This is a genomic window from Pseudarthrobacter sp. PvP090 (assembly GCF_040547365.1).
Classification (GTDB): domain Bacteria; phylum Actinomycetota; class Actinomycetes; order Actinomycetales; family Micrococcaceae; genus Arthrobacter.
Genome location: NZ_JBEPPO010000006.1, coordinates 1 through 56646 on the forward strand (window position 1 = coordinate 1; position 56646 = coordinate 56646).

The 56646-nt window shown below is 67.7% G+C and carries 54 protein-coding genes, 1 tRNA gene and 1 riboswitch (1 of these 56 only partly in view); of the genes, 15 read left to right on the plus strand and 40 right to left on the minus strand.

Features of this window, described 5'->3' with window-relative positions; genetic code table 11:
• Positions 1–180: 180 nt before the first annotated feature.
• From ABIC21_RS08175 to ABIC21_RS08195, 5 genes are all read right to left on the minus strand, one after another.
• The gene (locus ABIC21_RS08175; RefSeq protein ID WP_354349919.1) at positions 181–1530 is read right to left on the minus strand and encodes an MFS transporter; all 1350 of its coding nucleotides are present in this window, start codon (positions 1528–1530) and stop codon (positions 181–183) included.
• 167 nt (positions 1531–1697) lie between these two features.
• Entirely contained in the window at positions 1698–2495 is a 798-nt protein-coding gene (locus tag ABIC21_RS08180; RefSeq protein WP_354349920.1) for an IclR family transcriptional regulator, read from the minus strand.
• A 142-nt stretch (positions 2496–2637) separates the two neighbouring features.
• Positions 2638–3507: a fumarylacetoacetate hydrolase family protein gene (locus tag ABIC21_RS08185; protein WP_354349921.1), complete on the minus strand. Its 870-nt coding sequence runs from the start codon at positions 3505–3507 to the stop codon at positions 2638–2640.
• A gap of 316 nt (positions 3508–3823) precedes the next feature.
• Positions 3824–4114 (minus strand): hypothetical protein, encoded by a 291-nt coding sequence (locus ABIC21_RS08190; protein WP_354349922.1) that lies wholly within the window; start codon positions 4112–4114, stop codon positions 3824–3826.
• 81 nt (positions 4115–4195) lie between these two features.
• Positions 4196–5476, minus strand: coding sequence for a glycosyltransferase (locus ABIC21_RS08195; RefSeq protein WP_354349923.1), 1281 nt, complete (start codon positions 5474–5476; stop codon positions 4196–4198).
• A 194-nt stretch (positions 5477–5670) separates the two neighbouring features.
• On the opposite strand from ABIC21_RS08195, the gene ABIC21_RS08200 reads away from it, so the two are divergent.
• Positions 5671–5856 (plus strand): hypothetical protein, encoded by a 186-nt coding sequence (locus ABIC21_RS08200; protein WP_354349924.1) that lies wholly within the window; start codon positions 5671–5673, stop codon positions 5854–5856.
• A gap of 72 nt (positions 5857–5928) precedes the next feature.
• Here the strand turns inward: ABIC21_RS08200 and ABIC21_RS08205 are convergent.
• The 4 genes from ABIC21_RS08205 to ABIC21_RS08220 all read right to left on the minus strand — a co-directional run bounded on the left by ABIC21_RS08205 (position 5929) and on the right by ABIC21_RS08220 (position 7952).
• Positions 5929–6004: transfer RNA gene (locus tag ABIC21_RS08205), tRNA-Val, on the minus strand.
• A gap of 91 nt (positions 6005–6095) precedes the next feature.
• The gene (locus ABIC21_RS08210) at positions 6096–6989 is read right to left on the minus strand and encodes an NAD-dependent protein deacetylase (protein ID WP_502935974.1); all 894 of its coding nucleotides are present in this window, start codon (positions 6987–6989) and stop codon (positions 6096–6098) included.
• Between the two features lie 31 nt (positions 6990–7020).
• Positions 7021–7539 (minus strand): peroxiredoxin, encoded by a 519-nt coding sequence (locus ABIC21_RS08215; RefSeq protein ID WP_502935975.1) that lies wholly within the window; start codon positions 7537–7539, stop codon positions 7021–7023.
• Positions 7536–7952 carry a DUF3052 domain-containing protein gene (locus ABIC21_RS08220; RefSeq protein WP_226761795.1) on the minus strand — a complete coding sequence of 139 codons (417 nt, stop codon included), beginning with the start codon at positions 7950–7952 and terminating at the stop codon, positions 7536–7538. The genes ABIC21_RS08215 and ABIC21_RS08220 overlap by 4 nt, the downstream gene beginning before the upstream one ends.
• A gap of 397 nt (positions 7953–8349) precedes the next feature.
• Between ABIC21_RS08220 and aceE the strand changes: the two genes are divergently transcribed.
• The 6 genes from aceE to fabF all read left to right on the plus strand — a co-directional run bounded on the left by aceE (position 8350) and on the right by fabF (position 16404).
• Positions 8350–11130 carry a pyruvate dehydrogenase (acetyl-transferring), homodimeric type gene (aceE, locus tag ABIC21_RS08225; RefSeq protein ID WP_354350158.1) on the plus strand — a complete coding sequence of 927 codons (2781 nt, stop codon included), beginning with the start codon at positions 8350–8352 and terminating at the stop codon, positions 11128–11130.
• 188 nt (positions 11131–11318) lie between these two features.
• Positions 11319–12563: a PucR family transcriptional regulator gene (locus ABIC21_RS08230; RefSeq protein WP_354349926.1), complete on the plus strand. Its 1245-nt coding sequence runs from the start codon at positions 11319–11321 to the stop codon at positions 12561–12563.
• Between the two features lie 87 nt (positions 12564–12650).
• A complete protein-coding gene (locus ABIC21_RS08235) occupies positions 12651–13580 on the plus strand; it encodes an ACP S-malonyltransferase (protein ID WP_354349927.1) in 930 nt (309 codons plus the stop codon).
• Complete coding sequence (locus ABIC21_RS08240) at positions 13577–14638, plus strand: beta-ketoacyl-ACP synthase III (protein WP_354349928.1); 1062 nt, start codon at positions 13577–13579, stop codon at positions 14636–14638. Before ABIC21_RS08235 ends, ABIC21_RS08240 begins: the two co-directional genes overlap by 4 nt.
• A 129-nt stretch (positions 14639–14767) precedes the next feature.
• A complete protein-coding gene (locus tag ABIC21_RS08245; protein WP_090578669.1) occupies positions 14768–15013 on the plus strand; it encodes an acyl carrier protein in 246 nt (81 codons plus the stop codon).
• A 155-nt stretch (positions 15014–15168) separates the two neighbouring features.
• Positions 15169–16404 (plus strand): beta-ketoacyl-ACP synthase II, encoded by a 1236-nt coding sequence (fabF, locus tag ABIC21_RS08250; RefSeq protein WP_354349929.1) that lies wholly within the window; start codon positions 15169–15171, stop codon positions 16402–16404.
• Between the two features lie 133 nt (positions 16405–16537).
• On the opposite strand, the gene ABIC21_RS08255 is transcribed toward fabF, so the two are convergent.
• The 5 genes from ABIC21_RS08255 to ABIC21_RS08275 form a co-directional block, all read right to left on the minus strand.
• Positions 16538–17041 (minus strand): DUF3145 domain-containing protein, encoded by a 504-nt coding sequence (locus tag ABIC21_RS08255; protein ID WP_056426723.1) that lies wholly within the window; start codon positions 17039–17041, stop codon positions 16538–16540.
• A 300-nt stretch (positions 17042–17341) separates the two neighbouring features.
• Complete coding sequence (locus tag ABIC21_RS08260; RefSeq protein ID WP_354349930.1) at positions 17342–18268, minus strand: tyrosine recombinase XerC; 927 nt, start codon at positions 18266–18268, stop codon at positions 17342–17344.
• A 248-nt stretch (positions 18269–18516) separates the two neighbouring features.
• On the minus strand, positions 18517–19707 hold the full coding sequence (gene dprA / locus ABIC21_RS08265) for a DNA-processing protein DprA (protein WP_354349931.1): 1191 nt from the start codon (positions 19705–19707) through the stop codon (positions 18517–18519).
• A 73-nt stretch (positions 19708–19780) separates the two neighbouring features.
• Positions 19781–21328: a YifB family Mg chelatase-like AAA ATPase gene (locus ABIC21_RS08270; RefSeq protein ID WP_354349932.1), complete on the minus strand. Its 1548-nt coding sequence runs from the start codon at positions 21326–21328 to the stop codon at positions 19781–19783.
• Positions 21329–21685 carry a YraN family protein gene (locus tag ABIC21_RS08275; RefSeq protein ID WP_354349933.1) on the minus strand — a complete coding sequence of 119 codons (357 nt, stop codon included), beginning with the start codon at positions 21683–21685 and terminating at the stop codon, positions 21329–21331.
• A 238-nt stretch (positions 21686–21923) separates the two neighbouring features.
• On the opposite strand from ABIC21_RS08275, the gene ABIC21_RS08280 reads away from it, so the two are divergent.
• Positions 21924–22277, plus strand: a complete 354-nt coding sequence (locus tag ABIC21_RS08280; RefSeq protein ID WP_354349934.1) for a hypothetical protein — start codon at positions 21924–21926, stop codon at positions 22275–22277.
• A gap of 21 nt (positions 22278–22298) precedes the next feature.
• Here the strand turns inward: ABIC21_RS08280 and ABIC21_RS08285 are convergent, their stop codons facing one another.
• The 12 genes from ABIC21_RS08285 to ABIC21_RS08340 form a co-directional block, all read right to left on the minus strand.
• Positions 22299–22625 carry a DUF2469 domain-containing protein gene (locus ABIC21_RS08285; RefSeq protein ID WP_069952106.1) on the minus strand — a complete coding sequence of 109 codons (327 nt, stop codon included), beginning with the start codon at positions 22623–22625 and terminating at the stop codon, positions 22299–22301.
• A 94-nt stretch (positions 22626–22719) separates the two neighbouring features.
• On the minus strand, positions 22720–23391 hold the full coding sequence (rnhB, locus tag ABIC21_RS08290; protein ID WP_354349935.1) for a ribonuclease HII: 672 nt from the start codon (positions 23389–23391) through the stop codon (positions 22720–22722).
• Positions 23392–23402: 11 nt separating this feature from the next.
• A complete protein-coding gene (lepB, locus tag ABIC21_RS08295; RefSeq protein ID WP_354349936.1) occupies positions 23403–24266 on the minus strand; it encodes a signal peptidase I in 864 nt (287 codons plus the stop codon).
• The gene (gene lepB, locus ABIC21_RS08300) at positions 24267–24947 is read right to left on the minus strand and encodes a signal peptidase I (RefSeq protein WP_354349937.1); all 681 of its coding nucleotides are present in this window, start codon (positions 24945–24947) and stop codon (positions 24267–24269) included.
• 117 nt (positions 24948–25064) lie between these two features.
• A complete protein-coding gene (gene rplS / locus ABIC21_RS08305) occupies positions 25065–25424 on the minus strand; it encodes a 50S ribosomal protein L19 (RefSeq protein ID WP_354349938.1) in 360 nt (119 codons plus the stop codon).
• Positions 25425–25653: 229 nt separating this feature from the next.
• Positions 25654–26463 carry a tRNA (guanosine(37)-N1)-methyltransferase TrmD gene (trmD, locus tag ABIC21_RS08310; RefSeq protein WP_354349939.1) on the minus strand — a complete coding sequence of 270 codons (810 nt, stop codon included), beginning with the start codon at positions 26461–26463 and terminating at the stop codon, positions 25654–25656.
• Positions 26464–27075: a ribosome maturation factor RimM gene (gene rimM / locus ABIC21_RS08315; RefSeq protein WP_354349940.1), complete on the minus strand. Its 612-nt coding sequence runs from the start codon at positions 27073–27075 to the stop codon at positions 26464–26466. It lies immediately after the preceding gene.
• A gap of 113 nt (positions 27076–27188) precedes the next feature.
• Positions 27189–27431 carry an RNA-binding protein gene (locus tag ABIC21_RS08320; RefSeq protein WP_224046810.1) on the minus strand — a complete coding sequence of 81 codons (243 nt, stop codon included), beginning with the start codon at positions 27429–27431 and terminating at the stop codon, positions 27189–27191.
• A gap of 1 nt (position 27432) precedes the next feature.
• Complete coding sequence (rpsP, locus tag ABIC21_RS08325; RefSeq protein WP_024366590.1) at positions 27433–27855, minus strand: 30S ribosomal protein S16; 423 nt, start codon at positions 27853–27855, stop codon at positions 27433–27435.
• Positions 27856–28059: 204 nt separating this feature from the next.
• The gene (locus ABIC21_RS08330) at positions 28060–28497 is read right to left on the minus strand and encodes a hypothetical protein (RefSeq protein ID WP_354349941.1); all 438 of its coding nucleotides are present in this window, start codon (positions 28495–28497) and stop codon (positions 28060–28062) included.
• A 316-nt stretch (positions 28498–28813) separates the two neighbouring features.
• The gene (locus ABIC21_RS08335) at positions 28814–29689 is read right to left on the minus strand and encodes a VOC family protein (RefSeq protein WP_354349942.1); all 876 of its coding nucleotides are present in this window, start codon (positions 29687–29689) and stop codon (positions 28814–28816) included.
• 100 nt (positions 29690–29789) lie between these two features.
• A complete protein-coding gene (locus ABIC21_RS08340) occupies positions 29790–30872 on the minus strand; it encodes an amidohydrolase family protein (protein WP_354349943.1) in 1083 nt (360 codons plus the stop codon).
• A gap of 78 nt (positions 30873–30950) precedes the next feature.
• A riboswitch (TPP riboswitch) is annotated at positions 30951–31058 on the plus strand.
• A 48-nt stretch (positions 31059–31106) separates the two neighbouring features.
• On the opposite strand from ABIC21_RS08340, the gene thiC reads away from it, so the two are divergent.
• Complete coding sequence (gene thiC / locus ABIC21_RS08345) at positions 31107–32876, plus strand: phosphomethylpyrimidine synthase ThiC (protein WP_354349944.1); 1770 nt, start codon at positions 31107–31109, stop codon at positions 32874–32876.
• On the opposite strand, the gene ABIC21_RS08350 is transcribed toward thiC, so the two are convergent.
• Positions 32873–33622 (minus strand): alpha/beta fold hydrolase, encoded by a 750-nt coding sequence (locus tag ABIC21_RS08350; protein WP_354349945.1) that lies wholly within the window; start codon positions 33620–33622, stop codon positions 32873–32875. The genes thiC and ABIC21_RS08350 overlap by 4 nt on opposite strands.
• A gap of 59 nt (positions 33623–33681) precedes the next feature.
• Positions 33682–35271: a signal recognition particle protein gene (gene ffh, locus ABIC21_RS08355; RefSeq protein WP_354349946.1), complete on the minus strand. Its 1590-nt coding sequence runs from the start codon at positions 35269–35271 to the stop codon at positions 33682–33684.
• A 152-nt stretch (positions 35272–35423) separates the two neighbouring features.
• On the opposite strand from ffh, the gene ABIC21_RS08360 reads away from it, so the two are divergent.
• The gene (locus tag ABIC21_RS08360; protein ID WP_354349947.1) at positions 35424–36812 is read left to right on the plus strand and encodes a glucose-6-phosphate dehydrogenase; all 1389 of its coding nucleotides are present in this window, start codon (positions 35424–35426) and stop codon (positions 36810–36812) included.
• A 94-nt stretch (positions 36813–36906) separates the two neighbouring features.
• On the opposite strand, the gene ABIC21_RS08365 is transcribed toward ABIC21_RS08360, so the two are convergent.
• Both ABIC21_RS08365 and ABIC21_RS08370 read right to left on the minus strand, forming a co-directional pair.
• A complete protein-coding gene (locus ABIC21_RS08365) occupies positions 36907–37245 on the minus strand; it encodes a P-II family nitrogen regulator (protein WP_024366371.1) in 339 nt (112 codons plus the stop codon).
• On the minus strand, positions 37242–38612 hold the full coding sequence (locus ABIC21_RS08370) for an ammonium transporter (RefSeq protein WP_354349948.1): 1371 nt from the start codon (positions 38610–38612) through the stop codon (positions 37242–37244). The genes ABIC21_RS08365 and ABIC21_RS08370 overlap by 4 nt, the downstream gene beginning before the upstream one ends.
• A 245-nt stretch (positions 38613–38857) precedes the next feature.
• On the opposite strand from ABIC21_RS08370, the gene ABIC21_RS08375 reads away from it, so the two are divergent.
• Positions 38858–40105: an MFS transporter gene (locus ABIC21_RS08375; protein ID WP_354349949.1), complete on the plus strand. Its 1248-nt coding sequence runs from the start codon at positions 38858–38860 to the stop codon at positions 40103–40105.
• Positions 40106–40236: 131 nt separating this feature from the next.
• Positions 40237–41871 carry a hypothetical protein gene (locus ABIC21_RS08380; RefSeq protein WP_354349950.1) on the plus strand — a complete coding sequence of 545 codons (1635 nt, stop codon included), beginning with the start codon at positions 40237–40239 and terminating at the stop codon, positions 41869–41871.
• 99 nt (positions 41872–41970) lie between these two features.
• Here the strand turns inward: ABIC21_RS08380 and ftsY are convergent, their stop codons facing one another.
• The 7 genes from ftsY to coaD all read right to left on the minus strand — a co-directional run bounded on the left by ftsY (position 41971) and on the right by coaD (position 50180).
• Entirely contained in the window at positions 41971–43182 is a 1212-nt protein-coding gene (gene ftsY / locus ABIC21_RS08385; RefSeq protein ID WP_354349951.1) for a signal recognition particle-docking protein FtsY, read from the minus strand.
• A 62-nt stretch (positions 43183–43244) separates the two neighbouring features.
• Entirely contained in the window at positions 43245–46850 is a 3606-nt protein-coding gene (gene smc, locus ABIC21_RS08390) for a chromosome segregation protein SMC (RefSeq protein WP_354349952.1), read from the minus strand.
• 100 nt (positions 46851–46950) lie between these two features.
• Positions 46951–47922 (minus strand): bifunctional DNA-formamidopyrimidine glycosylase/DNA-(apurinic or apyrimidinic site) lyase, encoded by a 972-nt coding sequence (gene mutM / locus ABIC21_RS08395; protein ID WP_354349953.1) that lies wholly within the window; start codon positions 47920–47922, stop codon positions 46951–46953.
• 9 nt (positions 47923–47931) lie between these two features.
• Positions 47932–48720, minus strand: a complete 789-nt coding sequence (rnc, locus tag ABIC21_RS08400; RefSeq protein ID WP_354349954.1) for a ribonuclease III — start codon at positions 48718–48720, stop codon at positions 47932–47934.
• 21 nt (positions 48721–48741) lie between these two features.
• The gene (gene rpmF / locus ABIC21_RS08405; RefSeq protein WP_009356569.1) at positions 48742–48945 is read right to left on the minus strand and encodes a 50S ribosomal protein L32; all 204 of its coding nucleotides are present in this window, start codon (positions 48943–48945) and stop codon (positions 48742–48744) included.
• A 36-nt stretch (positions 48946–48981) separates the two neighbouring features.
• Positions 48982–49506, minus strand: coding sequence for a YceD family protein (locus ABIC21_RS08410; RefSeq protein WP_354349955.1), 525 nt, complete (start codon positions 49504–49506; stop codon positions 48982–48984).
• Positions 49507–49679: 173 nt separating this feature from the next.
• Positions 49680–50180 (minus strand): pantetheine-phosphate adenylyltransferase, encoded by a 501-nt coding sequence (coaD, locus tag ABIC21_RS08415; RefSeq protein WP_354349956.1) that lies wholly within the window; start codon positions 50178–50180, stop codon positions 49680–49682.
• 62 nt (positions 50181–50242) lie between these two features.
• On the opposite strand from coaD, the gene ABIC21_RS08420 reads away from it, so the two are divergent.
• Genes ABIC21_RS08420 through ABIC21_RS08430 form a run of 3 tightly spaced genes read left to right on the plus strand, consistent with a single transcriptional unit; the run spans position 50243 to position 53087 of the window.
• The gene (locus tag ABIC21_RS08420; RefSeq protein WP_354349957.1) at positions 50243–51100 is read left to right on the plus strand and encodes an SDR family NAD(P)-dependent oxidoreductase; all 858 of its coding nucleotides are present in this window, start codon (positions 50243–50245) and stop codon (positions 51098–51100) included.
• The gene (locus ABIC21_RS08425) at positions 51097–52305 is read left to right on the plus strand and encodes an aminotransferase class I/II-fold pyridoxal phosphate-dependent enzyme (protein ID WP_354349958.1); all 1209 of its coding nucleotides are present in this window, start codon (positions 51097–51099) and stop codon (positions 52303–52305) included. Before ABIC21_RS08420 ends, ABIC21_RS08425 begins: the two co-directional genes overlap by 4 nt.
• Positions 52305–53087: a spermidine synthase gene (locus tag ABIC21_RS08430; protein ID WP_354349959.1), complete on the plus strand. Its 783-nt coding sequence runs from the start codon at positions 52305–52307 to the stop codon at positions 53085–53087. Before ABIC21_RS08425 ends, ABIC21_RS08430 begins: the two co-directional genes overlap by 1 nt.
• Here the strand turns inward: ABIC21_RS08430 and rsmD are convergent.
• The 3 genes in view from rsmD to ABIC21_RS08445 are tightly spaced (at most 42 nt apart) and all read right to left on the minus strand, a layout consistent with a single transcriptional unit that may run on beyond the window.
• A complete protein-coding gene (gene rsmD, locus ABIC21_RS08435; RefSeq protein WP_354349960.1) occupies positions 53084–53701 on the minus strand; it encodes a 16S rRNA (guanine(966)-N(2))-methyltransferase RsmD in 618 nt (205 codons plus the stop codon). The two genes, ABIC21_RS08430 and rsmD, sit on opposite strands and share 4 nt — an antisense overlap.
• A gap of 42 nt (positions 53702–53743) precedes the next feature.
• The gene (locus ABIC21_RS08440; RefSeq protein WP_354349961.1) at positions 53744–55987 is read right to left on the minus strand and encodes an ATP-dependent DNA helicase RecG; all 2244 of its coding nucleotides are present in this window, start codon (positions 55985–55987) and stop codon (positions 53744–53746) included.
• On the minus strand, positions 55977–56646 hold the 3' portion of the coding sequence (locus ABIC21_RS08445) for a DAK2 domain-containing protein (protein WP_354350159.1). The gene runs 392 nt beyond the window's last position; only the last 670 of its 1062 coding nucleotides appear in the window; its start codon lies beyond the right edge, outside the window; its stop codon occupies positions 55977–55979. Before ABIC21_RS08445 ends, ABIC21_RS08440 begins: the two co-directional genes overlap by 11 nt.

The window sequence follows — 56646 nt, forward strand, 5'->3', positions numbered from 1 at the left end:
GTGGGGGGGCGCGGGGTTGGGCGGGGGTGGCGGTGTTGGCCGCCGGGCGCCTGGGTGCCGCGGGGTGTGGGGAAGTCCCCGGTTTGCCACACCCCCCGGTGGACTACGGAGGGCGGGGGCCCCGCCGGGGGGGGGGGCCCACGGCCTTGGTCCCGCCGAGCGGGCAAGAACCAGGAGCGACTAGCTGGCGTCCTCCGTCAAGAGGAGGTCGCGTCCGACGGTCTCGGGCGTGAAGAACGTCGTGACAAATGAGATGAGGGCTAGGACCAGCGAGTAGATGGCGAGCACCAGCCAGGAGTGATCCGTCACCGCCAGGAGCGCGGCGCCCACGAGGGGAACGAGCCCCCCGGCCATGACGGCAGAGAGTTCGCGGCTCATGGCCACGCCGGTGAACCGGTACCGTGAACCGAAGAGTTCGGGCAGAAGCGGGCACTGCGGGCCGAGCATGGACTGAACCCCGAGGGCAATGCCCACCACCATGACGATCCAGACAAGCGTGACGTTGCCCAGCGTCACCAGATAGAAGGCCGGCAGCGCGATGAGGGCCTGGAAGAGCGCCCCGTAGCGGTAGACCGGGACACGGCCGAACCTGTCCGACAGCGCACCGAAGCTGACGACCATCACGGCGGCGAAACCGGCGGCGATGAGCAGTCCCACGGGGCCGATGAACTTGTCGCCGGGGAAGACCCCGTCCTTTGCCGCCATGAAGGCGATCAGCAGGGCGGAATAGATCGAGGAATTCCCGTTCTCGCCCATCCGCAGTCCAATGCCGATCAGGGTGTTCTTCTTGGAGTGCTTCCACAGCTGGCCGATGGGGTTCTTAGCCACATTCTTGTGCTTCTCCAGCTCCTGGAAGACGGGCGTTTCCTTCAGCCGCAGCCGGATGAAGATGGCCACCACAATCAGGAGCACACTCGCCAGGAACGGCACCCGCCACAGCCAGCCCTCCAGCGTTGCCTTGTCAGCCATCGCAATCAGGGCAAAGGTTCCTGCGCCGAGCAGGGTGCCCAGCTGGATTCCAACGAACGGGAGCGCGGCGAAGAAGCCCCGACGGCGGCGCGGTGCGACTTCGGAGATCAGTGTCGTGGCGCCCGCCTGCTCAGCCCCGGCGCCCAGCCCCTGAAGGATGCGCAGGGTCACCAGGAGGACGGCGCCCAGCATGCCGGCCTGTTCATAGGTGGGCAGCAGTCCAATCGCGAAGCTGGCGGTGCCCATCAGTCCGATCGTGAGGATGAGGACCATTTTGCGGCCGAACCTGTCGCCAATGTAGCCGAAGATCATTCCGCCAAAGGGCCGGGCCGCGAAACCCACGCCGTAGGTGGCAAACGAGGCGATCAGGGCGCCGTCCTCGCCGAGCGGCGCGAAGAACAGCGGGCCGAAGATCAGGGCCGAAGCCAGGCCGTAAATGTAGAAGTCGTAGTACTCCAGAGCGGAGCCCACGGAGCTGGCAAGAGTTGCCCTTCGCAGCTGGTCAGGATCGACGACGGCGCCGTCCGCTTTAGCCAGCGGTGTATTGGTACTAGTTGTCACAAGCACTCCCTCAAGAACACTCCAGACCCTCGTTGGCCTGGTGGGATATGAACAACCCTCGAGGGGTCGATCACCATGTTGAACAGCGTACAACAGGCTGATCGGTTCGCCTATAACTCATCAGATTTATTTTTCGTGCACGACCTGTGTAAAAGCGCGGCACGGCGCTACCCCATGGGATTGCCCAGGGACCGGGCCAGCTCCTTCAGTTCCTTCACCATCAGTGCGCCCTGCTCCGCCGAGTAGGTCGCCTTCAGTGCCGTGACGGACAGGCCCAGGCTGGGTCCGTGCGCACCCCGGGTCGGCACCGAGACGGCCAGGCACACGACCCCCGTGGTGGATTCCTCATCCTCGAAGGCGTAGCCCTGTTCCCGTATGACGGCGAGCTGGGCCTTCAGTTCGGCCCCGGTCCGCAGAGACTTCGGAGTCAGGACGGGCAACTGGGCGTCATCAGGAAACATCTCGGCGACATCGTGGTCGTGCAGTCGCGCAATGAGTGCCTTGCCGACAGCGCAGAGTGAAACCGGCATCTTGTCGCCGATGTTGGAGGTGAGGCGAACCGCGGGATGGCCTTCATATCGGGCCAGGTAGATCACGTTCCCTCCATCGAGCATGGCGATGCGGACCGTTTCGCCCGAGAGGGTGGGCGCCTGTTCACAGAACCGGTAGAACTCCTGGACCTCGTCAAGCCGGCTCAGGTAAGCCGCGCCCAGCTCAACAAGCTTGCGTCCGAGGGTGAATTCGGCGCCTTGGCGGTTGATGAGCCGCGCCTCCTCGAGAGCAAGCAGGAGGTTCGAGGTCGAGGATTTGGGGATGCCCAGTTCCCGGGCAAGGTCGCTCAGCGTCAGTCGCCCGGTCGCAGAGGAGGCCAGAGCCTCCAGCACTGCAGCGGCACGCGTGACTGCCGGCGCGGGCGAGGCGCTCCCCGATCCGTCAGAGGTGCGGGAAACTCGGGAATCGGCCATGATTCTCCTTCACGGATCGCGCGTATGGCGCCGCCGCCATACAGTAGGGTGCTGTTCAGTCAGTTGAACACTAACCATCATAGTGGCGGGCACGCGGAACTGCGCCCAAGGGCCGCGAGCGGTCCGGGGACCGGGGTGCGGGTCAGAACGTGTGGTCAGGCAGCGGCGGTCGCGGTTGCCCCCAGGGCGCGGCCACGACCGGGTTAGTCAGCTGGCCGATACCCTCGATATGACAAGTGACGGTGTCGCCGGCGACCAGGCCCGCGCACTCGGCAGGGAAGCCCGTGAGCACCAAATCGCCGGGGTGCAGAGTCATGAAGGACGTCAGATAGACCAGGATTTCATCTACCCCCCAGCCGAGATCGGCAGAACTTGCAGCCTTGAGTTCGGCGCCGTTGTGCTTGATCCCGATCGCCAGTCCGGCACCGTCCAGGCCCGTGACGATCCACGGCCCTGCCGGAGTGAACGTGTCCTGGCTCTTGGCACTGATCCACAACTCATCCGACTGCTGCAGGTCCCGGGCGGAGACATCATTACCGATGGTGAAACCCAGAACTGCAGTCCGTGCGTTGCTGAGCGTCAGCCCCCGGACCTTGCTTCCGACGACAATCGTCAATTCCGCTTCCGGGTCAACGCGGCCCACCCCAGGCCCCAGTTCTATGGCATCCCCCGGACCGACCACACTGGTCGCGGCCTTGTGGAATGCCTGCGGCGGGAGATCGCGGCCTGCCTGGCCGGTATTGTGCGCCATCCCCAGGACGTTGGCCGGGACACTTGGTGCCAGGAATATGAACGAGCCCTCCTCCACCGTGTCGCCGGTTTCCCAGCCGCGTCGTGGTGCGCTGCCGGCGTTCGCCGGGGAACCCGGGAACGGCGAGTTGATCACCGTCCACACTCTTCCTGCTTCGCTGTCGAAGTCCGGGGCATCGTTGGCGACGAAAAAGTGCTCGGCACCGGAATCCCGGGAGAGCGGGCGGATCCGGGCAATGCGGCGGGAGGTCGTGGCGATCATGGGATCATCCTAGATCGCGGTTTCGGGCACGTATGGAATGTGTCTGGTAAAACCACTACCGCAGCCCGCTTCTACCAGGGCACGCCATCCTTCCCGGCCGCCGACAAGGCCCACGCAGTGCCGTCGAACGGCCCTTATTTCGCCATCGATTAGGCATTTCCGCCCGGTCCGAATCGCCGCCGCGTGTTTCACATTTCCAAAATTTCACGGTATATTCATATCAAGCCTTCCACCGCGGCATCCCCCAATAGTCGCGGTGGAAGGCTTTTCCAATGCCTCTTGCACTTGCGGTCCGCGGTGCCGGTTTATGCAGCGGCTATGCCGCGTCCGCGATGGCCTCCCGGAGCCGCCAGCCGCCGCCCAACCCGTCGCGGATGATTTCCATCGTGGTGAGGGCAGAACCCGAATTACGGCCAAGTCGCGCCTGGACCTGCCAGACCTCGACGTCGACACGGCTCAGTCCTTTAGGCATCCGCCGCTCTGCCTCCCACCAACTCACCCGCTCGAACCAGCGCACGGGCTCGGCGCCGACAATCCATTCGCGTCCCCCGCGCACCACGGTCCGGGGCCTGCCGTCCGCGCCTGTTGTCACCATGATGTGTTCCATGCCCGCCACGTTAGGTCGGGCCTCCGACAATTTCGGCGCCGGCCCGGCAACTGGGGCCAGGGATTCCGGACAGACCGCGTATTAGTCGCCGGCAGGCAGGGCTACGACCCGCGGCTCGCACCAGCGGATGAAGACATCTGCGGGCTGGCTGTTCTTACCCCGCAGCGTGATGCCCACAATTGTGAGGCCCTCCGGTACGGGCAGGCTGTGACGCATGACACCATGGGCTTCGCGCGACCAGGCCAGCCAGTACATCCCATAGGTGGGGCTCTTCCGCAGGCCGACCCTCAGCCCCAGTTCCTCGACGTCAACGCCTTCTGCACCTCTGAGTTCATACGAGACAACAGCAAAGGCCCCGTCCAGCTCCAGCGCAGATTCGAACTCGAACTCGAACTGGAACAACCCCTCGGTAATCTCCGGCTCCAAGGGAAACGCCAACGCGGTCTCCTTGGTCAGCCGCACGGGTTCCGCACCGGGGAACGAGAACCCGCGCGCCACGGGCTCGCCTCGGACCATTTCGTCGTAGAGGCTCGGCCACTTCTCTGCTGAGGTAACGGCCGCCCTGACGGCCGGAAGCCTGTCCAGCCGCGCCAAGGAAGCGGCGGTGCGTTCAAAGCGGGTCTCGTTCAAGGTTGAGTCCTGATCGCTATGCCGCACCTGGAAAAACATGTGCTCCCGGGAATCCAGAATGGTCGGCATTACCCGGTCTACACCGTAGTGCGGACCCGGCGGATGGATCTTGACCCGGCCCACGGCCGGGTCAAATGCAGAGATGAACGCCATGCCCTGCGCTGATTTCGCGTGGTAGTACTCCCGAAGGTCCACCAGTTTGTCAACGGCCTTGTAGGCCGTCAGTCCCAGCCCGAAAGAAATTGCCATTCCCACGTGGTCGAGGGATCGATAGCCGTCAAGGCATGTCAGGTAGTCCGCAGCCAGAACGTCGTCATCGTCAAGGCGGAACCACGCCACCGGCTGCACACCGCCGCCGACGTCGAACTTGGCGGCGAGGTCCTTTTCAATCAGGGGCTGGACCTCTTCGATTCCGGTACCCCGGACCATGTGGTCCCATTGCACCGGGACCAGGAACGAGTGGGCCGCCGCTGCAGCGAACAGCGCTTCCTGATGGCGCGGCGGCAGAAGTCCGGAATACATCACGAATTGGGTGTAGTCATGACCTTCCGCCATGGCGGCCAGCGCCGGCACGGACCGGTTCAAAAACAATTCCTCCCGCAGCTGAAGGCGTCGTTCCGAAAAAAGGTAGGCCTTGTAATCATCCGGGTCCTTGAAGACATCGCTGCTGGACGTCTTCCATGATGGTGAGCCGGGCGAGAACAGGCTATAGCGAGTGACTCCGTAAAACATGCTGATCCCTCAAAGTCGCGATGCTGAACGTTCCATCCCAGCGTATCCGCAGCCCTCCCGGAGAACGGCATTGGCGCCCGAACCGGATGCGGGGCCAACAATGACGGAGATTTGGCGGCTTGAGCCCGGCCGGTGGTAAGTTGGACGCGCGCCGGGGCGCACAGGGCGCCTTGGCAGGACCAAGGGAATTCAAGATGGCTGAATCGAACGCTCAGAAACTAGAGAAGGCGAAAGCCATTGTGCTGGATTCGATCGTGAAGGTTGGCGTATCGACCAACCAGTCGCAGGCGGTGCAGCGGCTCGCTAACGCCTACGCCCTGCTCGATGGGAGCGTCGCGCCCATCAGCAGCCCCAACGAACCGGCGCCCAAGAGCGCCTGACCCAGGGCTTCGCGGGAACCAAGAAAGCCCCGCAGTTATGGAGCACCAGGTCCATAACTGCGGGGCTTTTCTTGGTGGGTCCTACCGGGATCGAACCGATGACATCCACGGTGTAAACGTGGCGCTCTACCAGCTGAGCTAAAGACCCAAACCGCTGGTTCAGCGCTTCCGCGCTTCGACCAACGAACAGTTACTGTACCGGATGAACCCGGCGGAGCGCCAATCGGGCCTGGAGCGGCCTAGAGCGGCGGTAGTTCGGCAGCAAGCCAGGTGAGTGCTTCGCTGACACCTGCGTCGAGCTTGATGGCGGCGAGCTCGTCCCCGCGGGTCTGGCCCCGGTTGATGATCACAACCGGCTTTCGGTGCTTGGCCGCGTGCCGGGCAAACCGCAGCCCGCTCATCACCGTGAGCGAGGAACCGGCCACCAGGAGCGCGCCGGCGTCGTCCACCATGGCGTAGCAGCGTTCAACTCGGTCCTTGGGGACGTTTTCGCCGAAGTACACAAAATCGGGTTTGAGCGTGCCGCCGCAAGCAGGGCAGTGGGCAACGACAAAGCTTTCAATCAGGTCAGCGTCCTCGACCGTGGCGTCGGCGTCCGGCGCCATTTCGACCACACCGGCTGCCAGCGCCCGTTCCAGGAAGCCGGGGTTGAGTTCCGCCAGCACTCCCGCCAGCAGCGCCCGGCTATAGCGCCGGTGGCAGGCGAGGCAGACCACCTGGTCGAAGCGGCCGTGCAGGTCCACCACGTTGATGCTGCCGGCGTCCTCATGGAGCCGGTCAACATTCTGGGTGATGAGTCCGGTCAGCAGTCCGCGGTGCTCAAGCCGGGCGACCGCGGTGTGGCCGTCATTAGGGTCGGCCCGGCGCAGGTGGGACCAGCCGATGTGGTTGCGGGCCCAGTAGCGGCGGCGGTTGTCGGCCCCGCCGATGAATTCCTGGTACGTCATGGGAGCCCTGGGCGCGGCGCCGGGCCCACGGTAGTCGGGAATGCCGGAATCGGTGCTCAGCCCGGCGCCGGTCAACAGGGCGAAGCGCTTCCCGGACAGGAGGCCGTGGATTTCCTGCAGGACCTCGAGCTCGTCGCGGGCCGGCTCCGCGGCGGGGACCGGGGGCAGGCTGGCAAAGCCAGTCATGCCGATCCCGGGCCGCCGCGTCCTCACCGCGTCAGTTCCCTGCGAGTCCTGCCAGGGCGGCGCGGTAGCCGGCGAAATCCCGGGCCTGGCCGCGGGGGTTCACCACCACGTAGCGAACAATGCCGCCCGCGTCGATGATGAAGGTTCCGCGCCGTGCCATTCCGCTGCCGGGGTCGAACACACCGTATTGCCCGGCGACGGCCCCGTGCGGCCAGAAGTCCGCGAGCAGGTCGAAGGCATAGCCTTCCTTCTCCGCGTAGGCCCGCTGGGCGAACTTGCTGTCCACCGAGATACCCAGCACGACGGCGTCGGCATCCTCGAACAGCGCCAGGTTGTCCCGGATTTCACACAGCTCCCCGGTGCAGATGCCGGAGAAGGCGAAGGGAAAGAACACGAGGACGACGTTGCGTCCCCGGAGTTCTGACAGCCTCACGGGTTCGCCATACTGGTTCAGCAGTTCGAAGTCCGGGGCGGCCTCGCCGACGGCGGGCACCGCCGTGGCTTCACCTGTCTGATCCCCGACGACGCCAACCGCGGCGGCTAGGGTCACTTGTTCTTCCGCGTGACCCGGGTGGCGCTCCAGTCCTTGGAGACGCCAGCGGAAGTGGTGTAGTGCAGGCCTGCGGTGGGAGCGGCGTCCTGGATGTCCGCCGGTGAAACATAGCCCACCCGGCCGGACTTCGGTGTCAGCACCCAGATCACGCCGCCCTCAGCCAACGTGGTCAGCGAGTCAACCAGGGTGTCCACGAGGTCACCGTCGCCGGAACGCCACCAAAGAATGACCGCATCGACCACTTCGTGGTCGTCCTCATCGAAGAGTTCCGAGCCCGTGAGATCTTCGATGTCGTCGCGCAAGTCGAAGTCGACGTCGTCGTCATAGCCGAATTCCTGAATCAGGTCACCGGTTTTGAAACCCAGTTTTTCCGCCACATTTACCGAAGTGGCGGCGTCGGCCTCGCTCACGTGTTGCTCCTATGCTTGGTGTTTTCAAAAGCTCTAGTGATTTCCATTACTCCAAGCCAACACCCTTTGCGCCTGCGCTTCAAGCTGTTGGCCCCGCGATCCGCCATATTCTGCGTCACACACGGAGATCCGAGCACCGCCGGGCGGCACATCGTCACACAACCAGTATGCCCGTCAAATACGACAGCACCCCCATGCGACAGCTACGCATCCCCGAGATGTGAGAGCTAGAGTGGCTGATGACGACTACGCCCGCAAGGGCGGACGCCCCGCTGGCTAAGGCGGGAATAGTTGTGATTGGACCTTGCCCGGCGCACATGACCGGGCAGTTGTAACCGATATGTCGCACACGTCGCGTTCACGCCAGGCAGTCACCCTGCCGGAGCTGAGGGCGCCGATGAATGCGCTCAAAGAGAGGTTGGACGTGGCTGCAGGAGAAGAGACCTCCCATATCCTCAGCGGGTTGACTAACCAGCTGCCTGATCGTGATCCGGAAGAGACCGCCGAGTGGCTGGAGTCCCTGGATACGCTGATTCAGGAACAGGGCACCGAGCGTGCCCAGTACATAATGCGCAGCCTGCTCCAGCGGGCCGGCGCGCAGTCCGTGGGTGTTCCGATGGTCACGACCACGGACTACGTCAACACGATTCCGGTGGACCAGGAAGCGGCGTTCCCCGGGGACGAGGAGATCGAGCGGAAGTACCGGGCGTGGCTGCGGTGGAACGCCGCGGTCATGGTGCACCGGGCGCAGCGGGCCGATATCGGCGTCGGCGGGCACATCTCGACCTATGCCGGGGCAGCGACCCTGTACGAGGTCGGGTTCAACCACTTCTTCCGCGGCAAGGACCACCCCGGCGGCGGGGACCAGGTCTTCTTCCAGGGCCACGCCTCCCCCGGCATGTACGCCCGGGCCTTCATGGAAGGCCGGCTGACCGAGGAGGACCTGGACGGGTTCCGGCAGGAGAAGTCCAAGGAAGGCCATGCCCTCTCCTCCTACCCGCACCCGCGCCTGATGCCGGAGTTCTGGGAGTTCCCCACGGTCTCGATGGGCATCGGGCCGATGAACGCGATCTACCAGGCGCAGTCCAACCGGTACCTGGCCAACCGCGGCATCAAGGACACCAGTGACCAGCAGGTCTGGGCGTTCCTGGGCGACGGCGAAATGGACGAGCCCGAGTCCCGCGGCCTGCTCCAGCTCGCCGCGAACGACAAGCTCGACAACCTCAACTTCGTGATCAACTGCAACCTCCAGCGCCTTGACGGGCCGGTCCGGGGCAACGGCAAGATCATGCAGGAACTCGAGGCGTTCTTCCGCGGCGCGGGCTGGAACGTCATCAAGGTCGTCTGGGGCCGGGAGTGGGATGACCTGCTGGCCAAGGACGAGGACGGCTCGCTCGTGAAGATCATGAACGAAACCGTCGACGGCGACTACCAGACCTACAAGGCCGAGTCCGGCGCGTTCGTCCGCGAGCACTTCTTCGGACAGACCCCGCAGACCAAGGAAATGGTCCAGGACCTCACCGATGACCAGATCTGGAACCTCAAGCGCGGCGGCCACGACTACAACAAGGTCTACGCCGCGTACAAGGCCGCGACCGAGTTCAAGGGCAAACCCACCGTCATCCTGGCCCACACGGTCAAGGGCTACGGCCTGGGCACCCACTTCGAGGGCCGCAACGCCACGCACCAGATGAAGAAGCTCACCCTCGCGGACCTGAAAGCCTTCCGCGACCACCTGCGCATCCCCATCACCGACGACCAGCTCGAAGCGGACCTCTACCGGCCCCCGTACTACCACCCCGGCATGGACTCCCCCGAGATCCAGTACCTCATGGAACGCCGCCGCGCCCTCGGCGGCTTCGTCCCCGAACGCCGCTCCAAGCACACCGACGTCACCCTCCCCGGCGACAAGGTCTACGAAGTCGCGAACCGCGGCTCCGGCAAGCAGTTGGCGGCCACCACCATGGCCTTCGTCCGCCTGCTCAAAGACCTCATGCGGGACAAGGAATTCGGCCAGCGGATCGTTCCGATCATCCCGGACGAGGCCCGCACCTTCGGCATGGACGCGTTCTTCCCGACGGCGAAGATCTACAACCCGAACGGCCAGAACTACCTCTCCGTGGACCGCGAGCTCGTCCTGGCGTACAAGGAGTCCATCTCCGGCCAGATTGTGCACGCCGGCATCAACGAGGCCGGTTCCGTGGCGGCGTTCACCGCCGCGGGCACGTCCTACTCCACCCACGGCGAGCCGCTGATCCCGATCTACGTCTTCTACTCGATGTTCGGCTTCCAGCGCACGGGCGATTCCTTCTGGGCCGCCGCGGACCAGATGACCCGCGGGTTCATCATCGGCGCCACCGCCGGCCGCACCACCCTGACCGGCGAAGGCCTGCAGCACGCCGACGGCCACTCCCCCATCCTGGCCGCCACCAACCCCGCCGTCGTCACCTACGACCCGGCCTACGGCTATGAGATCGGCGTCATCATGCGCGACGGCCTCAACCGCATGTATGGTCCGGGCCCGGCGGACAACGACCCGTCGCGGAACGTGATGTACTACATCACCGTCTACAACGAGCCGATCTCCCAGCCGGCGGCACCGGCGGAACTCGACGTCGAGGGCATCATCAAGGGCATCTACCTGCTGGCGCCCGCCAAGATTGACGGCCCGCGCACGCAGATCCTTGCGTCCGGGGTGTCCGTGCCGTGGGCCCTGGAGGCCCAGCGGGTCCTCGCCGAGGACTGGGGCGTCTCCGCCGACGTCTGGTCCGTGACGTCCTGGACCGAACTGCGCCGTGACGCCATGGCAGCCGAGGAAGAGGCCTTCCTCAACCCCGGCCAGCCCGCCCGCGTCCCGTTCGTCACCGAACAGCTCGCCGGCGCGACCGGTCCGATCGTGGCCGTCACCGACTACATGAAGGCCGTGCCGGACCAGATCCGCCAGTTCCTGCCGAACGAGTTCGCTTCGCTCGGCGCCGACGGCTTCGGCTTCTCCGACACCCGCGCCGCTGCGCGCCGCTTCTTCAAGAACGACATCCACTCCGTGGTTGTCCGTTCGCTGCAGATGCTGGCCCGACGCGGCGAGGTGGATGCGCAGGCTCCGGCCCAGGCGATCGAGAAGTACCGCCTGCACAACGTCAACGCCGGCACCACCGGCAACGCGGGTGGCGACTCCTAGAGTCCTTCCAGCGATTACGACGGCGGTCCCCACCGAAAGGCGGGGGCCGCCGTCCGCGTTTAATCCCCGGTCCCCGCCCGGGTGCCGGACACCGGCCAACCCGCAGTGTTACATTGTGACCCAGCACAAAGCCCGTTGTAGCCTTTGCACAAATGGAGCTTGGGCGGCAGTCCCCGTATGCTCGATGCATGGCCGAGCCGATCACCACTCCCGCAAAACGCAAGCCCGCTTCAAGGGCGATGCCTCCGGAGAAGGTTGAGACACTCAAGAAACTGCGGGCCAGCGTCGGCCAGCTCTCCACGACCACGCTGCGCCAACTCGAGAAATCCCTGCCGTGGTACAGCCGGCTGAACTCCGACGAACGCTCGGCCCTGGGCATGGTGGCCCAGAATGGCATCGCCGCCTTCGTCACCTGGTACGAGCGCCCCAGCTCCCCGTCGTGGATCCTGTCCGACGTCTTCGGCACGGCGCCCACCGAGCTCACCCGCTCCATCAGCCTGCAGAAGGCCCTCCAGCTGATCCGGATCGTCGTGGAAGTGGTGGAGGACCAGGTGCCCGTGATCGCGCCGGAAGCGGACCAGGGCGCGCTGCGCGAGGCGGTGTTGCGGTACTCCCGGGAGGTCGCCTTCGCCGCCGCCGACGTCTACGCCCGTGCCGCCGAAACCCGCGGATCGTGGGACACCCGGCTGGAGGCGCTCATTGTCGACGCCATCCTGCGCGGCGAAAACACCGACGCCCTGCGGTCACGGATCGCTGCCCTGGGCTGGAAGGCGCAGGAGCGCTTTACCGTGATGGTCGGCAATTCACCGTCGGAACCGAATGCCAGCTACGTCAGCGAGCTGCGCCGCACGGCCGGGCGGTTCGCCGAAGACGCCCTCGTCGGGATCCAGGGCGACCGGCTCATCCTGATCCTCGGCGGGGTCCACGACCGCGAAACCGCCTATCTGAAACTCGCCGAACTCTTCGCCCCGGGCCCGGTCGTCTACGGCGCCGAAGCGGGCTCCCTGCTGGAGGCCAGCGGCTCGGCCCAGTCCGCGTTCGCCGGGCTGACCGCTGCCCGCGCCTGGCCGGCCGCGCCGCGCCCGGTCGCGGCCGATGACCTCCTCCCGGAGCGCGTGATCTCCGGTGATGACGCCGCCCGGCGCTCCCTCGTCAAGAATATCTACCGGCCCCTGCTCGCGGCCTCGAACGGCCTCGTGGAGACCCTCGGCACCTACCTCGAACTGGGCCACTCGCTTGAGGCAACGGCCCGCGAACTCTTCGTCCACGCCAACACCGTGCGCTACCGGCTCAAGCGCGTCTGTGACGTCACGGGCTGGGATCCGCTGTTGCCGCGGGAGGCCTTTGTGCTCCAGACGGCCCTCGTTGTTGGCCGGCTCGCGGCCCCGCCGAAGCCCGCCACGGAACGGCAGCCGTCGCGGAATAGCCTCTGAGAAGTTGTAGACTTCCTACAAAGTGACCCTGTGAGCTTGGTGTATGAATGCACCGATAATCTCGCCGTAGTTTGGAAAGCTGGATACGTGCTTGCAATCGTCTGCCCTGGACAGGGCTCCCAGACCCCCGGTTTTCTCGCCCCCTGGCTGGAACTGCCGCCCGTCGCAGGCCACCTGGCCTCCCTCAGCGAAATCGCAGGCATCGACCTCGCTGCCCACGGAACCACGTCCGATGAGGAGACCATCAAGGACACCGCGGTTGCGCAGCCGCTGATCGTCGCGGCCGGACTGGTGGCCGCGAAGTCCCTGTTCGACGTCGAACTCGGCACCCTGCCCGTCATCCTCTCCGGCCACTCCGTCGGCGAAATCACGGCGTCCGCCCTGGCCGGTGTACTGACTGAAACCGAAGCCATGACCTTCGTCCGCGAACGCGCCAACAGCATGGCGGCTGCCGCTGCTGCCACCCCGACCGGCATGAGCGCCGTTGTCGGCGGCGACCCGGCCGAGGTCCTGGCCGCGATCGAGGCCTGCGGTGCCACGGCGGCAAACGTCAACGGAGCCGGCCAGACCGTCGCCGCCGGGACCCTGGACCAGCTCAAGGCCCTCGCGGAGAACCCGCCGGCCAAGGCCCGGGTCATCCCGCTGAAGGTCGCCGGCGCATTCCACACCGCGCACATGTCGCCCGCCGTCGCGGCGCTGCGGGCCCTCCGGCCCACGCTGCACCCGCGGAACCCGCAGGTCCCCCTGCTCTCCAACTTCGACGGCGCGGAAGTCACCGATGGTGCCGCCGCCGTCGAGAGCCTGATCGCCCAGGTTTCCCGCCCGGTCCGCTGGGACCTCTGCATGGAAACGCTCGTGAAGCGCGGCGTGACCGGCGTGATTGAACTGGCTCCGGCCGGGACACTCGCCGGACTCGCCAAGCGCGGCATGCCGGGTGTGAAGACCGTGACCGTCAAGACCCCGGACGACCTGTCCGCCGCCCTGGCCCTATTCGCAGAACTGGAAGGACAGGCATGAGCGTGCCCACGTTGAAGCAGGCCCCCCTGCACGAGAACACCCGCATCATGGGGGTCGGCGCATACCGGCCCAGCGTGATCGTCACCAACGATGACGTCTGCCAGTGGATCGATTCCTCCGACGAATGGATCCGCCAGCGCACCGGCATCATCACCCGGCACCGTGCCCCCGCTGACGTCAGCGTCATCGACATGGCCGAGGGCGCGGCCCGCGAGGCCCTGCAGAAGGCCGGCATCGACGCGTCCCAGCTCGGCGCCGTCATTGTCTCCACCGTGACGCACCCGTACGCGACGCCGTCCGCAGCAGCCAGCCTCGCCGACCGCCTCGGTGCGACGCCGGCGCCGGCCTTTGACATCTCTGCAGCCTGCGCCGGGTACTGCTACGGCATCGCCCAGGCCGACGCGCTGGTCCGCTCCGGCGCGGCCAACTATGTCCTCGTCGTCGGCGCGGAAAAGCTCTCGGACGTCATCGACAACACCGAGCGCACCATCTCCTTCCTGCTCGGCGACGGCGCGGGCGCCGTCGTGATCGGCCCCTCCGACACCCCGGGCATCGGCCCGTCGGTGTGGGGCTCGGACGGCAGCAAGTGGGACGCGATCGGCATGACCGGCTCCATGCTGGACCTCCGCGAGCTCGCCACGGCGGGCAAGCAGGGCGGCGCACTGAGCGCCGAGGAAGCCGCCGTCACCGACGCGGCGGTCTGGCCTACCCTGCGCCAGGACGGCCAGACGGTGTTCCGCTGGGCAGTCTGGGAGATGGCCAAGGTGGCCCAGCAGGCGCTGGACGCTGCCGGCATCACCGCCGATGACCTCGCGGCCTTCATTCCGCACCAGGCGAACATGCGGATCATCGACGAGATGGCCAAGAAGCTGAAACTGCCGGAGTCCGTCATCATCGCGCGGGACATTGCCGACGCCGGCAACACCTCCGCGGCCTCCATCCCCCTGGCCACCCACCGCCTGTTGCTGGAGAACCCGCAGCTCAGCGGCGGGCTTGCACTGCAGATCGGCTTCGGTGCCGGACTGGTGTTCGGTGCCCAAGTGATCGTGCTTCCGTAGGCGATTGCTGCTTTCCAGTCTTTCCCCAGCTTCAATCCCACAACAAACCGAACCCTCGGTTTGAACCATTTCCGCCTGAAGCTGCCGGCACACCGGCAGCCCACGGCAATAACAAGAAAAGGAGCCATCATGGCTAGCAACGAAGAGATCCTGGCCGGCCTGGCTGAAATCGTCAACGAAGAGACCGGTCTGGCCACCGAGGCTGTCGAAATGGACAAGTCCTTCACCGAGGACCTGGACATCGATTCCATCTCGATGATGACGATCGTCGTCAACGCCGAAGAGAAGTTCGGCGTCCGCATCCCGGACGAAGAGGTCAAGAACCTCAAGACTGTCGGCGACGCCGTCGGCTTCATCGCCAACGCACAGGCCTGATTTCGGCCCCGGCCGGTCCGGGGGCGCAACTGCACCCCCGGACCGCGCCATTTGCAGCACCATCCAGTGCAACACCCCAGAGTTTTTCAAACGCAGGCCCCGGCACCCTTTCCCAAGTCCCGGATACGGCAGGCGCACCGACAGAGAGTGATCCCATGGCACGCAAAGTAGTCATTACCGGTCTGGGTGCCACCACGCCCATCGGCGGCGATGTCCCCACAATGTGGAAGAACGCTCTGAAGGGCGTCTCCGGAGCGCACACGCTCGAGGACGACTGGGTGGCCAAGTACGAGCTGCCCGTCCACTTTGCCGCCCGCGCTACCAACCCCGCGACCGAGGTCCTGAGCCGGGTCGAAGCCAAGCGCATGGACCCGTCCACGCAGTTCGCCGTCGTCGCCTCCCGCGAGGCCTGGGCCGACGCCGGCATCACCGAAATCGACCACGACCGCCTGGCCGTGGCGTTCGCCACCGGCATCGGCGGCGTCTGGACCCTCCTGGACGCCTGGGACACCCTGCGCGAAAAGGGCCCCCGCCGCGTCCTGCCCATGACCGTGCCCATGCTGATGCCCAACGGCCCGGCAGCGGCCGTCAGCCTCGACCTGGGCGCCCGCGCCGGCGCCCACACCCCCGTCTCCGCCTGCGCGTCCGGCACTGAGGCCGTTCACATGGGCCTCGACCTGATCCGCTCCGGCAAGGCCGACGTCGTCGTCTGCGGCGGCGCGGAAGCCGCCATCCACCCGATGCCGATCGCCGCGTTCGCCTCCATGCAGGCACTCTCGCGCCGCAACGACGATCCGGAGCATGCCTCACGCCCCTACGACCTTGGCCGCGACGGTTTCGTCATGGGTGAAGGCGCCGGTGCCCTGGTGCTGGAAGCCGAGGAACACGCCCTGGCCCGCGGCGCCCGCATCTACGCCGAACTGGCCGGCACCTCGGTCACCGCCGATGCTTACCACATCACCGCCCCGGACCCCCAGGGCCTGGGCGCCACCCGCGCGCTGAAGGCGGCCATGTTCGACGGCCGGATCCAGCCCGAGGACGTCGTGCACGTCAACGCGCACGCCACCTCCACGCCGGTCGGCGACAAGCCCGAGTATGCGGCGCTCAAAGCCGCCCTGGGCAAGCAGCTGGACAGCGTCGCCGTCTCGGCCACCAAGTCGCAGATGGGGCACCTGCTGGGCGCCTCCGGTGCGGTCGAAGCCGTACTGACCGTCATGGCCATCTACGACCGCAAGGCACCGGTGACCATCAACCTCGAGAACCAGGATCCGGAGATCCCGCTCGACGTCGTCACCACGGCCCGTGACCTGCCGTCCGGCAGCATCTCGGCGCTGAGCAACTCCTTCGGCTTCGGCGGCCACAACGCCGTGATCGCGGTGCGGAGCATCTAGCTCCAGCCTGCGCACAGCACGCCGAGATGACAGATGGCGGCAATGTTCTTCGTGAACATTGCCGCCATCTGTCATTTGGCGGTGCTATGGAGTGTCTTGCGGCGGGACCTGACGGTCCAGCCGGCCTGGTGCTTTAGCCGACCTGGTGGAGCCAGCGCACGGGTGCGCCTTCGGCGGCGTGCCGGAAGGGTTCGAGTTCTTCGTCCCAGGCCTCGCCGAGGGCCAGGGACAGCTCATGGTAGACCGCTGAGGGGTCGCCGGCGCCGGATTCGTAGGCGTACCGGATGCGGTCCTCGGAGACCATGATGTTGCCGTGCACGTCCGTGACGGCGTGGAAGATGCCCAGCTCCGGTGTGTGCGACCAGCGGCCGCCGTCCACGCCTTGGCTGGGCTCTTCCGTGACCTCGTAGCGCAGGTGCGCCCATCCTCGGAGCGCAGACGCCAATTGAGCCCCCGTGCCCGGGTTTCCGGTCCACGACAGCTCGGCCCGGAACATTCCGGGCGCAGCCGGCTGAGCGGTCCACTCAAGGTCCGTCCGCTTGTCCACAACAGAGCCTATGGCCCACTCAACGTGGGGGCACAGGGCAGTTGGGGCCGAGTGAACGAACAACACACCGCGGGTCAGTGCAACAGACATTCCATCCTCCATAGCTGTAGGTACGTCTTCCCCAACGACCTCTGCCTGGATGTCTGTCTGTTGCGCGGGTCCGCCGTGATACGGGTGATCCTTGCCAGACTATTAAGTTAGTGCCCGGTTCCTCGGTGGAACTTGATGCTCAAGAGCTTCAAGCGACACTTGAAAGTTGCCGGGCGTGACTCTTATTCTGCCGTACGCCTCCTCATTACGCCAGTGTGATTCGGCGCGTCTTTCCCGGCGCGCCGCGCAGCGTGCCGTATGGGGCCATTTCGGTGCGCGCCCCGTCCCGAAGCGCCCGGCTCAGGCCCGGGGGTGGGCCTGCTGGTAGCTCTGCCGGAGCCTCTCGACAGAGACATGGGTATAGATCTGGGTGGTGGCCAGACTGCTGTGGCCAAGAATCTCCTGCACAGCGCGGAGGTCAGCCCCGCCGTCGAGCAGGTGGGTGGCCGCGGAGTGCCGCAGGGCGTGCGGACCGGTGGCGGCCGTGTCCCCCAGGGCCTCCAGCAGATCGTGGACGACGCTTCGGACCTGCCGCTGGTCCACGCGTTTGCCGCGGGCACCGAGGAAGAGCGCCGGGCCGGAGCTTTCCGTGGCGAGGGCGGGCCGGCCCCGGCGCAGCCAGTCGTCGACGGCGAGCGCAGCGGGCACGCCGTAGGGCACGGTGCGCTCCTTGTTGCCCTTGCCGAGCACCCGCAGTGTCCTGCGGTCGGGATCGAGGTCGTCCACGTCGAGGCCAGCCAGCTCACCGACCCGGATCCCCGTGGCGTACAGCAGCTCCACCAGGGCGCGGTCCCGCAGCGGCAGGGAACCGCCCTCGGCAGCCGCGGATGCCGCGCCTTCAACGAGCCGAAGGACCTGCTGCTGATGCAGCACTCCGGGCAGCGACTTCTCCCGCTTCGGCGCCTTCAGCCGCAGGGCGGGATCCGAATCGATCAATTCCTCGCGGATGGCCCAGGCGGTGAATGCCCTGGCGGTGGCGGAGCGGCGGGCGAGCGTGGCACGGGACATCCCGGCTTCGCTCTGCGAACCGAGCCAGCGCCGCAGGGTGCCAAGTTCCAGCCCGGCAAGGTCTTCCACCCCTTCGGAAGCCGCATACTCGAGCAGGCTTGCGATGTCGGAGAGGTACGCGCGCACCGTGTGGGCCGAGCGCCCGCGTTCCGCCTCCAGATAACGCCCGAAGCCCTGGGCGGCCTTAGCCAGTGCGGCGGGGATCTGAGCTGTGGACACCCCCTTACTCTCTCAGGATTCGCCCGGCGGTCAAGGAGCCCGACGGCGAGCCGCGGGTCAGGTCCGGTATGGGCCCTGGCGCTGCCCGCCACCGTCGGGGGCCGGGGGCCGGGGGCCGCGGAAGGCGTGGGCCGCCGGAGGCCGGAGGCCCCCGGAGGCCCCCGGAGGCCGGAGGCCGCGGAAGGCGGAGGCTACGGAAGGCGTGGGCCGCCGGAGGCCGGAGGCCCCCGCCGGGCGCCGGCGGCCAGTCAGCCTGCTGTGCCGGAACGCTTCCAGCCGCCGCGGTGCGACTCGGCCAGGCCCAGCAGCCCGAGCCGACCCAGCCCCGCGCGGACGGAATCCGCGGACAATCCCGCGACGGCGGTGAGCTTTTCGACGGAGGTGGTGGCCCGCAGTGGCAGGGCGTCCAGCAGGATAAGGTCCTCCAGGGTCAGTCCGTCCTGGACCGCCGCCCTGCCGGCTTTGACCTCGGGGAGCGATTCGCCGCTGGGCGAGGCGAGCTCCGCGACCTCCCCGGCGTCGGTGACGCACACCGCTCCTCCTTCCCGGAGCAGCCGGTGGCAGCCCGCGGAGTTGGCGCTGTGCACCGACCCCGGCACCGCCCCGACGGCTCTGCCCAGCGTTTCCGCGTGGTGGGCCGTGTTCAGCGCGCCCGATCTCCACCGGGCTTCCACGACGACCGTGACGGACGCCAGCGCAGCGATGAGCCGGTTGCGCTGCAGAAACCTGTAGCGCGTCGGCGCGGAGCCCGGCGGGACCTCGGCCAGGACCGCGCCCTGGTTGGCGACGGTCCGCAACAGCTCCTCGTTGCCGGAGGGGTAGAAGCGGTCCACTCCCCCTGCCATCACGGCCATGGTGGGCATGCTGCCGGAGGATCCGCCGGCGAGGGCTGCCCGGTGTGCGTGCGCATCGATTCCGTAGGCGCCGCCTGAGATGATGGTGAACCCCCGCTGTGCCAGGGAATACGCGAGGTCGCCTGTGACGGAGGCGCCATATGAGGTGCTGTCCCTGGAACCAACCAGCGCGATGGACCTTTCGGGCGCCGGCAGCTGCTGCTCGATGCCACGCCACCACAGGCAGATGGGTTCCTGGAGTCCAAGGTCCGCCAGCTGGCGGGGCCACAGTTCGTCCGACGGGATGATCAGGCGACCGCCGAGCCGCTGCATCGTGGCAAGGTCCCGTGCCGGCGCCAGATCAGGGACCCGGGGTGCCCAGCGCTGCCGGGCTGTCCCGAGTCCCGTCCAGCCGCTGCCCGAGCTGTTCTCGTCCAGCAGCTGGAAGATCTCCCGCTCCAGGTCCGCTCCGGCGGCCAGCTGGCCGGTGGCGATCTTCACGGCGTCCTCCGCCCCGGCTATGCGTACGAGGGCCAGGCCTGCAGCGTCCTGCGGCTCAAACAGCCGGGACAACGCTGCCCGGGCTGTCCGTTCGCTTTCTGTCATGGTGATGTTCCTTTCGCAGGCTGGCGGTGAGTGATGACGCTGCGCTGGGCGGCCGCGCCGGTGGAATATCCTGTTAGGCGGCGACGGCTGCCTGCCGAAGATTGAGAGCCAGTCCGATGTCGTCCGGCTCCGGGATGTCCCGCAGGGCCAGGTCGGCCAGGGTCCACGCCAGGCGCAGCACGCGGTCGTAGCCGCGGGCCGTCAGCACACCGCGTTCCATGGCGTGGTCCAGGATCCGGGTGGTAGGGGCGCCGAGCCGCAAGGCGCCCCGGAGGACTCGGCCCGGGACCTGCGCATTGGTTTCCATGCCGAAAGGCAGCAGCCGCTCGAGTTGGCGCTCCCGTGCAGTGTGGACGCGCGCCGCAATGGTGGCGGTGTCCTCCTCGGCCCCGGGCATTCCAAAGTCGGCCAGCGACACCCGCTCGACCTGCAGCTGGATGTCGACCCTGTCCAGCAGCGGCCCGGACAGGCGGGCCAGATACCGACGGCGCATTGTCGGCGTGCAGATGCACTCGACGCCCTTGCCCGTGGCTTTCCCGCAGGGGCACGGGTTGGCGGCGAGCACGAGCTGGAAGCGAGCAGGGTACGCCGCAGTTCCTGCCGCACGGTGCAGCACGAGTTCCCCGCTCTCCAGCGGCTGCCGAAGCGCATCGAGGACCCGGCGCTCGTATTCCGGGGCCTCGTCAAGGAACAGCACCCCGCGGTGGGCACGGGACGCGGCCCCGGGTCTCGGCAGCCCCGAGCCACCTCCGATGATGGCCGCGGATGTGGCGGTGTGATGCGGGTTTTCGAACGGCGGCCTGCGCACAAGTTGCAGCGAGGCTGAGGTCAGTGAGCAGAGTGAATGAATGGCGGTCACTTCCATTGCCTCGGCGTCGCCGAGGTCCGGCAGGAGCCCGGGCAGCCGTTCGGCCAGCATCGTTTTTCCCGCGCCCGGAGGACCGGTCAACAGCAGGTGGTGGGCGCCGGCGGCGGCGACTTCCAGCGCTCTCCGGGCATCCCCCTGCCCGGAGACGTCGCGCATGTCCGGCGGCGCAAAGGACGGCGCCTCAGCTCCAGGATCTGGTTCATCAGCGTCAGGGGCGGGGTCGAAGTCGAGGGCAAGGTCTCGCGGATCGGCGCCGAAATCGAAGGCCAGGCGCGCGAGTGTGGTGTAACCCTGCACGCGGGCGCCGGGCACAAGTTCCGCTTCGGCGGCGTTGTCCTGCGCCACGACGACGTCGGCGTAGCCCGCCCGTACCGCGGCCATGACAGCGGCGAGGACGCCGCGGACAGGACGCAGCCTGCCGTCAAGGCCCAGTTCGGCGATGAACACTGTCCGGCCGGTGGACCGGACATCGTTGGAGGCCAGCAGGGCGGCCATGGCGATGGCCAGGTCGAAGCCGGAACCGCGTTTGGGCAACGACGCCGGGATGAGGTTGGCCGTGATCTTCCGGCGACTCAGCGGAATGCCGGAGTTCTGGGCGGCCGAGCGGATGCGTTCCCTGGCCTCGTTAAGCGAGGCATCGGGAAGCCCCAGAATGACGAAGGCCGGGAGAGTCTGCCCGATGTCGGCCTCCACTTCGACGATATAGCCGTTCAGGCCCACGAGGGCCACCGCATAGGTCCGGCCGAGTGCCACTTACCCCACCCCTTTGAGGTGGTCAACGGCGGGGGCGCCGACGCCGTCGTCGAGCACGGCGATCACATCGATCCGGCGCAGCGGCATACGGAGTGCATGGTCCCGGCACCACGCAGAGGCCAGCCGGTGCAGCCGGGCGAGCTTGTCCACGCCGACGGCCTCGAACGGATGCCCATACGCGAGGGACCTGCGCGTCTTCACTTCGGCGATGACCAGGGTGTCGCCGTCGAGCGCGACAATGTCGATTTCGCCCTCGGAACACCGCCAGTTGCGGTCCACGATCCGCATTCCCTGGGCCTGGAGATAGCCGGCCGCGAGTTCCTCCCCGCGCCGGCCCAGCACGTCTTTAGCTCTCATAAGACCAGCGTGCGCCGTGGCAAGGGGCTGGCACAGGCGCCAAAGACGCTATGTGGGAAACCTCCGGCCGGGCGCGCCATTTCAGGAACCCGGCGTCCCGGGCCAGGACGCCGGGCCAGGAATGCGGGCACGAACCTTACGCCCGGGATTGTCGTGGCCCGGTCGTAGCCTTCAAATGCCGGCGCCCACCGGGCCGCCAGCGAACAGCATCAGCCGCTTCAATACAAGGAGGACGGACATGACAAAGAATTCACCATGCGAGCCGTGGTGCGACGAGCTCAATGACGCTGCAGGCGAGTGCCTCACGCTGCGGTGCCTGTACTCACACTGTGAGCAGCACACCTGGCCATCCGGCAATCCTGAATTCGCGGCCGCGGCCGCGCAGTTCAAGGCCTTGGCCGGCTTCCCGGATCAGATCAACTCAATTTTCATCGAAGTGAGCTACATTCCGGCGGAGGAGGACCGTCCGGAGATGGTCCTTCGCTTTCGGGACATCAGCAACGACGCTGACTCTGCCACACTCAGGACGACAACTCTCGGCCTCAGGCAACTGCACGCCAGCATTGGTGAGTTTCTCCAGGAGCTCGACTAGCCAGCCGGAGGGTCAGCCGGGTCAGTTCCCGAGGTCCCCGGCCTTGGGCAGGGCAAGTTCCTCGCTGCGCGGGAGCTCCTCGACGTTGACGTCCTTGAAGGTGATCACGCGGACGCTCTTGACGAAGCGGGCGGAGCGGTAGACGTCCCAGACCCAGGCGTCCTGCAACGTCAGGTCGAAGTAGACCTCGCCGTCGGCGCTGCGCGCCTGGAGGTCAACGTGGTTGGCAAGATAGAAACGCCGTTCGGTCTCGACCACATAGCTGAACAGCCCGACAACGTCGCGGTATTCGCGGTAGAGCTGCAGCTCCATGTCGGTCTCATAGTTTTCAAGGTCCTCGGCACTCATGGTTCCATCTTGCACCATCCGGCACGCCCCGCGCGCCACAGTCCGTCCCGCGCCACCTTGGCGCCGTTGCCGTCCGGGCGGGTACGGAGCGGCGTCAGTCCGCGAGCAGCTGCCAGCTCACCCGGTGGTAGGGCGTGGGCCCGGCGGCGCGGAGCGCGTCCTTGTGGGCGGCGGTGCCGTAGCCCTTGTTCTCGTCCCAGCCGAAGGCGGGGTATTCGTGGTGCAGTTCGCGCATCATGCCGTCGCGCTCCACCTTGGCCAGGATGGACGCCGCGGCGACGCTCAGGCACTGCATGTCGGCCTTGACCAGCGTGTGCACCGGCGCGTCGCAGCCGGGCTCCACCGGGCCGTCGTCGAACAGGGACGGCTGGGCATCGGGTGAAAGCCAGTTGTGGCTGCCGTCCAGCAGAACGACGTCCGGAACCACCCCGGCGGCCAGGACCGCGAGCCAGGCACGGGTTCCGGCGAGCCGGAGCGCGGCGACGATGCCGAGCGCGTCGATCTCATGCGCGGAGGCATGCCCGACGGCCGAGGCCACACTCCAGCTGCGGACCAGGGGCACCAGGCGTTCGCGGTCCGCCACTTTGAGCAGCTTGCTGTCCCGCACATCGGCCAGCAGCGTTTGCTGGTGGAGGTCCACAACGGCGATTCCCACGCTAACAGGCCCGGCAAGGGCGCCGCGGCCCACCTCGTCGACGCCGGCCAGGAGCCGGGCGCCGGAGCTGCGGAAGCGCCGTTCGTAGTCGAGCGTGGGGGCTTCGGACATGACGTCAGCCGCTACTTTCCGGCCGGGGCGGGCACGTCGCGGAAGACGTCCGGGTAGTTGTCGAGGGCGGTGATACGGTTCAGCGGCCAGGCGACGACGGCGGCCTTGCCTTCGATGTCTGCGATGTCGACGAAGCCGCCGTTGCTGTCCGTGTGGGCGCGCGAATCGGCGGAATGGTTCCGGTTGTCACCCATGACCCAGACCTTTCCTTCGGGGACCACGACGTCGAATTCGCGGACCTGGGGCACTTCGGCGGGGTTGATGTAGGGCTCGTCCACGGGGGTGCCGTTGACCATGATCCTGCCGCCGGCGTCGCAGCAGGCCACGCGGTCCCCGGGCAGTCCCACGACGCGCTTGACGAGGTGCTGCTCCGAGTTGTCCGGGAGCAGGCCAATGAACGTCAGCCCGTCCTGGACCCAGGTGAAGGGCCCCGCTTCCTTCTCCGCCATGGGAACTAGCCAGCCCTGGGTGTCCCTGAACACCACGACGTCGCCGTGCTCCAGGGCGAACGGCTCCGGGACCAGGAGGTTCACGAAGATGCGGTCGTTCACGTCCAGGGTGCTGACCATGGACTCCGACGGGATGTAGAACGCCCGGAACAGGAAGGTCTTGATCAGGAAGGACAGCACGATGGCGACCAGCACCACGGTGGCCACTTCCTTGGCCCAGAGGAACAGCGGGCTGTGGCGCTCCCGGGACTTCGCCCGGCGCGCGCGCTTCGACGCGGTTCCCGCATGGGCAGGGCCGCCGGTGAACGCATGATCCGCGCGGACGTCAGGCACAGCAGGGTGCTCCGCGGCGGGGACCGCTGAGGAGGCGACCCGGGGCTGGTCCTGCCCCCGCGGATCTGGAGTCCGGGGTCCGGTCTCGGGCATCTACTGTCCGTTCTTCGCTGTCGTTGTGGCGGCCTTGTCGGGCCGTCCCACTGCTGTAAATCTATCAATCGGCCAGATGATCTGGACGGGTCTTCCGATCACCCGGTCCAGCGGCACCATGCCTCCGCCGGGGGCGCCGAGGAGACTGCGGGAGTCGGCCGACAGGGAGCGGTGGTCCCCCATCAGCCAGAGCCGCCCCGCGGGCACGATCACGCTGAATTTCAGCTCGCTCGGGGCGTCACCCTCAAAGAGATAGGGTTCTGCAACTTGCTGGCCGTTGACTGTGAGCCCGCCGCCGGCGTCGCAGCAGACCACGTGGTCACCTGGGAGCCCGATGACGCGTTTGATGTAGGTGGTGTCGCCTCCGGAGAGGCCGACCCAGTGCCCGACGCCGCCAAGAAAGTCCAGGACGGGACCGTTGCCGCTGTTCAGCGGCGCGAACGAGCCTCGGCCGTCGAAGACGACTATGTCGCCGCGGCCCACCGGCTCGGCGCCGAAGTCCGTGCGCGAGACGAGGATCCGGTCCCCCTCGCGGAACATCGGCTCCATCGAGGCGGAGGGGATGTAGTAGACGTCGAGCCATAACGAGCGGACCAGTCCGCTGATGAGCACGGCCAGCACCGCGGCCAGCAACACAAAACGCCAGCCGAGTTTCCTGGGCTGGCGTTTTGTGTGTTCCATGATCCGTATCCTCTGACGCTTTTCTCAACTGAACAGCGCTGTTGCGGATGCTCCGGCGCTGGCCGGACACGGTCCGTGGACCCGCGGTGGAAGACTCCGGCGGAAGCCGGAAAAGTCTTACTTTGCGGTCTGGAAGTCGCGCTTTTCCTTGATCTTCGCGGCCTTGCCACGCAGGTTGCGCATGTAGTACAGCTTGGCGCGGCGCACGTCACCCTTGGAGACGAGCTCGATCTTCTCGATGATCGGGGAGTGCACCGGGAAGGTACGCTCCACGCCAACGCCGAAGGAGACCTTGCGGATGGTGAAGGTTTCGCGCAGGCCGTCGCCGTGGCGGCCCAGGACGAAGCCCTGGAAGACCTGGACGCGGGAGTTCTTGCCTTCGATGATGTTCACGTGAACCTTGAGGGTGTCACCCGCGCGGAAGACGGGAACATCGGTGCGCAGCGAGGCTGCGTCTACTGAATCGAGGATATGCATTGATTCACTCCTGGTGAACGCCACAGGTCCTTCACGTGGGGTCACGGCGGCCAAGCCCGGGCACAATTGCGGCCCGGAAATTCCCGCCGAAAATTTTTGAATCCGGCTCCGTCAGGAATTGACGGGACCGGGGTGCCGCACTGTTGGTGACGCTCCCCCTGTGGCAGGTTCGCACCCAGCAGGCACAAGGACTAATTTTGCCACATCCGGGGCCTTCCAGCCAATCCGGTCAGGCGGAATCCCCACCGGCGTCCGCGCGGCGCTTGAGACGGCCGTCGACGACGTCGTAGCCGAGGTCCGCGAAGGCGGTGCGGTCCGCGCGGGGCAGCTTGGCGGCGTCGAACTGCTCCAGCAGGTCCGGCCGGCGTTCAGCGGTGCGCCGGTATTGCTCGTGCCGTCGCCACTGGGCGATCTTGCCGTGGTTGCCGCTGAGCAGCACCGCCGGGACCTCGCGGTCCCGCCAGCTGGAGGGCTTGGTGTAGACGGGGTACTCCAGCAGCCCGTCCGAGTGTGACTCCTCCACGAGGGACTCGGGATTGCCGACGACGCCGGGCAGCAGGCGCCCGATGGCCTCCACCATCGCCAGCACCGCCACTTCGCCGCCATTGAGGACGTAGTCGCCCAGGCTCATGGGCCGCACGGTGAAGTGCCCGGCCGCCCATTCCATCACGCGCTCATCGATGCCCTCGTAACGGCCGCAGGCAAACACCAGCCGCTCTTCCCCGGCAAGTTCCTGGGCGGTCGCCTGGGTGAACCGCTCCCCCGCCGGTGACGGCACAATCAGGACCGGCCTGGCCGCGTCGTTGGGGCGGTCCGCCGCGACGGCGGCCAGGGCCTGGGCCCACGGCTCGGGTTTCATGACCATACCGGCGCCGCCGCCGTACGGGGTGTCATCCACGGTCCGGTGGCGGTCCGTGGTGAAGTCCCTGAGGTCGTGGACGTTGAGCTCGAGCAGCCCGTCCTGGCGCGCCTTTCCAATCAGCGAGAGTTCCAGCGGCGCCAGGTACTCAGGGAAGATGCTGACGACGTCGACCCTCATTTAGGCGTTGTCCCCGGTGTCGGCGCGGCCTTCAGCGCCGGCGGGAGCTTCGGACGCCTGCTGGTCGCCGGCAGGCTGACCGCCGGACGTGGACTCATCCTCGGCGTTGACCTCGAAAAGGCCCGGCGGCGGGGTGACCAGGATGTAGCCCTCCCCGACGTTGACCTCGGGAACGATCTGCTCGACGAAGGGGATCAGGACTTCCTTGCCGTCCGTGGCGGTGACGACCAGCAGATCCTGGACCGGGAGGGTGTGGAGGCCGGAAACCTTGCCGACCACCTGGTCACCGACGCGGACCGCCAGGCCCTCGAGCTCGTGCTCGTACCAGCCCTCGTCATCGTCATCGTCGTCGAGTTCCTCCGTTTCGATGAACAGCTTGGCGCCGCGGACAGCCTCCGCCTCGTTGCGGGTCTCGATCTCCTCGAAGGCGAGCAGCAGGATGTCCTTGTTCCAGCGGGCGCTGAGGATGGTGAGCGGGCCGGCCGAGGCAGGCTCCACCACGAACTGGGTTCCCGGGACGAAGCGGTCGCCGGGCGCATCGGTAAGCACCTGGACGGTCACTTCGCCGCGGATGCCGTGGGGCTTGCCGATTCGTGCCACCTGAAGCTGCATCTGTTCCTCTGTTCGGGGTTGGTGTTTGGGTGGAGCTGCGGGGGAAAACAGTCCGGCCCCTCCACCATTATCTGGTGAAGGGGCCGGACTCAAGACAAGTGTTGCTGGAAGCGTTACCGGCGGCGGTCGGTGTCGACGACGTCGACCCTGACCGGCTCGCCATCCGCCAGTGCTGCCACCACAGTGCGCAAAGCGCGTGCTGTGCGGCCCTGGCGGCCGATTACCCGTCCGAGGTCGTCCTGGTGAACGCGCACTTCGAGGGTGTCCCCGCGGCGGTTGTTCTTCGCACTGACCTTGACATCGTCAGGACTGTCAACGATCCCGCGGACGAGGTGTTCGAGCGCTTCTGCCAGCAATTTACTCAGCCTCGGTGGTCTCTGCTTCGGCGTCGGCGGGAGCCTCGGCTGCATCGTCCTTCTTGGCCTTCTTGGTGATGGCTTCCGGGATGATCACGGAACCCTTTTCCGGGGTAACGAAGGCAGCCTTGGGAGCCTTGGTCTTCAAGGTGCCCTCCTGGCCCGGGAGACCCTTGAACTTCTGCCAGTCACCGGTGATCTTGAGGATCGCGGCAACCTGCTCGGACGGCTGTGCGCCGACGCCGAGCCAGTACTGGGCACGGTCCGTGTCGACCTCGATGTACGAGGGCTCTTCGGTCGGGTGGTACTTGCCGATCTCTTCGATGGCACGGCCGTCACGCTTGGAGCGTGCGTCCATGACGACGATGCGGTAGTACGGTGCGCGCATCTTGCCAAAGCGCTTAAGGCGAATCTTTACGGCCACTTTTGTGGTCACTCCTGTTTCTGAAACGGGGTCGAGCCCGGCGTTCTGCACCCGTGGGGCGGGCCGTACTAGGGGGTTCTAAAAGGACAAGATCCGGACGCGGAGAGAGGGGCCACGCAGATCGAGTACCTGTTTATTGTGCCAGATCAGCGGCGGGAATTCGACTTGACACCCGCAGCCGGTTCTTTTGGGGGATGAAGCGGGTCAGGAAGTCCAGACGTAGAGGCCGGATTTGCTGGCTGGATCGACGGCGGCGGCCAGTTCGGCGAGCTGCCGGACGTAGCGGGTTGCCTGCTCGGCACCGAAGGGCATGTCCTCTTCGGCGGCCCAGCTTTCGGCGACGTCGTCCAGGACGTTGCCCTCGCCCTCGGTCTCGTAGCTGAGCAGCTCCGCCAGGGCACGGACCATCGCCGGCGGCACGCCGAGCAGGGAGTCGCTGGCGACATCCACCATCGCGAGCTCGTAGTCGGCGCCGGAGGCGTGGACGGCAGTACCGGCCAGGTCGCCTAGGCGCTCGACTTCGAAGTCGCTGATCTCCGCAATCCGGACGGCCCCGGAGGCCGCCGGGGCCCCGCCGTCGAGGGCGGCAGCACGTTTGAGGGCTTCATCGTGGGTGGAAACAAAGACTTCGGTGAATCCCATGGAGCTCGTCCTTAGCTGTCCGGCGGCGCTGGGCCGCTGTTTTTTGGCGTCACTTCAGCGTAGCCGCTCCGGCCTGCCCGGCACTCCGGCTGGACATGCCCTCCCCTGACCGCGGCCAGTGGACATAATGCCACTATGTCCGCTCCTGGCCGCGGCCGGTGGACATGCCCCGCGTTCCGGTCAGCGAAAACTGGGCATGTCCCACTGGGGCTGGGTGGCTGGGTGGCTGGGGCTGGGTGGCTGGGTGGCTGGGGCTGGGTGGCTGGGTGGCTGGGGCTGGGTGGCTGGGGCGGCGGGTGGCCGGAACAGCGGGCACTCAGCGGACGGCGACGCGGATGCGGTTGCGCCACGGGTCCTCAAAGCGAAGTTCGGCCCCGGTGTGGTGGGACTGGACCCCGGCGGTCCTGAGGCGGTCGGCGAGGGCGCCGACGTCGTCACCGGACGGTACTTCGATCAGCACCTCGCCGAGGCCCAGGGTGTCCCGGCGGGGTCCGGCGCCGCGGCTGTTCCAGACGTTCATGGCCATGTGGTGGTGGTAGCCGCCGGCCGAGACGAACAGCGCCTGCCCGTGCCAGCCGGCGGTCTTTTCGAACCCGAGCGTTCCGACGTAGAAGTCCTGGGCGGACTGGACGTTACCGACCTGCAGGTGGACATGCCCGACGCCGGCCTCGGCCTCGCGCTGGCCGGTCACGGATTCCTCGGTGAGGAACTGTTCCAGGTAGCGCTGCGGCGGCAGGGCCAGGCTGTCCATAACCACGGTGGAGCCGTCCCAGGACCAGGCGTCGCGGGGCCGGTCCCAGTAGAGCTCGATGCCGTTGCCTTCGGGATCGTTGAAGTAGAAGGCCTCGCTGACGAGGTGGTCGGCACTGCCGGTGAAGGACTGCGGCTCAAACTGTGCCGCGCTGGCGACGGTCGCGGCGAGGGACGGCTGGTCCTCGAATAGCAGGGCGGTGTGGAAGAGGCCGGCCTCGCCGCGGGAGGGGAGAGTGAGCCCGGGCGCCGGGGCGAGGTGCACCAGCGGCTTCTGCCGGCGGCCGAGGTAGAGTCCGCCGTCCTGCTCGGCGACAATGTCAAGGCCGAGGGCCCGCTGGTAGTAGTCGGTCATGAGCTTCATGTCGCCGACCTTGAGCATCACGGCGCCCATGGTGAGTTCGGCGGGAAGAAGATCCTGGGTGCTGTTTTCTGCAGTCATGTGATCGCTCCGGTGCTTCAGTGGCCACCGACCGTCGATGACCTTCATACAGTTAAAATTACTTGAAGCTTCAATTTATTCCTAATGGGGCGGAATGGTTTCAGCGGACCAGTTCTCCGCGCAGCACGATGTGCCGGAGATCCTGCAGGGTGGCCAGGTTGCTCCGCGGGTCCTCGGCGCAGACCAGGACGTCGGCGCCGGCGCCGGGGGTGATCCCGTCCGCGCCGAGCCAGTCCCGCGCGGCCCAGCCGCCGGCGTCGAGGGCGGCCGTGGCGGGGAGTCCGGCGGCGTGCAGCGCCCGGAGCTCGTCGACGATGCGCCCGTGTTTGATGACGCTGCCGGCGTCCGTCCCGGCGTAGATGGTGACGCCGGCTTCGAAGGCTGCCAGGACGCGTTCCGCCCGGCGCTCCCAGAGTTCCCGCATGTGCGCGGCGTACCGGGGGAACTTGGCCCCGGCCTGCGCGGCGATGTCGGGGAACGTGGCGATGTTGATGAGGGTGGGCACGATCGGCACACCCTGTTCGACGAACCGCGGCAGGTGCCTGGGGAGCAGGCCCGTGGCGTGCTCGATGCAGTCGATCCCGGCGTCGAGCATGTCATCGAGTGTGCCCTCGGCGAAGCAGTGCGCCGTCACGCGGGCGCCTTCATCGTGGGCGGCCGCGACGGCGTCTTTCAGCGTCCCGGCCGGGAAGCTGGCGGCGAGGTCGCCGGCGTCGCGGTCGATCCAGTCCCCCACGAGCTTGACCCAGCCGTCGCCGGCGCGGGCCTGTTTGCGCACGGCCTCGACCAGGCCCTCGGGTTCAACCTCGACGGCGAAGCCCCGGAGGTAGCGCCGCGTCCGGGCGATGTGCCGGCCCGCACGGATGATGCGGGGCATGTCGGCGCGCCGCTGGAGCCAGCGGGTGTCATGCACGGCGCCGGCGTCGCGGACCAGCAGGGTGCCGGCGTCGCGGTCGGCCCGGGCCTGTTCTTCCGCGGCCGGCCCGGCCACGTCCCCGCCGGGGCCGAGGCCGATGTGGCAGTGCGCGTCGACCAGCCCGGGGATGACCCAGCCGTCCAGCACAAGGTCCGGCGCGGCGGCCGGACGGTCGAAGCTCAGCAGGCCGTCCACGGACCACAGGCCCTGGTGTTCTGTTTCGGGGCCGGTGAGGACGGTGCCGCTGAACTCGATGATGCGGGTCATGGCTTTAAGCCTAGACTGCGGCCCGGCCCCGGCGTCGTCACACGCGGCGGCCCACCGCACGGCCTGTGGTAGCTTCGTCTACGACCACACGGGTGCCCTTGCAGGGGCTGAGATCGGGCTGACGCAGCCTGCGACCGTTGAACCTGTCCGGGTAATGCCGGCGAAGGAAGTGAGTATTCCGTGACGACGCAATCGACACAGCACAGCCCTGTCCACAATGAAGCAGTCCTGGAAGTGCCACGACAAGATCAGCCTCCCGCACCCACCGAGTCGTTGACGTCCCATTCCCTGGCTTTCACCACGGACGCCGAACACGGCATCCGCGTTCCGGTGACGGAAATCGCGCTGGCAGACTCCCCCGGCGGCGCCGCCAATGCCCCGTTCCGCGTGTACCGCACCGCGGGCCCGGGCAGCGACCCGGTCCGCGGGCTGGAGCCGTTCCGCGCCCCCTGGATTGAGTCGCGGGGGGACACCGAACCCTACGACGGCCGGGGCCGGGATCTGCTCGACGACGGCAAGTCGGCAGTGCGACGGGGCGCAGCATCGGCCGAGTGGAGAGGCGGCCGCACAGTGCCTCGCCGCGCCGTCGGGGGCAGGACGGTCACGCAGATGCGGTACGCGCGGGAGGGGCTGATCACGCAGGAGATGCGGTTCGTCGCGCTGCGCGAGAACTGCGACGTCGAACTGGTCCGCTCCGAGGTAGCGGCAGGCCGTGCCATCATCCCCGGCAACGTCAACCACCCCGAATCCGAGCCGATGATCATCGGCAAGGCGTTCCTGGTGAAAATCAACGCCAATATCGGCAACTCGGCCGTGACCAGTTCCATCGCGGAGGAGGTCGATAAACTCCAGTGGGCCACCCAGTGGGGCGCGGACACCGTCATGGACCTCTCCACCGGGGACGACATCCACACGACGCGCGAATGGATCATCCGCAACTCCCCCGTGCCCATCGGCACGGTCCCGATCTACCAGGCGCTGGAGAAGGTCAACGGCGAGGCGAACGCCCTGACCTGGGAGATTTTCCGGGACACCGTGATCGAGCAGTGCGAGCAGGGGGTGGACTACATGACCATCCACGCCGGAGTGCTGCTGCGCTATGTGCCGCTGACGGCCAACCGGGTCACCGGCATCGTGTCCCGCGGCGGGGCGATCATGGCCGGCTGGTGCCTGGCCCACCACCAGGAGAACTTCCTGTACACCCACTTCGATGAGCTGTGCCGGATCTTCGCCCGCTACGACGTCGCGTTCTCGCTGGGTGACGGGCTGCGGCCCGGAGCGACCGCGGATGCCAACGACGCGGCGCAGTTCGCCGAGCTGGACACCCTGGCCGAGCTCACGCAGCGGGCCTGGGACTTCGATGTGCAGGTCATGGTGGAGGGGCCCGGGCATGTGCCGTTCCACCTCGTCCGGGAAAACGTGGAGCGCCAGCAGGAACTGTGCAAGGGCGCCCCGTTCTACACGCTGGGGCCGCTCGTCACCGATATTGCCCCCGGCTATGACCACATCACCTCGGCGATCGGCGCCACCGAGATTGCCCGGTACGGCACCGCGATGCTCTGCTACGTCACGCCCAAGGAACACCTGGGACTGCCCAACAAGGACGACGTCAAGACCGGGGTGATCACCTACAAGATCGCCGCCCACGCCGCCGATCTCGCGAAGGGCCACCCCGGTGCCCATGAACGCGACGATGCCCTGTCCAAGGCACGGTTCGAGTTCCGCTGGCGGGACCAGTTCGCGCTATCCCTGGACCCGGTGACAGCCGAGGCGTTCCACGATGAGACGCTCCCCGCGGAGCCGGCCAAGACGGCACATTTCTGCTCGATGTGCGGGCCCAAGTTCTGCTCCATGCGGATCAGCCAGGACATCCGGGACGAATACGGCTCCGCGGATCCGCAGGCCGCGCTGGTGGCCGGAATGCGGGAAAAGAGCAACGAGTTCATCGCCTCGGGCGGCAAGGTCTACCTGCCGGCGCCCGCCGTGGGCGGACCCGCCGGCTAAGAGGCGTGGGCGTGCTGCTGCCGGCCGACGTCGGCGATGAACGCCCGGATGACCCGGTTCCCCTCCGCTGAATCCTGGGGCCGGTGCCCGCCCGCCGCCGTGCGGTGCAGGGCGCCGGTCTCACGCAGGTAGCCTGCGATCTCTTCATAGAGCGGTTCCCACCCGCCGGTCAGGACCAGGGTGGGGACGCCGGGGACAATCTGCAGCGGCGCTTCCCAGGGCGGAACCTGCAGGCGCAGGCGGCGCGCCTCCCGCTGGTCTTCCGGGCTGGGGGCGCCAAGGGTCGCCTGCGCCGGGGTGTGGGCGGCGAACACCCGGCGGACGAATTCACGGTGGAAATCCTCGTCGCTCAGGTGGTGGCGGACCGCGAAGAGCGGCTGCATCAGGGCACGGTGCGCCGCCGTCGCCGGGAGCTCCGCGGTGAGCGAGAGGCAGGCCGGCTCCACGAGAGTCAGCGACTGCACCAGGTCCGGGCGTTCCACGGCGGCCATCATCGCGGCGATGGCCCCCTGCGAGTGCGCGACGACGTGGCCGCCGGCCTCGCCGCGGCCATCGTTGGCCAGCGCACGAAGGACGATGGCGGCGTCGGCGTCGAAGTCCGTTTCCAGCGGCTCGGCGACGGGGTCATACCCGTGGCGGCGCAGGAACAGCGCATCGTAGTCCAGCGCCATTCCGTGCTGTTTCGGCCACGCGGCAGCACCGAAGCTGCCCGCCCCGTGGACGAAGACTACGCGAGGCTTGTACATGGTCTAACCCTATGACACCGCACCGGCAATGGGCCGGCGACATCTCGGCCGGCAGGGCCTTATTTGCCGCCGCCGAGGAACTTGTCGAAGCCCTTGGGCAGGTTCAGCTGGGAGGGATCGAAGTCGCCGCCCTGCTGGCCGAACGCGGCACCGGTCGGGAGGGCCTTGGCGCCTTCGGCCCGGCGGGCCTGGGCATCCTTGAGTTCCTGGGCGGCCTTGGCCGGGTTGCCGGAGCGGGCCTTCTTCTTGGGTGCGCTCTTGGCGCCCTTGCGGGCCCCGCCGCCGCCTCCCATGCCGGGCATTCCCGGCATTCCGGGCATGCCGCCGCCGGCAGCCATCTTCTTCATCATCTTCTGGGCCTGCGCGAAACGTTCCAGCAGGCCGTTGACCTCGGAGACGTGCACACCGGAGCCGCGGGCGATCCTGGCCCGGCGGGAGCCGTTGATGATTTTCGGGGCAACGCGTTCATGCGGTGTCATGGACCGCACGATCGCCTCGACGCGGTCGATCTCACGCTCGTCGAACTGCTCGAGCTGCTGCCGGATGTTCTGCGCCCCGGGCATCATCATGAGCATCTTCTTCATGGAACCCATGTTGCGGATCTGCTGCATCTGAGCGAGGAAGTCGTCGAGGGTGAAGTCTTCCTGGTCGGCGAACTTCTTCGCCATGCGGGCAGCTTCGTCCTTGTCCCAGGACTTCTCCGCCTGCTCGATCAGGGTGAGCACATCACCGAGGTCGAGGATGCGCGAGGCCATGCGGTCCGGGTGGAAGAGCTCGAAGTCGTCCAGGCCTTCGCCGGTGGACGCGAACATCACGGGCTTGCCGGTGACCGAGGAGACGGACAGCGCGGCGCCGCCGCGGGCGTCGCCGTCGAGCTTGGAGAGCACGATGCCCGTGAAGTTCACGCCCTCGTCGAAGGCCATGGCCGTGTTGACGGCGTCCTGGCCGATCATGGCGTCGACCACGAACAGCACTTCGTTCGGAACGATGGCGCGGCGGATCTGACGCGCCTGTTCCATCATCTCGGCGTCCACGCCGGTCCGGCCCGCGGTGTCAACGATCACGACGTCGTGCAGCGTGCGGCGGGCTTCCTCGACGCCGGCACGGGCGACCGAGACCGGGTCTCCGGCCGGGTGCTCCAGTTCGGTGGAAGTCGCTCCCGGGTGCGGGGCGAAAACGGGCACGCCGGCGCGCTTGCCGACAACCTGGAGCTGGGTCACCGCGTTGGGACGCTGCAGGTCGCAGGCCACCAGGAGGGGGCTGTGGCCCTGCGCCTTGAGGTACTTGGACAGCTTGCCGGCCAGGGTGGTCTTGCCGGCACCCTGGAGGCCGGCGAGCATGATGATGGTGGGTCCGGTCTTCGCGAGGCGGATCCGGCGGGTCTCGCCGCCGAGGATCTCGACGAGCTCCTCGTTGACGATCTTCACGATCTGCTGGCCGGGGTTCAGGGCGGCCGAGACTTCGGCGCCGAGGGCACGCTCGCGCACGCGGCCGGTAAATTCGCGGACCACGGGCACGGCAACGTCGGCGTCCAGGAGGGCGCGCCGGATTTCGCGGACCGTGGCGTCAACGTCCGCCTCGGTCAGGCGGCCCTTGCCACGGAGATTCTTGAAGGTTGCTGTCAACCGGTCAGAGAGTGAATTGAACACGCGCCGTGCACTTCTTTCAGTGGATCTACAGATGGCGGCCGGTCCGGCACGCCAGCGTCGCGACTGATGTTCGCCGGAACGAACTGCCTCGACAACGGGACTCGACTATCTAGGGTACCAAGACGCGCCTTCAAGATGGCATGCTGACTTAGGTGACCAGCCAAACAACTGTAAAAACCCTGCTCATCCTCGGCGCCTCGGGCGACCTCACCGGGCGGCTCCTGCTGCCGGGTCTGGCCCGGCTCGTGTCCCGGGGACGCGCCGACGGCCTGACCCTGGTGGGCGCCGGCTCCGATGCGTGGACCCCCGATCAGTGGCTGGAGCGCATCGAGGAATCCTTCGCCGACGCCGACTCCCAGGCCGAGGCGTACGGCCGGCGGGAGCTGAAACGGATCCGCGACACCACCGCCTACCACCAGCTCGACGTCACGGCCGACGGGGAGCTGGCCGGCCTGCTGGCCCGGCTGGAGGGGCCCGTGGCCATTTACTTCGCGCTGCCGCCGCGCGTCAGCCAGCTGGCCTGCGAGGCGCTGGCCCCCGGCCAGGTGCCGGCGGGGACCCGCCTGGTGATGGAGAAGCCGTTCGGTTCCAGCGAGGAGTCCGCCCGGCACCTGAATGAAACCTTGTCGGCCCTGGTCCCGGAGGACCACATCCACCGGGTGGACCACTTCCTGGGCAAGGCGACGGTGTTGAACATCCTGGGGCTGCGCTTCGCCAACACCTTCCTGGAGCCGGTGTGGAACCGGGAGCACATCGAAAAGGTCGAGATTGTCTTTGACGAGGACCTCGCGCTGGAGGGCCGCGCCCGCTATTACGACGGCGCCGGCGCCCTCCGCGACATGGTCCAGAGCCACCTTTTGCAGATCATGGCCCTGATGGCGCTCGAACCGCCCGCCTCGGTGGACGAGCGGGACCTCCGCGACGCGGTGGGCACGGTGCTGCGGGCCAGCAGCATCAAGGCACCCTACGCCAAAAGCACACGGCGCGCCCGGTATACCGCGGGATCGGTCGACGGCCGCAAGGTCCCGGACTACGCCAGGGAGGACGGCGTGGACCCGACCCGGCGCACCGAAACGCTCGCCGAGGTGGAAGTGCGGATCGACAACTGGCGCTGGCAGGGCGTCCCCTTCATCCTGCGCTCCGGCAAGGCCCTGGGCGTCAAACGCAAGGAAGCGGTGGTGACCTTCCGGCCGGTGCCGCACCTGCCCAAGGGCTTCAGCGGGGTGGACTCCCCCAACCAGCTGAGGATCGGCTTCGGTCCGGACACCCTGCAGTTCGACGTCGACGTGAACGGCCCCGGCGATGTCCTCGCCCTGGACCGTGCCACCCTGAAGGCCGAGCTCAGCGCGTCCGAGCTGCTGCCCTACGGGGAGGTCCTGGAGGGTGTCCTGACCGGCGATCCCCTCCTCTCCGTCCGTGCCGACACCGCGGAAGACTGCTGGCGGATCCTGGAACCCGTCCTCAAGGCCTGGTCCAGGGACAGCGCACCGCTGGAGGAGTACGCCGCCGGGAGCGCCGGGCCGGAAGGCTGGCGGGACTGAGGGCCGCGGCCGTCGTTTCAGCCGGCCAGACACACAAAAGCGGGCCGGGTACCTTTCCAGGTTCCCGGCCCGCCTTGTTGTGTGAAGCTGACGGTTAGATAGCGGCCGAACCGCGTTCTCCGGTGCGGACCCGCACGGCTTCGAACACATCCATCGTCCAGACTTTGCCGTCACCGGCCCGGCCGGTGTTCGAGCTGGCGATGATGACATCGAGGATGTCGTCCGCCTGTTCGTCGGTGGCCAGGACCTCTACCCGGATCTTGGGCAGCAGGTCGACGTTGTATTCGGCGCCGCGGTACACCTCGGTGTAGCCCCGCTGCCGGCCGTAGCCGCTGGCCGCGCTGACGGTGAGGCCCTGCACTCCGTAGGCCTCAAGGCCCTCGCGGATGGTGTCGAGCTTTTCCGGCCGGACGATTGCTGTGATCAGTTTCATGCCTCCACACTTTCCTTACCTGCTGCTGCGGTCTTCTTACCGTTGGACGAAGCGTCCACCGTCTCGGCCGGGGCCGCCGCGGCGTCGCCCTGGGCCTTGCCGGTGATGAGTTCGTGCAGCGGGGTGAAGCTTCCGCCGTGGCCGCCGACGCCGAATTCGTAGGCGGTTTCGGCGTGCAGGCTAAGGTCCACACCCACGACTTCCTGCTCCTGGGAAACCCGGAAGCCCATGGTCTTGTGGATGGCGAAGGCGATGATTGCGGTCATCGCTGCGGAGTAGGCGATGGCGATGCCGGCCGCGGCGAGCTGGGCCCACAGCTGGGTGAGTCCGCCGCCGTAGAACAGGCCGCCGCCAACACCGTCGGCCGGGAGGGCGATGAAGCCCAGTGCCACGGTGCCGATGATGCCCGAGACGAGGTGGACACCGACGACGTCGAGCGAGTCGTCAAAGCCCCAGCGGAACTTGAGGCCGACGGCCAGGGCGGAAGCCGCACCGGCGATCAGGCCGAGGGCCAGGGCGCCGACAGGGCTGACGTTGGCGCAGGCCGGGGTGATGGCGACGAGGCCGGCAACCACACCGGAAGCGGCACCGAGCGAGGTCGGGTGACCGTCGCGGATACGCTCCGTGATAAGCCAGCCGAGCATTGCCGCGGCGGGGGCTGCGAGGGTGTTGACCCAGATCAGGCCGCCCTGTTCTGCCGTCGTTGCTGCGCCGCCGTTGAAGCCGAACCAGCCGAACCACAGGATCGCAGCACCGAGCATGACGAACGGGATGTTGTGCGGGCGGTGGTTGGGGTCCTTGCCGAATCCCTTGCGGTTGCCGATGATCAGCACGAGGATCAGTGCTGCAACACCGGCGTTGATGTGGACAACCGTGCCGCCGGCGAAGTCGATCGCCGGGCCGAGGGCCTGGCCGATTGCGCCTTCCGGGCCGAACAGCCCGCCGCCCCAGACCATGTAGGCCAGCGGGCAGTACACCAGGGTGACCCAGACCGGGACGAAGACGGTCCAGGCGCCGAACTTGGCGCGGTCAGCGATCGCGCCGCTGATCAGGGCGACGGTGATGATGGCGAAGGTGGCTGCGTAGCCGACCTTGATGAGTCCGTCAGGAGTGTCGATGCCCTCCAGCCCGAAGGTGGCGAACGGGTTTCCCACCATCTGCATGAAGCCCTCGCCGGAGCTCATCGAGGCGCCCCAGAGCACCCAGACCACACCGACCATGCCGATGGAGATGAAGCTCATCATCATCATGTTCAGTGCGGCTTTGGCGCGCGTCATGCCGCCGTAGAAAAATGCGAGTCCTGGTGTCATGAACAGCACGAGCGCTGCTGCCACCATCAGCCATACGTGACCTGCGGTAAGTTCCATGGTGCACGTCCTCCCTTGCTTAGATGCGATCTAAAAGATGTTGCGGAGTTCTCCGCGTGCCTCAACGCGGTTTGCGTTCTAAGAAGAGTTTGTCGTCGACGTGTTTCGCTGGCGGAGGATTTAGATTGCCGGGTTGTTACAAGAACCTCCCGGAAGTAAATGGTGCAAATCGTTCTTGTTACGGTTATGTTTCACGCGTTCCAACATCCCTCCTCCACCGCCCGTATCACCAGGAAGCCACCGCCATGAGCAAGACGCCCCGCCCCGCGGGATCCCCGCCGCAGGCCGGCACCCGGACCCACGGCAAGGCGGTGCTGCCCCGGGACATCAAGGTGATGTTGGTGGCCGCCTTCCTCATCGCCCTCGGCTTCGGTCTCGTGGCACCGGTCCTCCCCCAGTTCGCCACCACTTTCGACGTCGGCGCGACGGCGGCTGCCGTGATCGTGAGCATCTTCGCCTTTATGCGGCTGGTGTTCGCTCCCGCCGGTGGTGCGCTGATTGTGCGGCTCGGCGAACGGCCGGTCTACGTGGCCGGCCTGTTGATTGTGGCGGCGTCGACGGCGGCGTGTGCCTTCGCACAGGACTACTGGCAACTGCTCATCTTCCGCGGCCTCGGCGGTGCCGGGTCGGTGATGTTCACGGTGGCGTCGATGGCCCTGGTGGTCCGGCTGGCGCCGCCGGAGAGCCGCGGCCGGGTGTCCGGGGCCTATGCCTCGGCGTTCCTCATTGGCAATGTGTGCGGGCCGGTCGTGGGCGGATTGCTGGCCGGCTTCGGCCTGCGGGTGCCGTTCCTCGTCTACGCGGCCGCCCTGGTCCTGGCGGCGCTCGTGGTGCAGACCCAGCTCAGCCATGTGCCGGCGGCGTCCCGCCCGGACGGGACTACGGCGCCGGCGATGGAGCTGCGCGAGGCGCTGCGTGACAGCGCGTACCGGGCGGGGCTGTTCTCCAGCTTCGCTAACGGCTGGGCGACCTTCGGCGTGCGGATGGCCACGGTGCCGCTCTTCGCCGTCGCCGCCCTGAACGCGGGGCCGGAATCGGCGGGCTGGGCTCTGGCCATGTTCGCCGCGGCCAACGCGGTGGCGCTGACGTTCTCCGGCAAACTCGCGGACAGCCTGGGCCGGAAACCCATGATGGTCTCCGGACTGCTGGTCACGGGAACCGCAACGGCGGCCATCGGCTTCACGCACGATCTGCTCTGGTTCCTTGTGGCGACCGCTGTCGCCGGCATCGGTTCAGGGCTGCTCGGTCCCGCGCAGCAGGCAGCCATGGCCGACGTGATTGGCAACGAGCGCTCCGGCGGGCGGGTACTGGCCATCTTCCAGATGACCGCCGACAGCGGCGCGATCATCGGACCGGTGCTTGCCGGGCTTCTCGCGGACCGGCTGGGCTATGGCTGGGCTTTCGGTGTCACCGGCGGCGTCCTGGTCGCGGCCGCCGCGGGCTGGCTGCTGGCCCGGGAGACGTTCCACCGGCCGGCGGCGCGCGGCGCGTGACCGCCTCGGTCAACACGCCGCCAGGATTTCGCTAGGCTGGAAGGAGATGCCGCCCAAGAGCTGGAGAGAATACCGATATGCCACCCCAAGCCCCCTTGCCCAGACACGCCCACGAAAGCAGTCCTGAGGACGTGGCAGGAACGAAGCGCCACAAGCTCCGTCCCCTCATCGTCGTCTCGTCAGTCGCGGTCCTCGTTGTGATCATGGTGCTGGCGTTTTTCCTGAGGCCCGACGCGGCAGGTGACGCAACTGCGACTCCCGCGCCGTCGGCAAGCTCGGACCCTGCCTCGGCGGCTGCGTTGCCCCCGGCTCCCGCGGTCACGTACTACGAACAGCAGGGCCCGCCGGCCGGTTCACCCCTCGAGGCTGTCGAACCCCTCCAGATCGGCGTTTCGGCGGCGAAAACCGGGGCTTCACTGCCCGACGGGATCGTCGGGCTGTCACTCGAATCCACAGACCTGGCGGATGCGAACCTCCGGGGCGACAACCCGGAGATTGTGTCCGTCCTCAAGGGACTGGGCAAACCGCTCCTCCGCTTTGGCGGAAGTTCGGTCGACCGCAGGATGTTCTGGACCTCAACTGGCGAACCTGTGCCGGCCGGTTATAAAGGGGACCGGCCCCGTCCGGTCAAAGCGGTCTCCCCCGCAGATTTGGAGCGGATCAATGGCCTTCTGACGGCTGCCGATGCCACGATCAGCCTCACCGTGGACCTGGGCCACTACAATCCGGCCAGGGCAGCCGACTTGGCCAAGCATGCGACGCGGATTTTCGGTGCACGGCTCGTGAGCATCACGGTCGGCAACGAGCCCAACGGTTTCCCCACGAGCTCCGTTCGGGCCAAGTCCTGGAAGATCGGCAACTTCATGGAGGAACTGAACGAATATGCCACGGCCATCCACGCCGTAGCGCCGGATCTCCCGCTTCTGGGGCCCGGCGCATACACGGAGACCTGGTGGGAGCCGTTCGCTGAGGCGAAGCTTCCCCAGCAGAAGATTCTGTCGCTCCACCACTACCCGCTCTCAAGTTGCGACGCCAAGGATCCGCAGAGCACTCCCACGATGGCGAACCTGATGAGTGCCCGCATGCATGACCGCACCATCGAGTACCAGCAGGCCGCGCTGAGCGTCGGGAAGAAGGCCGGGCTGGACGTCTGGATCCCCGAGACCGGGATCAGCGCCTGCGACGGCGCCAACCCAACCACCACGACCCATGCATCCGCCATGTGGAGCACGGACTATGTCCTCAGTGCCGCCCAGCAGGGCATCCAGCGGCTGGGGTTCCACAGCTCACTGATCACGTGCAAGGGAGGCCCTCCGATGTCCCCCATCTGCTCCGGCGGAGCCTACTTGCGGCCCGACGGCACGCTGTTCGAAGAGGCCCCCTATTTCGGCCTCTCCCTGGCCGCGGGACTGAGCGGCGGAAGTTTCCTGAAACTGGACCAGTCCGGCGGAGGCCTGGTTTACTCCTACGCGCTCCAGCAGGCTGACGGAAGCACCAGCGTCGTCATCGTTAACGAAAATGACCCGGAAAAGAGCGCCCCGACCCAGGTCAGCCTCGAACTGCCCGGCCGGCCGCTCACCGGGACAATGACCCAGATGACGGGACCCAGCTACTCGGCGCAGGACAGCACCCTCGTCGATGGCGCCAAGGCCCCGGCCCGGCCCGTCGCTGAGCGCCCCACCGTCCCGGGCTTCGCCTATGGGTCCGAAACACAGAAGTTCCAGCTGACGGCGGGCACCGTCACCGTCCTCAACTTCACCTACTAGGCACCACAAAGCGACTGGCTCCCAGTTGATGCCGCTTCCGGAAGTCCGGGCGGGCATCAGCTGGGAGCCAGTCGGGTTTAAGGCGCTACTGCGGCGGAGCTAGTTCAGGATGGCGTCCACGAAGCTCTCGGCGTCGAACGGGGCGAGGTCGTCTGCCCCTTCGCCGAGACCGACCAGCTTGACCGGAACGCCGAGCGACTTCTGGATGGCCACCACGATGCCGCCCTTGGCCGTGCCGTCCAGCTTGGTCAGGACGATGCCGGTGATGTTCACGACCTCGGCGAAGACCCGGGCCTGGTTCAGGCCGTTCTGTCCCGTCGTGGCGTCGAGGACCAGGAGCACTTCATCCACCTCCGCGAGCTTCTCGATGACACGCTTGACCTTGCCGAGTTCGTCCATCAGGCCCACCTTGTTCTGCAGGCGCCCGGCGGTGTCGATCATCACGACGTCGACTTCCTGGTCGATGCCGGCCTTGACCGCTTCATAGGCGACCGATGCCGGGTCCGCGCCGTCGACGTCGGACTTCACGGTGGCGACGCCGACGCGCTGGCCCCAGGTGGCGAGCTGCTCGGCGGCGGCGGCGCGGAAGGTGTCCGCGGCCCCCAGCAGCACATCCTTGTCCTCGGCGACGAGCACGCGGGCGAGCTTGCCCACCGTAGTGGTTTTGCCGACGCCGTTGACGCCCACCACGAGCACGACGGCGGGTTTGTCGGCGTGGCGTTCGACCCGCAGGCTGCGGTCCATCGTCGGGTCCACCAGCTTGATGAGTTCCTCCCGCAGCAGCGCTTTGACCTGCTCCGGAGAGCGGGTCCCGAGCACCTTGACGCGTTCGCGGAGCGCATCCACCAGCTGCAGGGTCGGCTCGGTGCCGAGGTCGGCGAGCAGGAGGGTTTCCTCGACCTCATCCCAGACGTTCTCATCGATCTTGTCCGCGGACAGCAGCGCCAGCAGGCCCTTGCCTAGGATGTTGTTGGAGCGGACCAGGCGTTCGCGCAGGCGGATCAGGCGGCCGGCCACCGGCAGCGGCGTTTCGACCGGAACGATTTCCAGGCCTGCAACGTCATCCGGGACTTCGACTGTTTCCGGGCCTGCATGGTCAATGGAGCCCGGGGCCGGGCGTTCACGCGTCGGGGCAGGGCGGTCCTCGAGGAGGGTTCCGCCTCCGGCGACGGGCGCCACTGGATCGTTCTCGTCACGCTTTCCGGGGTAGTTGGTGATGTTTTTCCGGGTCTTCATCAGGACCGGAATGAGTGCACCGAGCACCACCAGGGCGGCGAGAATGGGCAGAAGAATGGGGAGGATGTCGTTCACTCCCCTAGCTTCTCACAAACCGGAAAGCCGGCGCGGAGCCTGAAAAGGGCCGCGGACGGGCCTCAGACCTGGGCGCCCAGGCGCTGGCTGATGACGGTGGAGACGCCGTCGCCGCGCATGGTGACTCCGTAGAGGGCGTCGGCAACTTCCATGGTGCGTTTCTGGTGCGTGATGATGATGAGCTGGCTGGATTCGCGCAGCTCCTCGAAGATGGTGATGAGCCGGCCGAGGTTGGTGTCGTCCAGGGCTGCTTCCACCTCGTCCATGACATAGAACGGTGAGGGCCGGGCCTTGAAGATCGCCACGAGCAGGGCCACAGCGGTCAGCGACCGTTCCCCGCCCGAGAGCAGGGAGAGCCGCTTGATCTTTTTGCCGGCCGGGCGCGCCTCGACCTCGATGCCGGTGGTGAGCATGTCCGTGGGGTCGGTGAGGACCAGCCGTCCCTCGCCGCCGGGGAACAGCCGCGCGAAGATCCGGACGAACTGCGCCGAGGTGTCCTCGAACGCCTCGGCGAAGACCTTTTGGACGCGCTCATCCACTTCCTTGATGATGTCGAGCAGGTCCTTGCGGCTCGACTTGAGGTCCTCGAGCTGGGTGCTGAGGAACTGGTGCCGCTCCTCAAGGGCAGCGAATTCCTCCAGCGCCAGCGGGTTGACCCGGCCCAGGGCCGACAGGTCCCGTTCGGCCCGCCTGAGCCGTTTCTCCTGCTCCTCGCGGACGAAGGGCGTGCCGGCCACGATCTCGCGGCCATCCTCATCCACCGGGGCGCGCAGGGCGGCCCACTTGTCCGCTGATTCCGCGGCGGGCACGGGAACAGGCTGGTCCGGTCCGAAATCTGCGACCAGTTGGTCGGCTGCCAGTCCCAGCTCCTCGACACTCCTGAGCTCCAGGGCTTCGATCCGGAGCCGCTGCTGGGCGCGGGCCAGTTCGTCGCGGTGCACCGAGTCGGTCAGCTCGGCAAGTTCGCGGGCGAGGGCGTCATTGCTGCCGCGCAGGGCGGCCAGCTCGACGTCCATCTGCTCCTTGCGTTCCTCGGCGCGGTCCCGCTCCTGCCGGGCGAGTTCCACAGACACGTCAAGGAAGCCGGTCACGTGGGCGACGGCGGCGGAGACGGCCGCGGCGCGCCTGGCCTGGAGCCTGCGGCGGCGTGCCCGTTCGGCCACTTCCTCGCGGGCACGGCGCTCGGTGGCGGCGGCGCGTTCGAGCGACGACGCCCGGCTTCGGGTGGCGGAGAGCTGTTCCTCGGCGCTGCGCAGACCCAGCCGGGCTTCCATTTCGGCGCTGCGGGCCAGCGACGCGGCCAGGGCGAGGGCATCCCGGTGTTCCGGGGAGGGTTCCACCTCCACCGGGGCTTCCTGGGCGGCGGCGAGCCGTGCCGCCATAGCTTCCAGCGTTTCCTGCTCGGCGACGATGTTGGCCTCGGCTCTGGCCAGGGAGGCGGCCAGCCGCTCGCTTTCGCCCACAGCGCTGCGCAGCACGGAGTTCAGGTGACCCAGGCGTTCCGCGACGGCCGCCAGCCGGGCATCCGAATCGTGGAGTTTCCCCAGGGCAGCATTGACACGGTCCTGCGCCGCGGCCCGCCGGGCCCGGGCGGCGGCGAGTGCGAAACGCTGGCGTTCCAGCCCGGCGGTCACCGCGGCCAGCCGGGAGGAGGCGTCATCGACGGCGGCCTGCACTTCGATCAGCGACGGCGCCTTCGCGGAGCCTCCGCTGACCGTCAGCGCGGTCAGGACGTCGCCGGCCCGGGTCACAGCGGTCAGTTCAGGGCGCGCCGCAACCAGTTCGGCCGCAGCGTCCAGACTCTCCACGACAGCGATCCCCGCCAGCAGTCCGGGCAGCGGCAGCCGGCAGGCAGCATCCTCGGTGGACGATGCTGTGACGAGCTGCGAGGCCCAGCGGGCGCCCGCGGGGAGCCGGTCCCCGGAAGCGGACCGGGCGCCGGCTTCGGTGGCACCGGCAGCTGCCAGCAGCAGGGCGGCCCGGCCGGCGTCGTCGTCCTTCAGCCGTTGCACGGCGGTGGCCGCGGCCTCGCGGTCCTGCACCACGAGGGCGTCGGAGCAGGCGCCCAGGGCCGCCGCGACCGCGGCCTCAAAACCGGGTTCCACCGTAATCATCGACGCCAGGGCACCAAGCACGCCGGGGATTCCCGCACCGAGGACGTGGGCCGAACCGTCCTTACGGTTCAGCCCGAGCTGGAGCGCGTCGCGGCGGGCCAGGAGGGCGCCGCGTTCCCGCTCGCCGTCGCGTTCGGCTGCCTTCAGCGCGTCGATCTCAGCGACGATGGCGTCGAGGGCGGCGCTGGCGTCCTCGTAGTCGGCGTCGAGGGTCTCCTCGCCGTCCTCGACGCCGGCAACCTGGGATTCGAGGGCGGCGAACTCGCCGTGGGCCTGCCGGCGGCGCTCCTCCCCCGCACTGAGGGACTCCCGGAGCCGTCCGAGTTCCGCCTGGGCGGACTCGACCCGGGAACGCGCGGCACCCACCTGCCCGGCCAGTTTGGCCAGTCCTTCGCGGCGGTCGGCGGCGGCGCGGAGCAGCGCGGCGAGCCGCTTGTCCTCGGCGGCGGCGGTGTTTTCGGCGTCCTGCTTGGCTGCCGTGGCGGCGTCCAGGGCGCGGCGGCGGTCCGCCACCTGGCGTTCCAGGCCGGCTTGTTCCTCCCGGACGCGGGCGGCCTGCCGGTCGAGCTGTTCGGGGTCACGGCCGGTATCGGGGACGTTGTCGGAGGCGCCGAGGAGCCGGCGTCGCTCCTCCGCGAGCGAACCGAGCGAGCGCAGCCGCTCCCGCCCGGCCGAGAGCTGGTACCAGCTGTCGCGGGCGGTGTTGAGCGCGGGCGTGGCTGCGGCGGCGAGCTGTTCGAGACTGGCCTGCCGCTGCCTGCCGAGTTCGAGTTCCTGCCCGACGACGCCGCGGCGGGCCTTGAGCGCGCTTTCGTCCGCGACGTCCCGGGCCAGGGCCTGCTGCAGCTGAACCAGGTCGTCCGCGAGGAGGCGGGAGCGTGCATCACGGACCTCGAACTGGACGGTCTGGGCGCGGCGTGCCACTTCGGCCTGTTTGCCCAGCGGGGTGAGCTGCCGGCGGATTTCGCCGGTGAGGTCGCTGAGCCGGGCAAGGTTGGACTGCATGGCTTCGAGTTTGCGGACCGTCTTTTCCTTGCGGCGGCGGTGCTTGAGGATGCCGGCGGCTTCCTCAATGAAGCCGCGCCGGTCCTCGGGAGTGGCGTGGAGCACCTTGTCCAGCTGCCCCTGCCCGACGATCACGTGCATTTCCCGGCCCAGGCCGGAGTCGGAGAGGAGTTCCTGGATGTCCAGAAGCCGGCAGGGGGCGCCGTTGATGGCGTACTCCGAGCCGCCGGTGCGGAACAGCGTGCGGGAAATCGTGACTTCGCTGTACTCGATCGGCAGGGCGCCGTCGCTGTTGTCGATGGTGAGTGAGACGTGGGCACGGCCCAGCGGCGGGCGCCCGGACGTGCCCGCGAAGATCACGTCCTCCATCTTGCCGCCGCGGAGGGTCTTGGCGCCCTGTTCGCCCATCACCCAGGCCAGGGCGTCCACCACGTTGGACTTGCCTGAGCCATTGGGGCCAACCACAGCGGTGACGCCTGGTTCGAATTCGAAAGTCGTCGCCGAAGCGAAGGACTTGAATCCCCGGACGGTCAGGCTCTTGAGGTGCAAGGTGTTTCGGATCTCCTTGAGTGGCGGCTGTGCTGAATCTACCGCCTCAGCCGCACGGAATCGTGGATTTACGGTGTTGCCGGAACTGCTTCCAGTGTGCTTACCAGCGCCCGTTGCGTGGCCGGGGCTGGCACACGGGGCACGAGTAGGAGGAGCGGTTCATGAACTGGTCCCGCCTCATCACGCTGGACAGGCCGGCGGCAGTGCAGCGCCTGCACTCCTTGCCCTCGCGGCCATAGGCGTTGAGCGAGCGGTCGAAGTAGCCGGAGTTCCCGTTGACGTTGACGTAGAGCGAGTCGAAGCTGGTGCCGCCCGCTGCCAGGGCATCGGTCATGACCTCCCGCGCGGCGTCGAGGACACGCTCGGCCTCCGCCCGCCGGAGCGTGTCCGTGGGCCGGGCGAAGTGCAGCCGGGCCTTCCAGAGTGCCTCGTCAGCGTAAATGTTGCCGATTCCGGAGACGAGGCCCTGGTCCAGCAGGGCGCGTTTGAGGCCCGTCTTGCGGTTCCGCAGACGCCGGTAAAACGCGTCGAAGGAGAAATACGGGTCCAGCGGGTCGCGTGCAATGTGGGCCGCTTCCTCCGCGATCAGCGGCAGCGGCGTTTCGGCGAGTCCGCCGGGGGCGCCGTCGGGAGTGGGGATCAGCGAGGTGAGGAAGAGTCCGCCGAAGATGCGCTGGTCCACGAACCGGAGCTGTTCCGGCATGCCCGCGGCGGGGCTGAGCCGCAGCCGCACCTTCAAATGCTTCTCGTCCGCAACGGTAGCGTCCTGCATCAGCAGCTGGCCGGACATGCCCAGATGCGCCATCAGCGCCACGTTGGGAACGGAATTCCCGGCGGGTCCACGGCCGGGAACTCCGGGGGGAATGTCCGCCAGCGGCAGCCAGAGGAACTTTCCCCGCCGGACCACATCCACGACGCGGGCGCCCTCCAGGTTGCCGGCGAAGTCCTCCGGTCCGAGCGCGTGCCGGCGGATGGAGCGCGGATCAACCACCTCAACAGCGGTGATGGTCCGGCCCCGCACCCAGCGCACCAGGCCGCGGCGGACAACTTCAACCTCGGGCAATTCAGGCACGGAGTGTGCCTAGGCGCCGGTCTGGGACTGCAGCTGCTGCGCTTCGGGGCCCACGGCTTCGACGGGCGCCGCTGCTTCCGGTGCTTCCGGTGCTTCCGGTGCTTCCGGTGCGGCAGCCGACGGCGCCGACAGCCGGCGCCAGGCATCCGCGGCGGCTTCCTGCTCGGCTTCCTTTTTGGAGTTGCCCGAGCCGCTGCCGTAGTCGTTGCCGCCGATCCGCAGAATGGCCTCGAACGTCCGGGCGTGGTCCGGCCCGGAGCCCTCGACTGCGTAGTTGATCGTCCCGAGCTGCCGGCTGGCAGCCAGCTCCTGGATGCTGGTCTTCCAGTCGGTGCCGGCGCCGAGCGCGGCAGCGTCCTTGAGCAGCGGGCCGATCAGGCGCATGACGAGCTGGCGCGCCGTCTCAATGTCATTGGAGACATAGGTGGCGCCAATCAGCGCCTCCATGGTGTCCGCGAGGATGGAAGCCTTGTTTTTGCCCTCGGTGAGCTTTTCGCCCTGCCCGAGGTAGATGTATTCGCCCAGGCCGATGCTTCGGCCGATGCCCGCGAGGGCCCGGGTGCTGACGACGGCGGAGCGGCGCTTGGCCAGGTCCCCTTCGGGCAGCGTGGGGTTGTCACGGTACAGCGCGTCGGTGACCGAGAACCCCAGGATGGAGTCACCGAGGAACTCGAGCCGTTCGTTGGTGGGGATGCCGCCGTTTTCGTAGGCGTAGGAACGGTGTGTGAGCGCAAGACGAAGCGTCCCGGCGTCAATAGTGACACCGAGACGCTTCAGAAGCTCTTCAGTTGAAGACATCTTAGTCAGCCAGTTGGCGGATTAGACGTCTGCGACCTTGCGGCCCTTGTATTCAAGGAACAGCGCGGTGCCAGCCGAGTCGGTAACGACCTTTGCCTGGTGCGGCAGGCTGTACGTGACCTGGCCGTTCTCGACAGTCTTCACCAGGTGGGGGGCGGTTGCCTTCCACTGGGAGCGGCGGGCGCGGGTATTCGAGCGAGACATTTTCCGCTTCGGGACAGCCACGGCTAACTCATTTCTCTCTAGTCCAACACTTACAAATCAGTTTTGCCGGTCAGGCTTAGCCAAGTCGGCTAGGGCAGCCCAGCGAGGATCTACCACCTCGTGGTGATGCCCCGGCTCGTCTTCCAGGCGAACTCCACATTCGGAGCAAAGGCCCTGGCAGTCTTCCCGGCACACCGGCTGGAACGGCAGCATGGTTACAACTGCGTCCCGCAACACCGGTTCAAGATCGATCAGATCGTGCTCGATTCGACGTTGCTCTTCTTCGTCTTCTTCGTCGGAGAACACAGCGTCCTCGTAGAAGAAAAGTTCTTGCACATCGACCTCTTGGTCATACGCAAGGGGATCCAGGCATCGGCCACATTCGCCAGTTACTTCGACGTTTGCGGTTCCTGATACCAAAATTCCTTCGTGTACGGCCTCCAGCCGCAGGTCCAGCTCGACATCCGAGCCTTCCTGCACGCCAATGAGCGCCACACCAAGATCACCTGGTGCGGGTACATGTTCCGTCAGCGTCCGCATGCTTCCCGGACTGCGCCCGAGGTCCTTGACGTCAAACACCAAGGGCGAACTAGCATCTCGTTTAATGAGAACTCCTGTTGAACATATGACCGACGTACTATCTTAGCCTGATCTTCCGGGCGGACTCAAACCGGGGCACGCCTGCGGTTCACACCGCAGGCCGCATTGGATTCGGGCCGCGCAACCGGCAGCAGGCCGCCGAGTACCGATCAAGCTTACCCTCTGCGCGGCTGATCCCGGACCGGCTCGCCCGAGTGCAGCCGTTTCAGCACCGAGCGGGGCACAAAGTCGGAGACATTGCCGCCCAGGGTGAACACTTCCTTGATCAGGGTGGAGGACAGGTGGAGGTAGTGGCCCTCGGCGGGCAAGAAGACCGTCTCGACGCCGGTGAGCTGGCGGTTCATCGTCGCCATCGGCAGTTCGTAGTCGAAGTCGGAGGAGGAGCGGAGGCCCTTGACAATGGCGTCCACGCCCCGCTGCCGGCAGTACTCGGCGAGGAGCCCCTCCCCCACCGGCTCCACCACGATGCCGCGCAGGGAGGCCAGGGTTTCCCGGGCCATATCAATGCGTTCCTCGAGCGTGAAGCGGTATTTCTTGGCGTAGTTCGTGGAGACGCCCACAATAACCTCGTCAAAGAGGCCGGCGGCCCGGGCAATGACTTCCAGGTGGCCGTTGTGGATGGGGTCAAAGGAGCCAGGGCATACGGCGCGTCTCATGCTCCGAACCTACCGTATCGCCGGCTCGGCCCGGGATAAGAGAACCGGGATACCATGGCTGAATGTCAGCATCGAGCATTCCTTTCACCGTGTCCGGAGGCGTGGTTCTCGTGACGGGAGCCGCCATGGGCATGGGCCGTCTTTACGCCCTGAGGGCGGCCCGCGAGGGCGCCGCCGTCGTGATTCTCTGGGACGTCGACGCCGACGGCCTCGCCTCGATCGCCGCCGAGGTGACCGGGCTCGGCGCACGCGCGGTGGTCCGCCAGGTGGACCTCGCCGACCGCACGGCCATCGCCGACGCCGCCGAGGCGTGCCGGGAGGAAGGACCGTTGACCATGCTGGTCAACAACGCCGGCATCGTCCGCGGCGCACTTTTCTGGGAGCACAGCCCGGAGCGGGACATTGCCCCGACCATGGACGTCAACGCGCTGGCGCCGATGTACGTTACCCATGCGTTCCTGCCGGCCATGATGGCCGACGCCGGCCGGCCGCGCCGGATCCTCAACATCGCCTCCGCCGCGGGCACCGTGTCCAACCCCAGGATGAGCGTCTATGCGGCGTCCAAGTGGGCCGTGATCGGCTGGAGCGACTCGCTGCGGCTCGAGCTCGAACAGCAGGGCTACGCCCACCTCGCCGTCACGACATTCTGCCCCAGCTACATCTCCACCGGGATGTTCGACGGCGCCCGCGGCCCGCTGCTGACGCCGCTGATGACGCCGGAGGACGCCGTGGACCGGGCCTGGCGGGCCACCGCCGCCGGGCGGCCGCAGCTGATCGCCCCGGCCACTGCGCAGCTGGGGAAGGTCCTGCGCGGCCTGCTGCCGGTGCGGGCCTGGGACTTTGTGGGCGGAAAGGTCTTCGGGATCTACTCCACCATGGACAAATTCACCGGGCGGGACCAGAAGGCGGGCACCCGATGAACTCCCCGACACCATTGCCCTGGCAGCGGACCGCGACCGGCGCCAACCTGCTCTCCCCCGACGGCACCCTCGGCGTCACGATCTTCGAGGAAATGACCACCCTCGCGCTCCAGACCGGCGCCATCAACCTGGGCCAGGGCTTCCCGGACGAGGACGGCCCGGTGGAGATCAAGGCTGCCGCGCAGGCCGCCATCGCCGCCGGCGCCAACCAGTACGCCCCCGGCAAGGGCATCCTGGAGCTGCGCGAGGCGATCTCCCTCCACCAGGAGCGCTTCTACGGCCTGGAACCGGACCCGCAGACCGAGATCATCGTCACCACCGGCGCCACCGAAGCCATCGCCGCGTCCCTGCTCGCGCTCGTCGGCCCGGGCGACGAGGTCCTCACCTTTGAGCCGTTCTACGACTCCTACGGCGCCATCATCGGCCTCTCCGGCGCCCGCCACGTCACCGCCCCGCTGCTGGCCCCTGACTTCATGCCGGACCTGGCTGCCCTCGAGGCGGCGTTCAGCAGCCGCACCAAGGTCGTGCTGGTCAACAACCCGCACAACCCCACCGGTGCGGTGTTCCCCCGCGAAGTGCTGGAACGCGTCGTCGGGCTCGCCATCAGGCACGACGCCATCATCATCACCGACGAGGTCTACGAGCACCTCACCTTCGGCGCCCGGCACATCCCGGTGGCCACCCTGCCGGGGGCCGCGGACCGCACCCTGACGATTTCCTCCGCGGGAAAGACCTTCTCTTTTACCGGCTGGAAGATCGGCTGGCTGAGCGGGCCGGAGCATCTGGTCTCCGCCGCCCGCACCGTCAAGCAGTTCCTGAGCTACAGCTCCGGCACCCCCTTCCAGAGCGCCATCGCGGCCGGGCTGGGCCTGCCGGATGAGTTCTATGCCGGCATCGCCGATACCCTCCAGCTCAAACGCGACATCCTCAGCGAGGGCCTGCGGGCCGCGGGACTGGACGTCTTCACGCCGCAGGGCACGTACTTCGTCAACGTGGACACCGCGCCGCTTGGCATCTCCGATGCCGTGGACCTGGCCCGCCGGCTGCCCGCCCTAGTAGGCGTCGCGGCGATTCCGGTCCCGGTGTTCTGCCACCCGGAAGGCGCCGAACGCACCCGGAGCCTGCTGCGCTTCGCGTTCTGCAAACGGATTGACGTGCTGCAGGAAGCCGCCGAACGGCTCGCGACGCTCCGCGACAGGCTCTGATGGCGGACACGCCCGCCGCCGCGCGCTTCCTGCGCACCACCGGCCAGCACGCCACGATCGAGCCCGATGCCTTCACCGAGGGCGGCTTTGTACTCAGCATCGGCGGGGCGGAACAGTCGCACGTCAACCTCACGGAACCCTCGGACATCTTTTACGAGTACCTGCGCAGGATCGGCCACGTGGTGGATCTCGCGGCACCGTGGGGCGAACCCGTCACGGCACTGCATCTGGGCGCCGGGGCGCTGACCCTGGCGCGCTACATCCAGGCCACCCGGCCGGGCTCGGTGCAGTACGCGGTGGAGCTGGAACGGGAACTGCTGGATTTTGTGCTGCAGCAGCTCCCCCTGCCCGAAGGCACCGAGCTGCACCCGCTGATCGGCGACGCCCGGGCCGCCCTGGACGAGCTGCCCCCGGAACTGCGCTTCGACGTCGTAATCCTGGACATCTTCTCCGGGCCGGAGGCGCCGGAACACATCGCCTGCACGGAGTTCTACCTTGAGGCGGCGGCTAAGCTGAGCCCCCGCGGGGTGCTGATCGTCAACGTGGGCGACGAACCCGGGCTCACGCTGGTCCGCAGCCAGGTGGCCGCACTGCGCCGGGCGATGGCCGACGTGGCGGCCTTTGCCGAGGCCGGCATGTTCAGCGGCCGCTACCCGGGCAACATCATCCTGACCGGGACGCAGGGGCCCTGGCCGGAGGCGTGGACGGCGGCGCTGACCGCCCGCGGGCCACACCCCGCGAAGGTGCTCTCCGGCGTCGGCCTCGATGAAATCGCGGACTAGCTGCCGTCTTCCGGTTCTTCCTCCGGCGCGTCCTCCGGGCCTTCTTCGGCGCCGGGTTCCGCGAACCAGAGCTTCGTCTCGCCGTACTTTCGTTCCGCGAACCGCTCCATCCCGTCCGGCCAGGATGGCTCGGGCGTCCTGGCTGAGCGCTCCACGACGACGACGGCGCCCTCGGCCAGGTGCGGGAGCAGCTTGGCCAGCACCCCGCCCAGCGCCGGTTCGTCGAGGGGGTAGGGCGGGTCAAGGAAGACGAGGTCCCAGCGGACGGCAGTCTGGGTCCGGTCAAGGAACGAGTCGACCTTGGAGCGGTGCACGGTGACGACCTTGTGCCCGGCGACGGTGTTGACGAGGTCCGCGTTGCGCTGGCAGACCTCGCTGGCCTTGCCGTCGGATTCCACCAGGTCCACACTCTGCGCGCCGCGGCTGGCGCTTTCCACGCCGAGCGAACCGGAACCCGCGTAGAGGTCCAGCACGCGGGCGTCCGCGATGACCTCGAAGGCGTCCAGCCGGGAGAAGAGTGCTTCCTTGACCCGGTCCGTGGTGGGGCGGGTCAGCGATCCGGGGACGCTGACCAGCGTGGTTCCGCCCGCGGCGCCGGCAATGATGCGACTCATGACCGTGCCCTCTGGGACACATGCACGAATGCCTGGATTCTGTTAGCCGCGTTCAAGGAACGCCTCCTTTTCCGGATTGAGGTATTCGTCGATCGCCGCGGCGAGGACGGTGTGGGCGCCCAGCGACGGGTCGCCACCGACGATCGCCTGCGCGTCCTGCCGGGCCCGGGCGATCACGGCCTCGTGTTCAAGGACCCGCAGCAGCTTCAGCGTGGACCGGCCGCCGGACTGGGAGGCGCCGAGGATGTCGCCTTCACGGCGCAGCTTGAGGTCCTCCTGGGAGAGTTCGAAGCCGTCGGTGGTGGCCGCGACGGCGTCGAGCCGGCGGCGGCTCGGGTGGCCCTGCTCCAGCGTGGTCACCAGCAGGCACGTGCCCGGCAGTCCGCCGCGGCCCACCCGGCCGCGGAGCTGGTGGAGCTGCGAGATGCCGAAGCGGTCCGCGTCCAGGATCACCATGAGGGTGGCGTTGTGCACGTCCACGCCCACTTCGATCACGGTGGTGGAGACCAGGAGCTTCGTCTGGTTGGCGGTGAACGAGGCCATGGTGTCGGATTTCAGCACCGGGTCCAGCCGGCCGTGCAGCGGCGCCACTGGCACGCCGGCCAGCGCCGGTTCGTCCCGCAGGAGTTCGACGACGCCGGTCACGGAGGCCAGTTCGCGCGCCCCGCTGTCCCCCTCGAGGTCCGCGGCGGAGGGTTCGGCTTCCCCGGGACTGAAGTCGCCGTCGTCGTCGGCGCCGATCTTGGGACAGACGATATAGACCTGGTGGCCGGCGTCGATCTCCTCCCGGGAACGGCTCCAGAGCCGGCCGAGCCAGGCGGGGTGTTCGGCCAGCCCCACCACGTGGGTGGTGATCGGGGCGCGGCCGGCCGGGAGCTCGTCCAGGATGGAGGTCTCGAGGTCGCCGAACACGGTCATGGCCACGGTCCGGGGAATGGGGGTGGCGGTCATGACCAGCAGGTGCGGGGGCTTGCTGGCCTTGGACCGGAGCAGATCGCGCTGTTCGACGCCGAAGCGGTGCTGTTCATCCACCACGATCAGGCCGAGGTCGTAGAAGGAAACGTTGTCGCTGAGCAGGGCGTGGGTGCCGATCACGATCCCGGCGGTTCCGGACGCGGCGTCCAGCATGGCCTGCTTCCGGGCCGCGGTGGGCATGGAGCCGGTGAGCAGCGTGACCTGGACCGCGTCGGGCCCGAAACCACCCAGCAGTCCGTCCCGGGACAGCGGCCCCAGCGTGCGGCGGATGGAGTCGAAGTGCTGCGCGGCGAGGACCTCGGTGGGGGCCAGCAGCGCGGCCTGTCCCCCGGCGTCGACCACCTGCAGCATGGCGCGCAGCGCCACAATCGTCTTCCCGGAGCCGACTTCGCCCTGGAGCAGGCGGTTCATCGGCGAGTCCTGCGCGAGCTCGGCGGCCAGGGTCTTGCCGACGGCGGCCTGGCCGGCGGTCAGCGTGAAGGGCAGCTGCCGGTCGAACGCGGCCAGCAGCCCCGCCGCGGCGGGCCGCCGGGCGGTGGCCTCCTCGGCGGCGAGCTGGGCGCGGCGCCGGGCGAGGGCCGACTGGAGTACCAGGGCTTCCTGGTAGCGGAACCGGTCCCGGGCGCGCTGCCAGTCCGGAGGGGTCTGCGGGGCGTGGATAAGCCGGTAGGCGTCCGCGACCGGCAGGAACTTCTCCCGGGCCGAGATCTCCGCCGGCAGCGGGTCCGGCAGGACATCCAGGTCCACGGTGTCCAGCAGCGTGGCGATGACCTTCTGGATGGACCAGCTGGTCAGCTTGGCGGTGGCCGGATACACCGGGATGGGCATGGCGGCGAGCTTCTCCGGCTCCATGCCCGGGGTGTCCGGGTCCTCGTCCAGCAGCAGGAAGTCAGGATTGGTCAGCCCCAGGGATCCCCCGTACCGGGTGACCTTTCCGGAGAACATGGCGCGGCGCCCCGGCTGCAGCTCGGCTTTGGCCCGGAAGCCGTTGAAGAAGCTCACCTTCAGGGTGCCGGGAAGCCCGGTCCCGGCGTCGTCGGAAATTACGACATCGGTCAGCGAACCGCGGCGGGCGCGCATGGCCCGGGTGCTGTTCGAGACGACGCGGGCAATCAGGGTGACTTCCTCGTCGAGCGGGACTTCGCTGATGGGGGTGAGTTCGCCGCGGTTCAGGTAGCGGCGGGGGAAGTAGTTCAGCAGCCCGCCGACCGTGGTGATGCCGAGGTGCTTTTCGATGACCGCCGCGGAGCGCTTGCCGATGCGGCGTTCCAGGTCCAGCCCCAGTTCGGCGCTGGCCAGGTCAGCGTTCATGTCCGTCGGGAACCTGTCCTGCGGGTTCACGGCCGCTGACCGCGCGTGGTTCGGCGTCCGGCACGGCAAGCTCGCTCACGCTGATGTCCGAAGGTTCGCCGAGGGACCGGATGAGGGCGACGGCAGGCTCGGCGTGCGGCACATGGACGTGGACGCGCCAACGGTACGCGCCGGACGTGTCGGCCGCCCCGCCGACCTGGCTCATGATGACGGAGTCACCCATTTCGTCGAGTCGCTGGCGCATCATGGCAGCGTCAAGCGGCGACAACGTGATGGTGCACATGACTTCCACACCTTCGTCCCGCGGCATGCCTGCGTGGATGTGGGGGTCCTGGACGTCGTAGCCGTGCAGTCCGTCCAGCAGCTGGTCCTGGAGTTCCTCGCCGAGCACGGCGGAGCGGAGGCAGTCGAGAATCAGCAGCATGCCAACGCCGCCGGCGTCCACCACATGGGCGGCGTGGAGCGCCTCCAGCTGGTCCTCCGTGCGCACCACGGCGGCGACGGCGGCTTCCACGGCGGCGTCGAGGGCCAGGCCCAGGGTGTGGTTGCTGTCGTCGCCGTCGTGCGCAGAATCCACGGCCGCCGCGGCGCGGGCGGCTGCTTCCATCACGGAGAGCATGGTGCCGGGAACCGGGTCGCTCAACGCGGACCAGGCCCGG

Bases quoted from the DNA above. Each gene is read 5' to 3' on its own strand.
- ABIC21_RS08180 (WP_354349920.1), bottom strand. From the start codon at position 2,495: ATGGCCGATTCCCGAGTTTCCCGCACCTCTGACGGATCGGGGAGCGCC.
- ABIC21_RS08185 (WP_354349921.1), bottom strand. From the start codon at position 3,507: ATGATCGCCACGACCTCCCGCCGCATTGCCCGGATCCGCCCGCTCTCC.
- ABIC21_RS08190 (WP_354349922.1), bottom strand. From the start codon at position 4,114: ATGGAACACATCATGGTGACAACAGGCGCGGACGGCAGGCCCCGGACC.
- ABIC21_RS08195 (WP_354349923.1), bottom strand. From the start codon at position 5,476: ATGTTTTACGGAGTCACTCGCTATAGCCTGTTCTCGCCCGGCTCACCA.
- ABIC21_RS08200 (WP_354349924.1), top strand. From the start codon at position 5,671: ATGGCTGAATCGAACGCTCAGAAACTAGAGAAGGCGAAAGCCATTGTG.
- ABIC21_RS08210 (WP_502935974.1), bottom strand. From the start codon at position 6,989: ATGACTGGCTTTGCCAGCCTGCCCCCGGTCCCCGCCGCGGAGCCGGCC.
- aceE (WP_354350158.1), top strand. From the start codon at position 8,350: ATGAATGCGCTCAAAGAGAGGTTGGACGTGGCTGCAGGAGAAGAGACC.
- ABIC21_RS08230 (WP_354349926.1), top strand. From the start codon at position 11,319: ATGGCCGAGCCGATCACCACTCCCGCAAAACGCAAGCCCGCTTCAAGG.
- ABIC21_RS08240 (WP_354349928.1), top strand. From the start codon at position 13,577: ATGAGCGTGCCCACGTTGAAGCAGGCCCCCCTGCACGAGAACACCCGC.
- ABIC21_RS08245 (WP_090578669.1), top strand. From the start codon at position 14,768: ATGGCTAGCAACGAAGAGATCCTGGCCGGCCTGGCTGAAATCGTCAAC.
- fabF (WP_354349929.1), top strand. From the start codon at position 15,169: ATGGCACGCAAAGTAGTCATTACCGGTCTGGGTGCCACCACGCCCATC.
- ABIC21_RS08255 (WP_056426723.1), bottom strand. From the start codon at position 17,041: ATGTCTGTTGCACTGACCCGCGGTGTGTTGTTCGTTCACTCGGCCCCA.
- dprA (WP_354349931.1), bottom strand. From the start codon at position 19,707: ATGACAGAAAGCGAACGGACAGCCCGGGCAGCGTTGTCCCGGCTGTTT.
- ABIC21_RS08275 (WP_354349933.1), bottom strand. From the start codon at position 21,685: ATGAGAGCTAAAGACGTGCTGGGCCGGCGCGGGGAGGAACTCGCGGCC.
- ABIC21_RS08280 (WP_354349934.1), top strand. From the start codon at position 21,924: ATGACAAAGAATTCACCATGCGAGCCGTGGTGCGACGAGCTCAATGAC.
- ABIC21_RS08285 (WP_069952106.1), bottom strand. From the start codon at position 22,625: ATGAGTGCCGAGGACCTTGAAAACTATGAGACCGACATGGAGCTGCAG.
- rnhB (WP_354349935.1), bottom strand. From the start codon at position 23,391: ATGTCCGAAGCCCCCACGCTCGACTACGAACGGCGCTTCCGCAGCTCC.
- lepB (WP_354349936.1), bottom strand. From the start codon at position 24,266: ATGCCCGAGACCGGACCCCGGACTCCAGATCCGCGGGGGCAGGACCAG.
- lepB (WP_354349937.1), bottom strand. From the start codon at position 24,947: ATGGAACACACAAAACGCCAGCCCAGGAAACTCGGCTGGCGTTTTGTG.
- rplS (WP_354349938.1), bottom strand. From the start codon at position 25,424: ATGCATATCCTCGATTCAGTAGACGCAGCCTCGCTGCGCACCGATGTT.
- trmD (WP_354349939.1), bottom strand. From the start codon at position 26,463: ATGAGGGTCGACGTCGTCAGCATCTTCCCTGAGTACCTGGCGCCGCTG.
- rimM (WP_354349940.1), bottom strand. From the start codon at position 27,075: ATGCAGCTTCAGGTGGCACGAATCGGCAAGCCCCACGGCATCCGCGGC.
- ABIC21_RS08330 (WP_354349941.1), bottom strand. From the start codon at position 28,497: ATGGGATTCACCGAAGTCTTTGTTTCCACCCACGATGAAGCCCTCAAA.
- ABIC21_RS08335 (WP_354349942.1), bottom strand. From the start codon at position 29,689: ATGACTGCAGAAAACAGCACCCAGGATCTTCTTCCCGCCGAACTCACC.
- ABIC21_RS08340 (WP_354349943.1), bottom strand. From the start codon at position 30,872: ATGACCCGCATCATCGAGTTCAGCGGCACCGTCCTCACCGGCCCCGAA.
- ABIC21_RS08350 (WP_354349945.1), bottom strand. From the start codon at position 33,622: ATGTACAAGCCTCGCGTAGTCTTCGTCCACGGGGCGGGCAGCTTCGGT.
- ABIC21_RS08365 (WP_024366371.1), bottom strand. From the start codon at position 37,245: ATGAAACTGATCACAGCAATCGTCCGGCCGGAAAAGCTCGACACCATC.
- ABIC21_RS08370 (WP_354349948.1), bottom strand. From the start codon at position 38,612: ATGGAACTTACCGCAGGTCACGTATGGCTGATGGTGGCAGCAGCGCTC.
- ABIC21_RS08375 (WP_354349949.1), top strand. From the start codon at position 38,858: ATGAGCAAGACGCCCCGCCCCGCGGGATCCCCGCCGCAGGCCGGCACC.
- rnc (WP_354349954.1), bottom strand. From the start codon at position 48,720: ATGTCTTCAACTGAAGAGCTTCTGAAGCGTCTCGGTGTCACTATTGAC.
- coaD (WP_354349956.1), bottom strand. From the start codon at position 50,180: ATGAGACGCGCCGTATGCCCTGGCTCCTTTGACCCCATCCACAACGGC.
- ABIC21_RS08420 (WP_354349957.1), top strand. From the start codon at position 50,243: ATGTCAGCATCGAGCATTCCTTTCACCGTGTCCGGAGGCGTGGTTCTC.
- ABIC21_RS08425 (WP_354349958.1), top strand. From the start codon at position 51,097: ATGAACTCCCCGACACCATTGCCCTGGCAGCGGACCGCGACCGGCGCC.
- ABIC21_RS08430 (WP_354349959.1), top strand. From the start codon at position 52,305: ATGGCGGACACGCCCGCCGCCGCGCGCTTCCTGCGCACCACCGGCCAG.
- rsmD (WP_354349960.1), bottom strand. From the start codon at position 53,701: ATGAGTCGCATCATTGCCGGCGCCGCGGGCGGAACCACGCTGGTCAGC.
- ABIC21_RS08440 (WP_354349961.1), bottom strand. From the start codon at position 55,987: ATGAACGCTGACCTGGCCAGCGCCGAACTGGGGCTGGACCTGGAACGC.